We start from the raw sequence: 57,671 nt of genomic DNA, 5'->3' as shown, positions 1-57,671 counted from the left end.
GACAAAAGCCATATCTGCGTTCACACCTACCCGGAAAGCCACCCGGAAGGCGGGCTGTGCACTTTCCGCGCGGATATTGAAGTGTCGACCTGCGGCGTGATTTCCCCGCTGAACGCGCTGAACTATTTAATCCACCAGCTGGAATCGGACATCGTCACGATTGATTATCGCGTGCGCGGTTTTACCCGTGATATCAACGGCATGAAGCACTTCATCGACCACGAGATCAACTCCATTCAGAACTTTATGTCCGAGGACATGAAATCGCTGTATGACATGATGGACGTGAACGTGTACCAGGAAAACATCTTCCATACCAAGATGATGCTTAAGGAGTTCGACCTTAAGCACTACATGTTCCACACGAAGCCGGAAGATTTAAGTGAAGAAGAGCGCAAGGTCATCACCGACCTGCTCTGGAAAGAGATGCGCGAAATCTACTACGGCCGCAATATTCCGGCCGTGTAAGTGTTGCCCGGAGCAGGGACGCTTCGGGGAGTTACTTCTGTTTCATAAACTCACGGTAGGCATTCACTACCTGCAGGAAGTCTTCCACGCCGCACAGCGACAGGCTCTCTTCGTCGTAGTAGCTCATCCCCTCTTCCATCTCATCCCCTGAAAACTCAAGCTGGTTGGCGCGCACCATCACCTCTTCGCCGTCCATCCACAGGGTGTACTCATGCCCGGCGCGTTGCCAGGAGCGCTCGCTGCCTTTCACCGTATTTGCCGCCTGTTCGACTTCATCAAGAAGGGCGAGATTTTCTTTCACCTCTTCGTTAAACCAGTGTCCAACGGCTTCGTGCCCCATCGACATGCGCACTTTCACCACGCCGGTGATGTCGCGCAAAAATTCGTAATCCATAGCGTTTTCCTCTGCAAAGCCATTAGGGTAATTATCGCAGCAGAGGGAAAGAAAAAAAGCGGGAGAGGTGGGAGGAATGAAAATAAAAAGGTGAGAGCAAGACCCTGCGGCCTGATGCCCTCACCCCGTCCCTCTCCCACGGGAGAAGGTGCAAACACTAAAAACCGTCTCGTAGAGACGGTTTTGCTGATTATACCGCCGTCTGGAAGATCACCCCGTCAGCCTTCTCGGTGTACTGAGAAAGCTGGTCGAAGTTCAGATAGCGATAGGTATCCACCGCCGTCTTATCCACCTGCGCCACGAAGGTCTGGTACTCTTCCGGCGTTGGCAGTTTGCCAATCAGCGCCGCAACCGCCGCCAGCTCCGCAGAGGCCAGGTAGACGTTCGCACCAGTACCTAAACGGTTCGGGAAGTTACGGGTAGAGGTGGAAACCACCGTCGCACCGTCGGCCACACGCGCCTGGTTACCCATACACAGGGAGCAGCCAGGGATTTCGATACGCGCCCCGCTCTTACCGAACACGCTGTAGTAACCCTCTTCGGTCAACTGAGCCGCGTCCATACGGGTTGGCGGTGCCACCCACAGGCGGGTCGGCAGCTGGCCTTTGTGGGTATCCAGCAGCTTACCGGCAGCACGGAAGTGGCCGATGTTGGTCATACAGGAGCCGATGAACACTTCGTCGATCTTATCTCCCTGCACGTCAGAGAGCAGACGCGCGTCGTCCGGATCGTTCGGCGCACACAGGATTGGCTCTTTAATATCCGCCAGATCGATGTCGATCACCGCCGCGTACTCTGCGTCTGCGTCAGCTTCAAGCAGCTGCGGATCCGCCAGCCATTTCTCCATGCCCTGAATACGACGCTCCAGCGTACGACTATCGCCGTAGCCTTCCGCAATCATCCACTTCAGCAGCACGATGTTGGAGGTCAGATACTCAATGATCGGCTCTTTGTTCAGCTTGATGGTACAGCCAGCCGCAGAACGCTCGGCGGAGGCGTCGGTCAGCTCGAACGCCTGCTCCACTTTCAGATCCGGCAGACCTTCAATTTCCAGGATGCGGCCAGAGAAGATGTTTTTCTTGCCTTTCTTCTCAACGGTCAGCAGGCCCTGTTTGATGGCATACAGCGGGATCGCGTGAACCAGGTCGCGCAGAGTGATGCCCGGCTGCATTTTGCCCTTGAAGCGCACCAGCACCGATTCAGGCATGTCCAGCGGCATTACGCCGGTCGCTGCAGCAAACGCCACCAGGCCGGAGCCCGCCGGGAAGGAGATACCGATTGGGAAACGGGTATGGGAATCACCGCCGGTACCCACGGTATCCGGCAGCAGCATGCGGTTCAGCCAGGAGTGGATGACACCGTCACCCGGACGCAGTGACACGCCGCCGCGGTTCATGATGAAGTCTGGCAGCGTGTGGTGCGTGGTCACGTCAACCGGCTTCGGATAGGCCGCCGTGTGGCAGAAGGACTGCATCACCAGGTCAGAAGAGAAGCCCAGGCACGCCAGGTCTTTCAGTTCGTCACGGGTCATTGGGCCAGTGGTGTCCTGAGAGCCCACGGAGGTCATCTTCGGCTCGCAGTATGCGCCAGGACGGATACCGGCTACGCCGCAAGCGCGACCCACCATTTTCTGTGCCAGCGAGAAGCCGCGGTTGCTTTCTGCCACGTCTTTCGCGTGACGGAAAACGTCGGAGTGCGGCAGACCCAGCGCTTCACGCGCTTTGGTGGTCAGGCCGCGCCCAATGATCAGCGGAATACGGCCACCGGCACGCACTTCGTCAATCAGCACGTCGGTTTTCAGTTCGAAGCTTGCCAGCAGCTCGTTGGTTTCGTGGTTGCGCACTTCGCCTTTATACGGGTAGACGTCAATCACGTCACCCATGTTCAGGTTGCTCACATCTACTTCAATTGGCAGCGCGCCCGCATCTTCCATGGTGTTGAAGAAGATTGGCGCAATTTTGCCACCGAGGCACAGGCCGCCGCCGCGCTTGTTCGGCACGTGCGGAATATCGTCGCCCATGAACCACAGTACGGAGTTGGTGGCGGACTTACGGGAAGAGCCGGTACCCACAACGTCACCGACGTAGGCCAGCGGGAAACCTTTCTTCTGCAGCGCTTCGATCTGTTTTATCGGGCCCACCACGCCCGGCTGATCTGGCTCAATGCCTTCACGGGCGTTTTTCAGCATCGCCAGGGCGTGCAGCGGGATATCTGGACGAGACCACGCGTCCGGTGCCGGAGACAGGTCATCGGTGTTGGTTTCACCGGTCACCTTAAAGACGGTCACGGTAATTTTTTCCGCCAGCGCAGGGCGGTTCAGGAACCATTCGGCATCGGCCCAGGACTGCATCACCTGCTTCGCATAGACGTTGCCCGCTTTGGCTTTTTCTTCTACGTCGTAGAAGTTATCGAACATCAGCAGCGTGGAAGAGAGCGCTTTAGCGGCAATCGGTGCCAGCTTGTCGTTATCCAGCGCGTCAATCAGCGGATGAATGTTGTAACCACCCTGCATGGTGCCGAGCAGTTCAATGGCTTTTTCAGGAGTAACCAGTGGGGAGGTGGCTTCGCCTTTGGCGATAGCAGCAAGGAATCCGGCTTTTACGTAGGCAGCTTCATCTACGCCAGGCGGTACGCGGTTGATCAACAGATCTAACAGGAATTCTTCTTCGCCCTTAGGCGGGTTCTTCAGCAGCTCGACGAGCGCGGCCATTTGGGTTGCATCTAAAGGTTTGGGTACAATTCCCTCGGCGGCACGTTCTGCTACGTGCTTACGGTATTCTTCTAGCACGACGGTTCTCCTCGCTCTCATTGTCATATGCGGCGGGCGTTCTCTTCACGCTCCTGTGAGACAGCAGTTTGTAGGGTAAATGCCCGATACCGCGTCGGGCAGCATAGCAGGATTTCTGCACAGTGTTAATCCGTTTACAAAAAAGCAACATTAAAAAGTTTGCTGAATCGTTAAGCATGGTGTAGCGGGGAGACGAGGTGAATTTTGGGGACAAAAAAACCGCCTGGTAGCGGTTATTTTGTTGCCTTGCGGTGGTAGCACACCGGGTTGGCAGATTTGCGGCAATGCACTCGGCATGAATAATGCTCCTGAGTATGCAGATCCGCAAGCACATATTTTGTGTTTACGAGCCGCCATCCAGTTTCGAATGTAAAAGGATGAAACTGCATTTCACCTCTTTTCAGTCCATTTCGGCTGTAATACTGTTGCCCCCGGCCTGCTTCGCTGGTGTAGCAACCAGTCACCGGGCCCGGAAGCAGTTCCGTAACCTACGCGGCAATGTACTCATTTGCCAGGTTCTGCCTTTTCCGGTGAAGAAGGAACCCGCGTAGCCTGTACAGGAACGCACGCAATGGAGATGCGAATCATTGCGCTGATCGTTGCAATTGGTTTACTGCTTACCGCGCTGCACGGTGGCTGGAACATATCCGACATCACGGTGCTGTTTGTCGTCAACCTCGGCAACTAGCTGCTGGCCGCTCGCAAGAGCGGCCATCTGAATTCCCGGTGCCTTTTCCCGCATCGCATATAATTGTGTAATAAATACTCACACTCTTTATCCGGACGTACCGGACGCTTCCCAATAAAAGTCAAAACAGTAAAAGACGGGTGAATAATACTCACGCCAACCGTAACGCCTCACGGCACAGCGCCTGTCTCGTTGGAGTCATTTTATGAAGTTGCCCTTTAAGCCACATCTGCTTGTCCTTCTGTGCAGTGCCGGGCTGTTTGCCGCCTCAGGCGTCATGTTTGTCAAAAGTCGTGCAACGGAACCCGTTGCGCCAGCCCCCGTCGCGCAACCACCGTCAGCGCCTACCGCAGCCCAGCCGGCCCCTGTTGTCGCGCCAACCTACACTGCCGCGCAAATCGATCAGTGGGTTGCCCCCATCGCGCTCTACCCGGATGCTCTGCTGTCACAAATCTTGATGGCCTCGACCTACCCGGCCAACGTGATTCAAGCGGCGCAGTGGTCCAAAGACAACCCCAAAATGGAAGGGGACGCCGCGATTCAGGCCGTTGCCAGCCAGCCCTGGGATCCCAGCGTAAAATCCCTGGTCGCGTTTCCTCAGCTTATGTCGCTGATGGGAGAGAATCCGCCGTGGGTACAAAATCTGGGCGATGCGTTTCTCGCGCAGCCGAAAGATGTAATGGATTCCGTTCAACGCCTGCGCGCGCTGGCGCAGAAGACCGGCGCCTTGCAATCTACGCCTCAGCAGACGGTCACCACGGTAACGAAACCCGCACCGGCAAAAACCAGCACCACCGAGTCAACGTCAACCACCACGTCCGCACCGGCCCCGACGGTGATCAAAATTGAATCTGCCGACCCGCAGGTGGTTTACGTCCCCACCTATAATCCCAATATGGTTTACGGAACCTGGCCCAACACCGGTTATCCGCCAACCTATCTCCCGCCGTCACCCGGGGAGCAGTTTGGCAACAGCTTCGTCAACGGCTTAGGTTTCAGCCTGGGTGTCGCCACAACTTATGCCATCTTCAGCAATATCGAATGGGATGATGACGATGACTGGGACCATCATCATGACGGTGACTGGGATAATCACGGCGGCTACAACCGCAACGGTGATAACAACATCAATATTAACGTTGAGAACTTCAATAAAATCAGCGGACAACGTCTGACGGACGCCAACCGTACCTGGCAGCACAACCCGGCCTATCGGGAAGGTGTCCCCTACCCGACAAACCAGCTCAACACGCGTTTCCACTCCACCAACACGGCCACGGGGCTTAGTGCAACGCAGCAACCGGTTAATCGCGATAGCCAGCGTCAGGCGGCGCTGAGCCAGATGGAGAAATCGACAGGTAAAACCTTCCCACAGACTGCTCGCCCGGGCACGAAAGCGGCGCAGCGACAGGCCTCAAGTGAACAGCTGAAACAGATTTCTCAGCGCAATAACTACCGTGGCTATGACACCAAACCGCAGACGGCGAAGCGGGCCACCACGCAGCAGCGAGAAAACCGACAGACCACCGCGCAGAGACAAGAGAAACGGGTTCAGCCTTCTCAGCAACGTCCCTTCCAGCAGCGAAACAGTCAACTCCGGGCCAATGCACTGAGCGGCAACGACAGCCGTTCCGCCAACTGGCAGGCGCAGCAGCAGCGTGGGGCGCAAAGCAGACACCTCGCCGCTCGTCAGCAGCAGCTACGCCCGGCAGCGGCTGGACGTGCTGAACACCGTGAATTCCGTCATCGCTAAGGGAGCCGACATGAAACGTAAATTACTCAGTGGAATGGTGTTGTTCATGGTCTCGGCGACCGTCATGGCGCAGCAATCCTTCAGCTCACCAGAACAGGCTAGCAATGCGCTGGAAAGCGCCATCCGCGAGCAAAACGAAAGCGCGATGAGCAACCTGCTCGGTGAGAACTGGCGCGACTTCCTGCCCCCTGAAGGCGTTGATCCTGACGCAGTCGATCGCTTTCTGCGCGACTGGAAAGTCCGTCATAACACCATTGTCGAAGGCGATAAAGCGCATCTGGTTGTCGGAGACAGCGGCTGGCAACTTCCCATTCCGGTGATCAAAACCGCCTCCGGCTGGCAGTTTGACATCAAAGAAGGCGCCGAGGAGATCCTGACCCGCGAAATTGGGCGCAACGAACTTGCCGCCATCGAAGCCCTGCATGCTTACGTGGCCGCTCAGCAGAGCTATTTTGCGATGAACCAGAAATACGCGCAGAAGATTGTCAGTTCTGAGGGGAAAAAGGACGGTCTGTACTGGCCCGTCTCGCCCGGCGAAGCGCCAAGCCCGCTTGGTCCGGCATTTAGCCCTAAAGAGCCAGGCGCGGGTTACCATGGCTATCGCTTCCGCATCCTGCCAGATAATCACGGTTTCGCGATGGTGGCGTGGCCTGTCAGCTATGGTCAGACAGGCGTCATGAGCTTTGTGATAAACCAGGACGACAAGGTGTACCAGTCCGATCTCGGCAGCGATTCGGAGCAGAAGGCCCGGGCGCTGACCTCATACGCACCTGATAACACCTGGCAGCCTGTAGCCCCCTGAACGCCGCGCATAAAAAAAGCGGCCTCAGGCCGCTTTTTTTCATCTGAAGAAACTTATTTCTTCTTCGCTTTCGCGTTTGGCAGGTCAGTAATGCTACCTTCAAACACTTCAGCCGCCAGGCCCACGGACTCGTGCAGCGTCGGGTGCGCGTGGATGGTCAGCGCGATGTCTTCCGCGTCACAGCCCATTTCGATAGCCAGACCGATTTCACCCAGCAGCTCACCGCCGTTGGTACCGACAATCGCACCACCGATTACGCGGTGAGTCTCTTTGTCGAAGATCAGTTTGGTCATACCGTCTGCGCAGTCGGACGCGATAGCACGGCCAGAAGCAGCCCACGGGAAGGTGGCGGTTTCGTAGCTGATGCCTTTCTCTTTCGCTTCTTTCTCGGTCAGACCGACCCATGCAACTTCTGGCTCGGTGTACGCGATAGATGGGATCACTTTCGGATCGAAGTAGTGCTTCATGCCGGCGATAACTTCAGCGGCAACGTGACCTTCGTGAACGCCTTTGTGCGCCAGCATTGGCTGACCGACGATGTCGCCGATAGCAAAGATGTGCGGCACGTTGGTGCGCAGCTGTTTGTCAACGCGGATGAAGCCACGGTCGTCCACTTCCACGCCAGCTTTGCCCGCGTCGAGGTTTTTACCGTTCGGTACACGACCGATAGCCACCAGCACGGCGTCGTAACGCTGTGGTTCGGATGGGGCTTTTTTGCCTTCCATGGAAACGTAAATACCGTCTTCTTTCGCTTCAACGGCAGTCACTTTGGTTTCCAGCATCAGGTTGAATTTCTTGCTGATGCGCTTGGTGAAGACTTTAACGATGTCTTTGTCAGCAGCCGGGATAACCTGGTCGAACATTTCAACCACGTCAATGTCTGAACCCAGCGCATGGTACACGGTACCCATTTCCAGACCGATGATACCGCCGCCCATAACCAGCAGACGCTTAGGAACGGTTTTCAGTTCCAGGGCATCGGTGGAATCCCACACGCGTGGATCTTCATGTGGAATGAATGGAAGTTCGATTGGGCGAGAGCCTGCCGCGATGATCGCGTTGTCGAAGTTGATAACGGTTTTGCCGTTTTCGCCTTCCACTTCCAGGGTGTTCGCACCGGTGAATTTACCCAGACCGTTTACCACTTTCACTTTACGGCCTTTGGCCATACCCGCCAGACCGCCGGTCAGCTGAGTGATAACTTTCTCTTTCCAGGTACGAATTTTGTCGATATCGGTTTTCGGCTCGCCGAAGACGATACCGTGTTCAGCCAGCGCTTTGGCTTCTTCGATAACTTTCGCTACGTGCAGCAGCGCTTTAGAAGGGATACAGCCGACGTTCAGACAAACACCGCCGAGGGTGCTGTAACGCTCTACGATGACGGTTTCCAGACCTAAATCCGCTGCACGAAATGCTGCGGAGTAACCTGCCGGGCCTGCCCCAAGTACTACGACCTGAGTTTTGATTTCTGTGCTCATCATGACCTCTTAGTTTATACCCGTCGTCCACCGGGTCGTTCTATCCGCCCGCAGTTTACAAAATTGTTAACAATTTTGAAACAACAAACGGCTCACGAATTGTCGCTTTCACCAATAACCTCATAAACACCATGAGATTATCAGAAAAAAGCCGGCCGACTGGCCGGCTTTTCGATTACATCACCAGGCGGCGAATGTCGCTCAGCATGTTGTTGATGATGGTGATGAAACGCGCACCATCAGCCCCGTCGATCACGCGGTGGTCGAAGGACAGAGAGATTGGCATCATCAGACGCGGCACGAACTCTTTGCCATTCCACACCGGCTCCATCGCGGACTTGGACACACCGAGGATAGCCACTTCCGGCGCGTTCACAATCGGCGCGAAGTGGGTGGTACCCAGGCCGCCGATGCTGGAGATGGTGAAGCAGCCGCCCTGCATTTCGCCGGCAGTCAGCTTACCATCACGCGCTTTCTTGGAGATGGTGGTCAGTTCACGGGACAGCTCGGTAATGCTCTTCTTGTTCACGTCTTTGAATACCGGAACAACCAGACCATTTGGCGTATCAACCGCAACACCGATGTTGATGTATTTCTTCAGCGTCAGCTTCTGGCCGTCTTCGGACAGGGAGCTGTTGAAGCGTGGCATCTGTTCCAGAGCCGCAGCAACCGCCTTCATGATGAAGACCACTGGGGTGAATTTCACGTCCAGCTTACGCTTCTCGGCTTCGGCGTTCTGCTGTTTACGGAACGCTTCCAGATCGGTGATATCGGTTTTGTCAAAGTGGGTAACGTGCGGGATCATCACCCAGTTACGGCTCAGGTTCGCACCAGAGATTTTCTGGATACGGCCCAGTTCCACTTCTTCGATTTCGCCGAACTTGCTGAAGTCCACTTTCGGCCATGGCAGCATGCCCGGGATACCGCCGCCAGCGGCTGCCGCAGGTGCAGCTTCGGCGCGTTTCACCGCGTCTTTCACGTAAGCCTGAACGTCTTCGCGCAGGATACGACCCTTACGGCCGGTCCCTTTCACTTTCGCCAGGTTCACACCGAATTCGCGCGCCAGGCGACGAATCAGCGGAGTCGCGTGGACGTAAGCGTCGTTTTCAGCGAACTCTGATTTTTCTGCTTTTGCAGCAGGGGCAGCGGCTGGTTTAGCAGCCTGAGCCGGTGCAGCAGCCGGTGCTGGAGCAGCCGCGGCAGCCGGAGCTGCGGCAGGCGCAGCGCCTTCCACTTCGAAGACCATGATCAGGGAGCCGGTAGACACTTTGTCGCCGGTGCTGATTTTGATCTCTTTAACGGTACCGGCGAACGGCGCAGGCACTTCCATGGAAGCCTTGTCGCCTTCAACGGTGATCAGTGACTGTTCAGCGGCAACTTTGTCGCCCACTTTTACCATCACTTCGGTGACTTCAACCTCGTCACCGCCGATGTCCGGTACGTTAACGTCTTTCGCGCCGCCAGCAGCGGCTGGTGCTGCGGCCGGAGCCGGAGCAGCGGCCTGTGCAGGCGCGGCAGCAGGTGCAGCACCCGCCACTTCGAAGATCATGATAAGCGACCCGGTAGACACTTTGTCGCCGGTGTTGATCTTGATCTCTTTTACTGTACCGGCGAATGGCGCTGGTACTTCCATAGAGGCTTTGTCGCCTTCTACGGTGATCAGTGACTGCTCGGCCGCAACGGTATCGCCCACTTTCACCAGGATTTCAGTGACTTCAACTTCGTCACCGCCGATGTCAGGCACGTTCACTTCTTTCGCTGCCGCGGCAGCTGCTGGAGCAGCGGCGGCCGGAGCGGCTTCTTTCTTCTCTTCCTGCGCAGGTGCAGCTGCTGCTGCACCGTCGGCGGAATCGAAAATCATGATCAGTTTGCCAGTCTCGGTTTTATCGCCAACGGAGACTTTGATCTCCTTAACGATGCCAGCCTGAGGAGACGGGACTTCCATAGAGGCTTTATCGCCTTCTACGGTGATCAGCGACTGTTCAGCTTCAACTTTGTCGCCCACTTTGACCAGGATCTCGGTGATTTCAACTTCATCAGCCCCGATGTCCGGCACTTTGATTTCGATAGCCATTATTCTTTTACCTCTTACGCCAGACGCGGGTTAACTTTTTCTGCATCGATGTTGAATTTGGTAATTGCGTCCGCAACCACTTTCTTATCGATTTCGCCACGTTTAGCCAGTTCGCCCAGTGCTGCTACAACCACGTAAGAAGCATCAACTTCGAAGTGGTGACGCAGGTTTTCGCGGCTGTCAGAACGACCGAAGCCGTCAGTACCCAGAACGCGATAATCATCAGCTGGAACGTAAGTACGAACCTGCTCAGCGAACAGTTTCATATAGTCAGTGGACGCCACCGCTGGCGCGTCGTTCATCACCTGAGCGATGTACGGAACGCGTGGGGTTTCCATTGGGTGCAGCATGTTCCAGCGCTCACAATCCTGGCCATCACGCGCCAGTTCGGTGAAGGAAGTCACAGAGTACACGTCGGAACCCACGCCGTAGTCTTTCGCCAGGATCTGCGCTGCTTCACGCACGTGACGCAGGATAGAACCGGAGCCCAGCAGCTGAACTTTACCTTTGCTACCTTCAATGGTTTCGAGTTTGTAGATACCTTTACGGATACCTTCCTCGGCACCTGCTGGCATTGCCGGCATGTGGTAGTTTTCGTTCAGGGTGGTGATGTAGTAGTAAATGTTCTCTTGCGCTTCACCGTACATGCGCTGCAGACCGTCATGCATGATGACAGCAACTTCGTACGCGTAAGACGGGTCGTAAGAGATACAGTTAGGAATAGTCAGAGACTGAATGTGGCTGTGGCCATCTTCGTGCTGCAGGCCTTCACCGTTCAGAGTCGTACGACCAGAAGTACCACCGATCAGGAAGCCGCGAGCCTGCTGGTCGCCTGCCTGCCAGCACAGGTCACCGATACGCTGGAACCCGAACATGGAGTAGTAAATGTAGAACGGGATCATCGGCAGGTTGTTGGTGCTGTATGAAGTCGCAGCAGCCAGCCAGGATGCGCCTGCGCCCAGCTCGTTGATACCTTCCTGCAGAATCTGACCTTTCTCGTCTTCTTTGTAGTATGCAACCTGCTCACGGTCCTGCGGGGTGTACTGCTGGCCGTTCGGGCTGTAAATACCGATCTGACGGAACAGACCTTCCATACCGAAAGTACGCGCTTCGTCGGCGATGATTGGAACCAGACGATCTTTGATCGACTTGTTCTTCAGCATCACGTTCAGGGCACGAACGAAAGCGATGGTGGTAGAGATCTCTTTGTTCTGCTCTTCCAGCAGCTGAGAGAAGTCTTCCAGCGCCGGCAGTTCCAGCTTCTCGGTGAAGTTAGGCTGACGAGCTGGCAGGTAGCCTTTCAGCGCCTGACGACGTTCGTGCAGGTACTTGTGCTCTTCAGAGCCTTCCGGGAAGGTGATGTAAGACAGGTTTTCTACCTGCTCATCGGTCACTGGAACGTTGAAACGGTCGCGGATATAGCGCACGCCGTCCATGTTCATTTTCTTAACCTGGTGAGCGATGTTTTTACCTTCTGCGGTATCACCCATGCCGTAACCTTTGATGGTGTGGGCCAGGATTACAGTCGCTTTACCTTTGGTTTCACGCGCTTTTTTCAGTGCAGCGTAAATTTTCTTCGGATCGTGACCACCGCGGTTCAGGGCCCAGATCTGCTCATCAGTCCAGTCGGCAACCAGCGCGGCGGTTTCAGGGTATTTACCGAAGAAGTGCTCACGCACGTAGGCACCGTCTTTGGATTTGAAGGTCTGGTAGTCGCCGTCAACGGTTTCGTTCATCAGCTGGATCAGTTTACCGCTGGTGTCTTTACGCAGCAGTTCGTCCCAACGGGAACCCCACATGACTTTGATCACGTTCCAGCCAGCACCTGCGAAGATGCCTTCCAGTTCGTTGATGATCTTGCCGTTACCGGTTACCGGACCATCCAGACGCTGCAGGTTACAGTTGATGATGAAGCACAGGTTGTCCAGCTTCTCACGGGTTGCGATGGTGATCGCACCTTTAGATTCTGGCTCATCCATTTCGCCGTCGCCCAGGAAGGCGTAAACGGTCTGCTCAGAGGTGTCTTTCAGACCACGGTGTTCCAGATACTTCAGGAATTTAGCCTGGTAGATCGCACCGATTGGGCCCAGACCCATAGATACGGTCGGGAACTGCCAGAATTCAGGCATCAGTTTAGGGTGCGGATAAGAAGACAGACCTTTACCGTGAACTTCCTGACGGAAGTTGTTCATCTGCTCTTCAGTCAGACGACCTTCCAGGAATGCACGTGCATAGATGCCCGGAGAGATGTGGCCCTGGAAGTACACCAGATCGCCGCCGTCTTTCTCGTTCGCTGCACGGAAGAAGTGGTTGAAGCACACTTCGTAAACGGTCGCAGAAGACTGGAAGGACGCCATGTGGCCACCCAGTTCCAGGTCTTTCTTGGACGCGCGCAGAACGGTCATGATGGCGTTCCAGCGGATTGCAGAACGGATACGACGTTCCAGATCCAGATTGCCCGGGTATTCCGGTTCGTCTTCAACGGCAATCGTGTTTACGTAGTTGCTAGCCCCTGCACCTGAAGCAACCTTCACGCCGCCTTTGCGAGCTTCAGAAAGCAGCTGATCAATCAGATACTGAGCGCGCTCAACACCTTCTTCACGGATGACCGATTCGATCGCCTGTAGCCAGTCGCGAGTTTCGATCGGATCCACGTCATTTTGGAGACGTTCTGACATGGGGGTATTCCTTATCTATCTAATACGTTGATTTGTCTGGAACCTGTCCCATTGTGCTCTTGGGCAAGAACACAATAAGACAGGTTCTGCGTTTAGTTGCCGCGCTCTAAAAGTACCTGGCGCTTAATCCTTTCGTTGCTGTATGCGGCGTAATGAACGTTCGCGACGCGATTGTTCACGGCTGCGGTCCAGCAAGATTTCCTCAATGAAAGCCAGGTGACGGTGCGACGCTTCGCGCGCCTGCTCCGGCTCCCCGGCCATTATCGCCTCGAATACTCGGGTGCGATGGTTGCTTACCAGCGGGAGCATCTCCCGACGGGCATACAACAATTCAAAATTCTGACGAACGTTCTGGGCCAGCATCGGCTCCATGCAGCGTAGCAGATGGAGGAGCACCACGTTGTGTGCCGCTTCGGTGACGGCGATTTGATACTGGACAACGGCGCTGGACTCGGCGTCTAAATCGCCGGACTGCTGTGCCCGTTCAATGGCCTGATGCAGTTCGCGGATACGCACGCGATCTTCATCAGTGCTGCGAAGGGCGGCATAATAGGCCGCAATACCTTCAAGCGCGTGACGGGTCTCAAGCAGGTCAAACTGGGATTCTGGGTGGTCAGAGAGAAGTTCTACCAGCGGATCGCTGAAGCTCTGCCACAGGCTGTTTTGCACAAAGGTTCCGCCGCCCTGGCGACGAAGCAGCAAGCCCTTTGCTTCGAGGCGTTGAATCGCCTCACGCAGAGAGGGACGTGAAACGTCGAACTGTTTTGCCAGCTCGCGTTCTGGCGGAAGTTTCTCACCCGGGCGCAGAGTCCCTTCGAGGATTAAAAACTCCAGCTGCTGCTCAATCACATCAGATAGTTTTGGTTGGCGAATTTTGCTGTAGGCCATATTCCCTGTCTTACGCCTTTTTGCCCGGAGTCAATTGGTCTTACCAATTTCTAGTTCGTATCGCTAAAGTAACAAAGTATTCACCTTCTGTCCATATTGGTTTTGATTGAAATCAGTAAACCCTGCACATTTTAACAACCTTACAGAAATAACGTTTCAGAAATGTAACTTTGCACAAATGAGTTGATTACTCCCAAAGAGGGAGTTTTAACCATAATGAAACGAGGGTTTTTGCAATCTGAAGCGATTCAACATGGCAAATAATGAAAATTCGCCCACTTAAGAAGCATTTCTATTCTATAGGTTGGGTTAGGAAGAATAAGCGGGCCGATTTACAAATGCTTTCTTTTTATTCAAGTCGTCAGCATCCCTTCATAAAGCAGGTGCATTCGCAGGCGCTTACCACTATTCTGGCGCTTACGGAAGTCATCTCCGCTTTTTTCGGTTTGTTTAACCGTAAAGAAATAAATACAGAATATGGACTTTCATAATTACACACGCACAGCGTGAACATAACAACCACACACGAGGTTTCAAATGGAAGCTCAACAGCACGGCGATCAGCTAAAGCGCGGACTTAAAAACCGCCATATACAGCTCATCGCACTGGGCGGTGCGATTGGTACCGGCCTGTTTCTGGGCAGCGCATCCGTTATCCAGTCAGCCGGTCCGGGTATTATTTTGGGTTATGCGATTGCGGGTTTCATTGCTTTTCTGATCATGCGCCAGCTTGGCGAAATGGTCGTTGAAGAGCCTGTCGCAGGCTCGTTCAGCCACTTTGCCTATAAATACTGGGGCAGCTTTGCGGGCTTCGCCTCCGGCTGGAACTACTGGGTGCTGTACGTTCTGGTTGCTATGGCCGAGCTGACCGCCGTCGGGAAGTACATTCAGTTCTGGTATCCTGAGATCCCCACCTGGGCGTCTGCTGCAGCCTTCTTCGTGATTATCAACGCCATTAACCTGACCAACGTAAAAGTATTCGGCGAGATGGAGTTCTGGTTTGCCATTATCAAAGTCATTGCCGTTGTGGCGATGATCATCTTCGGTGGCTGGCTGCTGTTCAGCGGCAACGGCGGCCCGCAGGCTACCGTGCGTAACCTCTGGGAACAGGGCGGCTTCCTGCCTCACGGCATGACCGGTCTGGTGATGATGATGGCGATCATCATGTTCTCCTTCGGCGGCCTGGAGCTGGTGGGTATTACCGCCGCCGAAGCCGATAACCCGGAGCAAAGCATTCCGAAAGCCACAAATCAGGTTATCTACCGTATTCTGATCTTCTATGTGGGCTCACTGGCCGTGCTGCTCTCCCTGTTGCCGTGGACGCGCGTGACCGCTGACACCAGCCCGTTTGTTCTCATCTTCCACGAGCTGGGCGATACCTTTGTCGCCAACGCCCTGAACATCGTGGTGCTGACCGCAGCGCTCTCCGTTTACAACAGCTGCGTATACTGCAACAGCCGTATGCTGTTCGGCCTGGCCCAGCAGGGCAACGCGCCGAAGATGCTGCTCAACGTGGATAAACGCGGCGTGCCGGTGAATACCATCATTGTTTCAGCCATCGTGACCGCGCTGTGCGTGCTGATTAACTACATGGCACCGGAATCGGCGTTTGGCCTGCTGATGGCGCTGGTAGTCTCCGCTCTGGTTATCAACTGGGCGATGATCAGCCTGGCGCACATGAAGTTCCGCCGCGCGAAACAGCAGCAGGGCGTCACCACGCGCTTCCCTGCCCTGCTCTATCCGCTGGGTAACTGGATTTGCCTGCTGTTTATGGCGGCCGTGCTGGTGATCATGCTGATCACGCCGGGCATGGCGATTTCCGTCTACCTGATCCCGGTCTGGATTGCGATCCTTGGCGTTGGCTATCTCTTCAGCCAGAAAAGCCGTAATGCCATGAAGGCGCACTAAACCTCTCGCCGCGGCACCTGTTTTTGCGGGTGCCGCGCGTTGTTACCTCCTTCACACTTTCACGCCAACAGCACATTTATCCATATCACCGCCCTGATACTGCAACGCATATATTCCTTTGCCAGCGAATAATTCTCCCCATACCGTAAACCGGAGAGCTGTCGATGGATAACAACAAACTGTCAGTAAAAGAAAAGATCGGCTATGGGATGGGCGACGCGGGATGCAACATCATCTTCGGCGCCATCATGCTGTTTGTTAACTATTTCTATACGGATATTTTTGGCCTGGCGCCTGCGCTGGTCGGCGTGCTGCTGCTGTCCGTCCGCGTGATTGACGCCGTAACGGACCCGATCATGGGGGCGATTGCCGACCGTACCCGCAGTAAATATGGCCGGTTTCGTCCATGGCTGCTGTGGATTGCGTTCCCCTACGCGCTGTTCAGCATTCTGATGTTCACCACCCCGGAGTGGAGCTATAACAGCAAAGTTATCTATGCGTTTGTCACCTACTTCCTGCTCTCGTTAACCTATACGGCCATCAACATCCCTTACTGCTCGTTAGGTGGAGTGATCACCAACGATCCAAAAGAGCGCGTGGCCTGCCAGTCGTATCGCTTCGTGCTGGTCGGCATCGCCACGCTGCTGCTCTCCTTAACGCTGCTGCCGATGGCCGACTGGTTTGGCGGGGATAACAAAGCCAAAGGCTACCAGATGGCGATGACCGTCCTGGCACTGATTGGTACCTGTATGTTCCTGTTCTGCTTCGCCACCGTGCGCGAGCGCGTGCGTCCGGCAGTGCAAACCAACGACGAACTGAAAAACGACCTGAAAGACGTGTGGAAAAACGACCAGTGGGTGCGCATTTTGCTGCTCACGCTGTGCAACGTCTGCCCGGGCTTTATCCGCATGGCGGCGACCATGTATTACGTCACCTGGGTGATGGGCCAGAGCACCCACTTCGCCACGCTGTTTATCAGCCTGGGCGTTGTCGGCATGATGCTTGGCAGCGTGCTGGCGAAAGTGCTGACCGACCGCTGGTGTAAGCTGAAGGTCTTCTTCTGGACCAATATTGTGCTGGCGGCATTCTCCTGCGCCTTCTATTTCTTCGACCCGAAAGCCACCGTTACCATCGTGGTGCTCTATTTCCTGCTTAACATCCTGCACCAGATCCCGTCTCCGCTGCACTGGTCGCTGATGGCTGACGTGGACGACTACGGCGAATGGAAAACCGGGAAGCGCATCACCGGGATCAGCTTCTCGGGTAACATCTTCTTCCTGAAACTGGGCCTGGCGATTGCCGGGGCGATGGTCGGCTTCCTGCTCTCCTGGTACGGTTATGACGCGGGCGCAAAAGCGCAAAGCGCGGACGCCATCAACGGGATCGTGCTGCTCTTTACCGTCATTCCGGGCATTGGATACTTAATTACCGCTGGGGTGGTACGTCTGCTGAAAGTGGACCGTGAGACCATGAAGCAGATCCAGTCCGATCTGGAAAAACGCCGCAACAATTACCGCGAGCTGAATGACTATCAGGAACTCAAAGCCGCTGAGACTAAATAAGGAAAGCCGCATGCATAACTGGCCAAACCCGTTTATCGAACAACGCGCCGACCCGTACATTTTACGCCATGAGGGACAGTACTATTTTATTGCCTCCGTGCCGCAGTACGACAGGCTGGCGATCCGCCGCGCAGACTCGCTGGAAGGACTACGCGGAGCTGAAGAGGTAGTGGTCTGGCGCAAACCCGAGACCGGCTCGATGAGCCAGCTAATCTGGGCGCCAGAACTGCACCACGTTGACGGCAAGTGGTACATCTATTTTGCCGCGACGCACACCCAGGCGCTAGACGCGCTCGGGATGTTCCAGCACCGCATGTTTGCGATTGAGTGTGCGGACCGCGATCCGCTCAGCGGTACCTGGATCGAGAAAGGGCAAATCAACACCCCGTTCGACACCTTCGCCCTGGACGCCACGACCTTTGTTCATCAGGGCAAACGCTGGTACCTGTGGGCGCAAAAAGCCCCGGATATTTTCGGTAACTCTAACCTCTATCTGTGTGAAATGGAGAACCCGTGGACGCTGAAAGGCGAGCCGGTGATGCTCAGCAAGCCAGAATACGACTGGGAATGCCGTGGTTTCTGGGTCAACGAAGGTCCGGCGGTGCTGGTTCACGGCGATAAGCTGTTTATCAGCTACTCCGCCAGCGCCACCGATGAGAACTACTGCATGGGATTACTGTGGATAGACCTGAACGCCGATCCGCAAAACCCGGCAAACTGGCACAAATCCCCTCGCCCGGTTTTCGTCACCAGCTACGAGAACCGCCAGTACGGGCCAGGCCACAACAGCTTCACGCAAACGCCGGAAGGGGAAGATGTATTGGTGTACCACGCAAGAAATTACACCGAAATTGAAGGCGATCCGCTTTACGATCCGAACCGTCATACCCGCCTGAAGCTTGTCCGCTGGGACGAAAACGGGATGCCTGATTTCGGCATCCCGCCTGCGGATACGTTATAGCGTCTGCGGCGCGCTGGGTTACACCAGCGTGCCGTAAATCGTCAGCAGCGCCACAATCACCACCACCACAAACGAGGTTTTCTTCGCCATGGAGACGGCGGCTTTTGGCGTTTCGATCTTGTCGGTATGCGGTTCGCGCGCCAGCGAGAACTGCGCCAGGCGCGTCAACACCTGGTACTGGGACGTATGGCGGTCCCCAAGAGAAGCGAACCATGCGGGCAGCGCTTTTTCACCGTGCCCAATTAAGGCGTACACCACGCCCACCAGACGCACCGGGAGCCAGTCGAGCACGTGCAGGATGGCATCAATGCCGGACAGCAAACGCTCATGCGGCGTCAGATAACGGGCAAGCCAGGTCTGCCAGGCGCGCAGGAACGAATAGCCCATCAGCAGTACCGGCCCCCACGGGCCGCCCACCACAAACCAGAACAGCGGAGCAAGGTAGTAGCGGAAGTTAATCCACAGCAGCGCGTTTTGCAGCTCGCGCAGGAACTCGCGCTCGTCGCAGTCCGGCGGCACGCCGTGGATCATCGTCAGCTCGCTCGCCATCGCGCCGCGCGCGTGGGTATCGTCACGGGAGGCGGCTTTCAGGTAGGCGTGATAGTGCAAACGCACCTTGCCCGCACCAATGCACAGCACGCCGAGCAGGATCCACACCACCAGCAGCGGCACGTTGAAAAAGAGTCCGTACAGCGAGCGCAGCAGCAGGAAGGTAATCAGCATGACGCCCGCCATCATCAGCAGCGTGCGCAGCATGGAAAAGTGCTTGATGCGGCGGAATAACACCTCCAGCCGGTGATCCAGTTGCCAGTGCTCGCCGAGCTTGAACAGGCGTTCAGCGATGATAACCAGCAGCATGGTAAACAACGTCATGGTATCTCCTTATTCTGACGACGAGGCAAGCATGGCGCGAAACCGCGGCCAGTCAAATGCCGGGCCGGGATCGGTTTTTCTCGCCGGTGCGATATCGCTGTGCCCGGTAATATTGTCGGCGATTGCCGGGTAGAGTCCGATAAGCGTGTGGGTAATAGCAACCAGCTGCTGATACTGGGCATCGGTGTAGGGGGTAGTATCCGTGCCTTCCAGCTCAATCCCAATCGAGAAATCATTGCACCGTTCGCGCCCGTGATACATCGATACCCCGGCATGCCAGGCGCGCTTATCAAAAGGAACATACTGAACCACCTCACCATCACGGCGAATCAGGCAGTGAGCCGACACGCGCAGATGCGCAATCTCAGCGAAGAAGGGATGTGCATTGGGATCTATCGTTCCCGTGAATAACGCATCGATCCACGGGCCGCCAAACTCACCCGGCGGGAGGCTAATATTATGAACCACCAGCAGTGTGGGCTTTTCATCCTCCGGGCGGCAGTCGTGGTGCGGCGAGGGCACATGCCGCGCATCCACCAGCCATCCGTTTTCTAACAACATGCTGGAACTCCTTCTGTATGGTGCAATGACTCGGTTCAGAGTAGCATGTTTCAATATTATGATTCGTTACCAATTTGGAGTTTTATCATGCCGCCTCGCCGCTACAACCCCGACCACCGACGTGAAGCGCTTCTGGAACGTATTAATATGGATATTCCGGCAAGCGTCGCCCATGCGTTGAAAGAAGACCTGGGGGGTGACGTTAACGCCGATAAAGATATTACCGCACAATTGTTGCCAAAAGAGACACGCTCGCACGCGGTCATTATCACCCGTGAGGAGGGCGTTTTTTGCGGCAAGCGTTGGGTTGAAGAGGTCTTTACTCAGCTGGCGGGTGACGATGTACAGGTGACATGGCACGTTGATGATGGTGATGCAGTGACCGCCAATCAGCCGCTGTTCGAGCTGCACGGTCCTTCCCGCGTATTACTGACAGGCGAGCGTACCGCGCTCAATTTTGTCCAAACGCTCTCTGGCGTCGCCAGTGAAGTGCGCCGCTACGTTGACCTGCTGGCCGGCACCCGTACCCAGCTGCTTGATACCCGCAAAACGCTGCCGGGCCTGCGCACTGCGCTGAAGTACGCGGTGCTCTGCGGCGGCGGCGCAAACCATCGTCTGGGCTTATCCGATGCTTTCCTGATTAAAGAGAACCACATTATTGCTTCTGGCTCCGTGCGTCAGGCGGTGGAGAAGGCCTTCTGGCTGCATCCGGATGTGCCGGTTGAGGTGGAGGTCGAAAGCCTGGAAGAGCTGGAGCAGGCGATTAAGGCCGGGGCCGATATCATCATGCTCGATAACTTCGAAACGGAGCAGATGCGCGAGGCGGTGAAACTGACCAACGGCCGGGCCCAGCTTGAAGTCTCCGGAAACGTCACTTTCGACACGATCCGTGAATTCGCCGAAACCGGCGTGGATTACATCTCCGTTGGCGCGCTGACCAAGCACGTTCGCGCCCTCGATCTCTCAATGCGCTTCAAATAATGCACGCTCCCCTCTCTGCCCGGAGAGGGGAATTTCAGCCTCGCTCGCAAATCCATTGTCCTTCTCTGCAACACGGAATGAATTCTCTGAAGCTCCTTTCTCGTTCTCTTCTTTGCCCCTCGTTTCTGCCCTGTCCCGCTGACAAAGTAGCGCCACTTTGCATAAGGAGCAGATATGGACAGACAACAAGGATTCACACTCATTGAACTGATGGTGGTCATTGGCATCATTGCGATTCTGAGCGCCATCGGCGTTCCCGCCTATCAGAACTACCTGCGTAAAGCAGCCCTCACCGATATGCTGCAAACTTTCGTTCCCTATCGCACTGCCATTGAGCTTTGCGCGCTCGATCGCGGCGGCGTGGAGAGCTGCGATGCCGGCAGTAACGGTATTCCCTCTCCTGCCACGACGCGTTACGTTTCAGAAATGAGCGTGGCGAAAGGGATCGTGACCTTAACAGGCCAGGAGAGCCTGAACGGGCTGACGGTAACCATGACGCCGCAGTGGAGCAACGGCAACGGTATGACGGGCTGGACGCGTGACTGCAATATCAGTGCTGACAGCGCGCTTAAGCAGGCCTGCGAAGACGTCTTCCGCTTCGACACTAACTAAGGAGCGGATAATGAACACCGATCAACTCGTGGCGCTTTGTCTTCGCCACCATGCCCTGCTGCTCACCAGCGACAGCGACATGATTAGCATCGCCGTCGTGGGAACCCCCGCGCCTGAACTGATGGAGGCTCTGCGCTTCGCGACCCAGAAGAGGATTGATATCGAATGCTGGAGCGCTGAACGCATGGAAAAGCACCGGCAGTTAACCGCGCAATCGCATCTGCCCGTCGTTTCGCAACCCCACTCCGCGGTGGACATCCTCAACCACACGCTGCAGCAGGCAGTAAACCAGCGCGCGTCTGACATCCATATCGAACCAATGGAGCACGCGTGCCAGATCCGCTTACGTATCGACGGGGTACTTTATCCGCAGCCTCCCCTTTCCGCCGCGCTGGCGACGATGCTCAGCGCCCGGTTAAAAGTGCTGGGTAATCTGGATATTGCGGAACGACGCTTGCCGCAGGACGGTCAGTTTACGATTGAGCTGACAAACGAGCCGGTCTCGTTTCGTATCGCCACGCTTCCCTGCAACGGCGGTGAGAAAATTGTGCTGCGTTTGCTACATCAGGTTCAGCAGGCGCTGGAACCGAACGCGCTTGGCATGAGCGCTAAACAGCTGGCCTGTTTTAATGAGGTACTCCACCAGCCTCAGGGGCTAATTCTGGTCACCGGCCCGACGGGCAGCGGCAAAACCGTAACGCTTTACAGCGCGCTGCAGGCGCGTAACACCCCTGACGTCAACATCTGCAGCGTGGAGGATCCCATCGAGATCCCGCTTGCGGGGTTAAATCAGACGCAGGTTAACCCCCGCGCGGGCTTAACATTCCAGAGCGTACTGAGAGCGCTGCTCCGTCAGGATCCGGACATCATTATGGTCGGGGAAATTCGCGATGGTGAAACGGCAGAAATTGCCATTAAAGCCGCGCAGACCGGGCATCTGGTATTGTCGACGCTGCACACCAACTCGACGACGGAAACCCTCATTCGTCTGGAGCAGATGGGCGTGGCGCGCTGGATGATCTCTTCCGCGCTCTCGATGGTAATTGCCCAGCGGCTGGTTCGGCGCCTTTGCCCGCACTGCCGACATAAAACAGGGGAGCATACGGACCTGCCGCGCTCGGTTTGGCCGCGGCAACTTCCTCGCTGGCAACCTGCAGGCTGCGATCGTTGTTATCACGGTTTTTACGGGCGCGTGGCCATTTTTGAAGTACTTGCGATCGATAATCCCCTGCGCCAGGCTATTGCCAGCGGGGCAGGCACCGAGGTGATTGAAGCCAGCGCCCGACAGGCTGGACTCATCTCGCTGTTTGAACACGGCTGCATGGCCGTTGAACAAGGGATGACCACGCTTGAAGAGTTAGTGCGTGTTCTGGGTATGCCCGATGGCTGCTAATCAACTCTGGCGCTGGCGAGCAATCTCCGCTGAAGGAGCCCCCCGACACGGGGTACTCTGGGCCACCGACCGCAACGCAGCCTTCACCAGGCTGATGCGTAACGACCTCCATCCTCTGGCCCTGACCCGATGCGCTCAAAGGCACCGCTGGCGTCCACATCACTGCTACGAGATGTTTCGTCAGCTCGCAACGCTTCTGCAGGCCGGGCTGCCGCTCGCGCATAGTCTGCAAATGCTGGCAAACCAACATCCAGTAGAACCGTGGCGGGGGCTACTGCAAAACGTTGCCGATGAACTCAGTGAAGGCTGTCCTTTTTCTGAGGCGCTCAAACGGTGGCCAGCGGTCTTTAGCCCACTGCATATCTCAATGGTGAAAACCGGAGAGCTAACGGGGAAGCTTGAAGCGTGCTGCCGAGAGCTTGCAGAGCAGCAAAAAGCGCAGCAGCAGCTCAGCGCGAAGGTGAAAAAAGCGCTGCGCTACCCGGCGATCGTCCTGACGCTGGCCGTGCTCGTCGTGCTCGCAATGGTCACCCTGGTTTTGCCCGAATTTGCTGCAATCTACAAAACCTTTAATACCCCGCTTCCGGCGCTGACGCGAATTGTTATGGGGATAGCCGCGTTTATGCAGTCATATGCCCTTGCGCTGTTCACGATGCTGCTTGTTTCCGTAACCGCAGCCTGGCCTCTGCGACACCATCCTCGCTGGCAGCGTATTCTGCTGAGTTTTCCCGTAATGGGCGCGCTGGCGAAAGGGCAAAAGCTGGGGCAGATCTTCACCGTGCTGTCGCTCACGCAGCAGGCGGGCATTGCATTCTTACAGGGGCTTGAAAGTGTAGAAGAGACTGTTGAAAGCCGGTACTGGCAGGGAATACTCCGCAGCATACGCGAGAACATTGAAAAAGGTCTCCCCGTCTGGTCGTCCTTTCAGAAGGCGGCAATGTTTACCCCGCTCTGTATTCAGCTTTTACGAACCGGCGAGATGTCAGGTTCGCTGGACGTCATGCTGGCAAACCTTGCTCGCCATCACACGGAACAGACCTTTCAACGGGCAGACAACCTGGCGGCGCTTCTGGAGCCACTGCTCCTGGTTGTTACGGGGGTTATCATCGGCACGCTGGTGGTGGCAATGTATCTGCCGATTTTCCATCTGGGTGATGCGATGAGCGCGGGGTAGTGCAGTAGCGCTGGCGCACAAGCATGCGCCAGCGAAAGCCATTACAGGCTATTGAAAACGCGGTTTTCCTGCTCCTGAACGCGAATAAACGTTGTGCGTTTCGTCAGCTCTTTCAGGCGGGATGCACCCACGTAGGTACAGGCTGAGCGCAGACCGCCCAGAATGTCGCGCGCGGTGTTTTCAACCGGGCCGCGCAGAGGCAGCTTCACGGTTTTGCCTTCTGCCGCACGGTATTTTGCCACGCCACCGACGTGGCGGGTCATCGCAGATTCAGAGCTCATACCGTAGAACAGCATGAATTTCTCGCCGTTCTCTTCCACCACGGTGCCGCCGCTCTCTTCGTGGCCTGCCAGCATACCGCCGAGCATGACGAAGTCCGCGCCGCCGCCAAAGGCCTTTGCGACATCGCCCGGCATGGTGCAACCGCCGTCGCTGATGATCTGGCCGCCCAGGCCGTGCGCCGCGTCGGCACATTCAATGACCGCGGAAAGCTGCGGATAACCAACTCCGGTTTTCACGCGCGTGGTGCATACGGAGCCCGGGCCAATGCCCACTTTCACGATGTCGGCACCGGAGAGGATCAGCTCTTCACACATTTCACCGGTCACCACGTTACCCGCGATGATGGTTTTGGTCGGCCAGGCTTCGCGCGCCTTGCTGACGAACTGCACGAAGTGCTCGGAGTAACCGTTCGCCACATCAATACAAACGAAGCTAAGCGCCGGGTTAGCATTCAGGATCTGTTTGGTTTTCTCGAAATCGGCGTCGGAAGTACCGGTGGAAACCATCACGTGCTTCACCACGTCAGCAGAGGCGGACGCAACAAACGCATTCCACTCTTCAGGAGTGTAGTGCTTGTGGACTGCAGTAAGAATATCGAACTGAGCCAGCGCCGTTGCCATCTCAAAGGTACCGACTGTATCCATGTTGGCAGCAATGATTGGCACGCCAGACCAGGTCTGACCGGAGTGTTTAAAGGTGAATTGACGTTCGAGTTCAACGTCTGAGCGACTTTTCAGTGTAGAGCGTTTAGGGCGGATAAGAACGTCTTTGAAACCTAACTTCAGATCTTCTTCGATACGCATGTGCGGATTCCTGGGGTTAGAGGCAAATATGTTAAAAGCACAACTCCAGTGACGCTATCATACGCACTAATACCTGCTCCGCAAGACTGCGAAATTCTCTTTTTTTACGCTACAATCCTATAAATTTACCTGGTAAAAAGCCGGTAAAGAGAATCAAACAATTACTGTCGCACGTTTGTTTTTTAAGCAACTGATTTCCATAATGAATAATTCCCAGGATTTGATTTAATGGGGTATATCGTCGCAGTAACCGGCGGCATCGGTAGTGGCAAAAGTACCGTTGCGGACGCGTTTTCTCGTCTCGGCATCGCGATTATTGATGCTGATATTATTGCCCGTCAGGTGGTAGAGCCCAATACACCCGCGCTAAAGGCCATCGCCGACCATTTCGGTCAGGCAATCATCAATGCCGATGGCACACTGAACCGCCGTCAGCTTCGCGAATATATTTTTTCCAATTCTGCGGAAAAAGCCTGGCTTAATGCCCTGCTCCACCCCATTATCCACCAGGAAACTCAGCGTCAGATAGTCGCAGCCCGCTCGCCCTATGTCCTGTGGGTGGTTCCGCTCCTGGTAGAAAATCAGCTGCATAAGAAAGCCAATCGGGTATTGGTGATTGATGTCACACCCGAGACGCAAATCCAGCGAACCATGACGCGCGACCACGTCTCGCGTGAACATGCTGAACAAATTCTTGCCGCTCAGGCCACTCGCGCTCAGCGCCTTGCCGTTGCGGATGATGTTATTGATAATAACGGCGCACCAGATGCCATTGCATCGGATGTTGCCCGCCTGCACGAGCAGTATCTAACCTTCGCCGCGCAGGCCGTTGCACAGGAAAAACCATAATGTCGACTCACATCCTTTTTGAGCACCCGCTTAATGAAAAAATGCGTACCTGGCTGCGCATTGAATTTCTCATCCAACAGCTTTCACAACATCTGCCTGTTAACGATCATGCCACGGCGTTGCACTTCTTTCGCAACGTAGGCGATCTGCTGGATGTGATTGAACGTGGCGATGTCCGCACGGAGCTGTTGAAAGAGCTGGAGCGCCAGCAGCGTAAATTACAGGCCTGGGCCGAAGTACCGGGCGTGGATCAAAGTCGAATTGACGCCTTACGCCAGCAGTTGAAAAACAGCAGCACGACGCTGATGGCCGCGCCGCGCGTTGGGCAATATTTACGAGAAGACCGTTTGATAGCGCTGGTGCGCCAGCGCCTGAGCATACCGGGCGGTTGCTGTAGCTTTGATCTGCCAACGCTGCATATGTGGCTGCATATGCCGCAGGAACAGCGCGATCGCCAGGTAAACAGCTGGCTGGGTAGCCTGGAGCCGATGAATCAGACGCTATCGCTGATCCTCGATCTTGTGCGTAACTCTGCCCCGTTCCGCAAGCAAACCAGTCTCAACGGTTTTTATCAGGACAACGGCGACGACGCCGATCTTCTGCGTCTAAATTTGTCTCTTAGCGAGCAGCTTTATCCACAAATTTCCGGGCATAAAAGCCGTTTCGCGATCCGCTTTATGCCGCTGGACAGTGAAAATGGCACCGTGCCGGAACGCCTCGATTTTGAACTGGCCTGTTGTTAAGGAGTGCCAATGTCTGACGTCACCACCGTAAACTGCCCAACCTGTGGGAAAACTGTCGTCTGGGGAGAAGTGAGTCCGTTTCGCCCGTTCTGCTGCAAGCGCTGTCAGCTCATTGATCTGGGCGAATGGGCGGCGGAAGAGAAACGAATTCCGAGCGAAGGCGACCTCTCGGATAGCGATGACTGGAGCGAAAGCAAGCAGTAACGTTCAAAGCCTGCTGGCGATTCGTTCGGCAGGCCTACATGTTTGTCGCTAAGCGGCGGATCACAGGCTCATTGGCTGGCGGGAATTTGTCGGCATCACTGACCTGAAGTTCCACCCAGTTACCCGGCTGTCCCTCTTTTCCCCAGGGTTCACCTTCCCAGCTTTCCACCAGCCAGAACCACAGCGTGATGTGCCTGTCGGGAAACTGATACTCCAGCTTATCGAACAGCGTGGCGCCAAGCGGGGTAATCCCCACCTCTTCCTGCAGCTCACGCACCAGCGCCTCTTCCGGTGTTTCTCCTGATTCGATTTTCCCGCCAGGAAACTCCCACTTGTTCGCCATATGGGCGTCAGCAGCGCGCTGGGTGATGAAGATTTGGTTTTGCGGGTTGCGAATAATCCCGACGGCAATTTGCAGTATTTTCATAGCGTCACTTCCATAAAAAAGGCGCAGATATCTGCGCCTTTTCAGTTAGTTATGTTCTTAGCTCAGGCGGCCGTGGCACGCCTTGTATTTTTTACCGGAACCACACGGGCACGGATCGTTACGACCGACTTTACGATCGCCGGTCTGCGCGGCGATCGCTGCTGCGGCTTCGCTTTCGTCAGTCTGGTGGCTCAGCTGCTGCATCTGCGCCAGACGCTCAGCTTCTTCACGACGCTGCTGCTCCATCGCTTCCACTTCTTCCGGCATGCGCACCTGAACCTTGCTCAGGGTGCTGATCACTTCGTACTTCAGTGACTCCAGCATAGAGGCAAACATGGAGAAGGATTCACGCTTGTACTCCTGCTTCGGATCTTTCTGCGCATAGCCGCGCAGGTGGATACCCTGACGCAGGTAGTCCATCGCCGCCAGGTGCTCTTTCCACAGGGAGTCCAGCGTTTGCAGCATCACCCCTTTCTCGAAGTGACGCATCATCTCAGCGCCAACCACTTCTTCCTTACGCTTATAAACCTCCAGCGCGGTTTCAAAGATACGTTCGCGCAGGGTCTCTTCATGCAGCTCAGGCTCTTTGTCCAGCCACTCTTTGATTGGCAGATCGAGATCGAAGTCGTTTTTCAGACGTTCCTGCAGGCCTTCAACGTCCCACATCTCTTCCAGAGACTGCGGTGGAATATGCGCGTCGATGGTGGCTTTGAACACATCTTCGCGGATGCTGTTGATGGTTTCGCTCACGTCGGATACGTCCAGCAGTTCGTTACGCTGGGTGTAGATCGCGCGACGCTGATCGTTGGCCACGTCATCATATTCCAGCAGCTGCTTACGAATATCGAAGTTGCGGCTTTCCACTTTACGCTGGGCGTTAGCGATCGCTTTAGTCACCCATGGGTGCTCAATGGCTTCACCAGGCTTCATGCCCAGCTTACGCATCATGCCGGACACGCGGTCGGAGGCGAAAATACGCATCAGCGCATCTTCCATAGACAGGTAGAAGCGGGAAGAACCGGCATCACCCTGACGGCCCGCACGTCCACGCAGCTGGTTGTCGATACGACGAGATTCGTGACGCTCGGTACCGATGATGTGCAGACCACCGGATGCCAGCACCGCGTCGTGACGCACCTGCCAGTCGGCTTTGATCTGCTCGATCTGCTCTGGCGTTGGGTTTTCCAGCTCAGCGACTTCAGCCTGCCAGCTACCGCCGAGCATAATATCGGTACCACGACCCGCCATGTTGGTGGCGATGGTCACGGCTCCCGGATAGCCCGCCTGAGCAACAATGTCCGCTTCTTTAGCGTGGAACTTGGCGTTCAGAACGTTGTGCTTGATGCCTGCTTTGGTCAGCTCATTGGAAACCACCTCGGATTTCTCGATGGAGATGGTCCCCACCAGAACCGGCTGACCATTGGCAGTACGGTCGCGAATATCTTCGATGATCGCCTGAATTTTTTCCGCTTCGGTCATGTACACCAGGTCCGGCATATCCTTACGGATCATCGGACGGTTGGTTGGCACAACCACGGTATCCAGCTTGTAGATGGAGCTGAATTCAAACGCTTCGGTATCTGCGGTACCGGTCATCCCCGCCAGCTTCTCATACAGACGGAAGTAGTTCTGGAAGGTGATTGAGGCCAGCGTCTGGTTTTCGTTTTGAATGTCCACGCCTTCTTTCGCTTCCACCGCCTGGTGCAGGCCATCGGACCAGCGACGACCCTGCATGGTACGGCCGGTGTGTTCATCGACAATGATGACTTCACCGTCTTTCACGATGTAGTCAACGTCGCGGGTGAACAGCGCGTGGGCGCGCAGCGCGGCGGTCACGTGGTGCATCAGCATGATGTTGCTCGGAGAGTACAGAGACTCACCTTCTTCCATAATGCCTTCAGCCACCAGCAGCTCTTCGATTTTCACCAGACCGCGTTCGGTCAGGTTCACCTGGCGCGCTTTTTCATCTACGGAGAAGTGGCCTTCACCCTGGAAGGTATCGGAGTCTTCTTTCTCCTGACGCAGCAGGTGTGGAATGATTTTGTCGACTTTACGGTACATGTCAGAGCTGTCTTCGGCCGGGCCGGAGATGATCAGAGGGGTACGCGCTTCATCGATCAGAATGGAGTCAACCTCATCCACCAGCGCATAGTGCAGCTTACGCTGGACGCGCTCTTCCGGGCTGAACGCCATGTTGTCGCGCAGGTAGTCGAAGCCGTATTCGTTGTTGGTGCCGTAGGTGATGTCCGCGTTGTAGGCTTCGCGCTTGGCGGGTGCCGGCAGTCCGGACATGTTTATGCCGACGGTCATGCCGAGGAATTCGAACAGCGGACGGTTGTTTTCGGCATCACGCTGGGCCAGATAGTCGTTGACGGTAACGACGTGAACGCCTTTACCGGTCAGTGCATTCAGGTAAGCCGGCAGCGTTGCGGTCAGGGTTTTACCTTCACCGGTACGCATTTCCGCGATGCAGCGTTCATTAAGCACCATACCGCCCAGCAATTGAACGTCGAAGTGACGCATGCCGAACACACGTTTACTCGCTTCACGCACAACGGCGAAAGCTTCCGGGATCAGGCTCTCTAAGGTTTCGCCTTTTTCCAGGCGTGCGCGGAACTCCGCGGTTTTCGCCTTCAGCTCATCATCAGAGAGCTTCTCCATCGCCGGTTCCATACCGTTGATGATGTTTACAGCTTTGCGCATACGGCGCAGGGTACGATCGTTACGACTACCAAAAACTTTGGTTAATAATTTGATTAGCATAATAAATTCTCAAACGCCCCAGACGGGCAGATAAATTAAGGTATTGAAAAAGGTTAATTTAGCTGAGGCGTTGAGGCCCGGCACGGATGCCGTGAACCTGGCTAATCCATGTCGAAACGGAGAATGATACAGGAGGAACAAACCAGGTTTGCGCCGTCTGACTCACGGTCACGGGCGGCTGGTTATCCTGCGTCAGAAGCGCATTAAGCGTATCGAGCAGGGCAAGATGCTGAGCCTGAACCGGCAGCGACTCTTCAGCAACAGGCATCGTCTGCGGCGCCATCGCGAACGACAGATGACGAATAACCGTGCGGATGGCGTGCTGCTGCCAGTAATCAACGGAGAAATTAGGACGGCGGCTGGCTTCAAGCCACGCGAGATTAGTAAAGTTAACCCGCGTCGAGAGATCGTGTTTAGTTGTCGTGGAACGTGCTGGCGTCGCCGCTTCCGCACTGTTGCTGAGCGCAGGCAAGCCGAAACTCGCCGCGACCATCCCTAATAAGAGATGCGGCCAGAAGTAACGTCTGCCAAATTGTCGCCAGCGCGTCAGTATTCCGCTCACTTGCTCCACCACATTCGCCCGCCAGTGCAGGCTGAGTTCAATTATTCTTTTTTAGCGCCCAGATATTACCACTAAAGCCAATACGCAGCAGCAGGAATGACACCTTGCAGCAGGTAAAAACGGTCAATAATGCAGCGAACACACCGTTATTCGGCACCCGACAATGGCCAGGGAGTAGAGGGACAAATCAAAGAAGGGTAGAAATAAAAACGACTGGCTTCCCTGGTCGGAGAGAGTACCAGGTGAACCAGTCGCTTTTCTTACGAAACGGCGTTAACCGTTACGCCAGGACCATAGTCGGTGCTTTGAACGCCAGCGGCAGTTCCGCTTCGTCTTCAAAGGTCACATATTCCCAGGCTTCCTGTTTTGCCAGGACGGCCTGCAACAATTTGTTGTTCAGTGCATGACCGGATTTGAACGCGGTAAATGCACCAATGATGTTGTGACCACACATGAACAGGTCGCCGATCGCATCCAGCATTTTGTGACGAACGAATTCATCTTCAAAACGCAGGCCGTCTTCGTTCAGTACGCGATAATCGTCAACAACGATGGCACAATCGAAGCTGCCGCCCAGGCACAGGCCGCGGGACTGCAGATATTCGATATCACGCATGAAGCCAAACGTACGTGCGCGGCTGATCTGGCGCATAAACGCATCAGCAGAGAAGTTCATCGCGTAGCGCTGAGTGCTGGAGTCAATCGCCGGATGGTTAAAGTCGATGGTAAAGTCCAACGAGAAACCATTGTACGGTTTGAATTCAGCCCACTTGTCGCCATCTTCGACGCGAACGGTCTCTTTGATGCGAACAAATTTCTTCGCACAGTTCAGTTCTTCGATGCCGGCATCCAGCAACAGATAAACGAACGGCGCAGCACTACCATCCATAATCGGGATTTCTGGCGCATCGACTTCAACAATAATGTTGTCGATACCCAGACCCGCCAGGGCGGCGTTCAGGTGCTCTACGGTAGAAATCCGCACGTCATGCTCGTTCACCAGACAAGTACAGAGCATTGTATCACGCACAGATTTGGCATCGGCCGGAAAATCTACCGGTGGATTCAAGTCGGTGCGACGATAGATGACCCCGGTATTGGCCGGCGCAGGGCGTAACGTCAGTGTGACTTTCTTGCCGGTATGTAAACCGACACCCGTCGCCTGAACGATACGTTTAAGTGTCCTTTGTTTGATCATCGTATAATCTCGCCAAATTAACTATCCAACCGAGAGTGTATATCACTAACGGTGGGCCAGTTTAGCACAAAGAGCGCAAATCCCCAAATTCCAGCCAATTCTTAGTCAGCTTGCTTACGCAGGAACGCCGGGATGTCCAGATAATCTGGCTCTTTTGCCGTTTGCGGCGTTGGGTCGTTCACCACTTTCGCGGCCGGTTTTTGCTCCTGAGTCAGAGGAGACATACCGTGCTGCTGGTAACGATCCATTACCGGTTGCTGAGTCTGCTTGTTGGTCACGAGGGTGATCTCAGGACGCTTGTCCATACCGATACCGGTCGCAACAACGGTAACACGCAGCTCGTCGTTCATTTCCGGGTCAAGGGAAGTACCAATTACCACGGTCGCGTTGTCAGAGGCGAACGCGCGGATGGTATTACCCACGGTTTCGAACTCATCCAGACGCAGGTCAAAGCCAGCGGTAATGTTGACCAGCACGCCGCGCGCACCGGACAGATCGATATCTTCCAGCAGTGGAGAAGAGATAGCCATTTCAGCCGCTTCTTCCGCACGGTCTTCACCGCTCGCCACGCCAGAGCCCATCATCGCGTAGCCCATTTCGGACATGACGGTGCGAACGTCTGCAAAGTCAACGTTCATCAGGCCAGGACGGGTAATCAGTTCTGCGATACCCTGGACCGCGCCTTTCAGCACGTCGTTTGCTGCGCCGAAGGCGTCCAGCAGGGAGATACCACGACCCAGAACTTTCAGCAGCTTGTCGTTCGGGATGGTGATCAGCGAGTCCACATGCTTGGACAGCTCGGTGATACCCTGTTCCGCGAAGGCCATACGCTTTTTGCCTTCGAAGTTGAAAGGCTTGGTCACGACAGCAACGGTCAGGATACCTAAATCTTTAGCTACTTCAGCGACAACAGGTGCTGCACCGGTACCGGTACCGCCGCCCATGCCCGCTGCGATGAAGACCATGTCCGCACCTTCCAGTGCAGCACGCAGGGCTTCACGATCTTCTTCAGCCGCGTTGCGACCGACTTCCGGGTTAGCCCCAGCGCCCAGTCCTTTGGTGATGCCACCGCCGATCTGGATAGTCTGGCCAACTGCCGTTTTACGCAGTGCCTGCGCATCGGTGTTAACTGCGAAGAATTCAACACCTTCAATGCGTTCACGCACCATATGCTCTACGGCGTTACCGCCGCCGCCACCGACGCCGATGACTTTAATCACCGCGTCGTTGGTCAGTTCCATAGGTTCAAACATAATTTCTCTCTCCGTTGTGCCTGTCGCCCGAGACCGCTAATTCTCTCCGGTCTCTTTAAAAAATTAAAACTCTTTTCGCAGCCAGTTGTTCAGTCGTTTGACCCACGACCCCACTGAGACGCGTTTTTCCACTTCTGCTTCACCACTGAGATGAGATTCCTTCCCGTAGTGGAGCAGGCCCACAGCCGTTGAATAGTACGGCTCCTGAGCATAATCCGTTAAACCGGTAATATTCAGCGGCGCACCAATACGCACCTGCGTATGGAACACGCGCTGAGCGCAGGCCGCAAGACCTTCAATTTGCGCTGCACCGCCGGTTAATACAATCCCCGCCGCAAGATGATGCTTAACACCCTGCTGACGAAGCTGTTCCTGAAGCTGTAAAATCTCTTCGTTGACCAGGTTGAGCAGCTCGGTATAGCGCGGCTCAATTACCTCTGCCAACGTCTGGCGCTGCAGGCTACGCGGCGGACGGCCGCCCACGCTCGGCACCTCAACGCTCTCATCTTTACCAACGATAGACCCCAGCGCACAGCCGTGGCGTACTTTAATCGCTTCTGCATCGCTCGGTGGCGTACCAAAAGCGTAAGCAATATCGCTGGTCACAACGTTCCCTGCGTAAGGGATCACTTTAGTGTGGCGCAGCGCACCGCCGGTATACACGGCCATGTCCATTGTACCACCACCGATATCCACCACACAGACACCCAGTTCGCGTTCGTCTTCGGTCAGCACGGAATAACTTGCCGCCAGACCGGCGAAAATAAGTTGGTCAACTTTCAGGCCACAACGTTCAACGGCTTTTACGATGTTCTTCGCCATATCGTTGTGACATGTGATCAGGTGCACTTTTGCCTGCATACGCACGCCAGACAGACCAACCGGGTTCTTGATCCCTTCCTGGTAGTCAATCGCATATTCCTGCGGGATCACGTGCAGCACGCGATGCTCATCGCGAACGCGCACGGACTTCGCCGTATGCACAACGTTTTCAACGTCTTCCTGCGTCACTTCTTCTTCAGAAATCGGCACCATACCGATTTCGTTCTGGCAGCTAATGTGCTTGCCAGAAAGGGCCAGATAGACAGAAGAAATCTGGCAATCTGCCATTAATTCAGCCTGGTCGATGGCGCGCTGTACGCATTTCACCACCGACTCAAGGTCGTTTACCCCACCTTTATCCATACCACGGGACGGGCAACTGCCCACGCCAATGATATTGACCATACCGTCGGGCAGAACTTCCCCTACTAAAGCGGCAACCTTCGCGGTGCCAATCTCCAGTCCAACTACCAGTTTTCTGTCCGTCGCCTTGATCATTGTTGTTCTGCCTGTACCTGTGCCTGATTCTGTTGCTGATTAGGTTCCTCGACCGGAGCCGGCTCCCAACCGACTGCTGCGCCTGAGTCATAGCGCAAATCAACGTAGCTTATCCGTTTGCCGTCCGCCTGCGCCTGCTGTTGTAAAACCGGGTAAAGTTCTACAAAACGCGCAAGACGTTTCATTGTGTCGCCGCGTCCCAGGTTGAGCTTAATGCCGTTCGTCAACGTCAGCTGCCAGGAGCGGCGCGCCGTCATCGCAGCATCTTTTAACGTAAACCTGTCCTTCGCCAGCACCTGCCCCATTTCACGAAAACCCTGCAATACTTCGTTTTCGCTGCCTTCAGGGCCATACAACATCGGTAAATTTTGCTTGTTGACACGATCGCTCGGGACGCTGAAGGAATTTCCATCTACGTCAACCATGTGCTGATCATTCCAACGCGCAATGGGCACATATTCAACCAGATGAATCTTCAATTCATCAGGCCATTGTTTTCTGACACTCGCCTGTTTTATCCATGGCAGACGTTCAATCTGGCTCTGGATAATATTGACGTCCTGCGTCATAAAGGTGCCGGGCGATCCCAGCGCCAGAATAGACTGGCGAATATCATCGTTACGCGTGTAGTGACGCTCGCCGGTCACCACCAGCTTTGACAGCGGCAACCGCTGTGCGTCTTCCATCCAGCCCAGCACCATCCAGCCGCTGATAAACACGGTGCACAGCACCCCGAGCAGGAAAATTATCCCTGCAAGACGCGTTCCATTACTCCGGCGTGAAGAAGTGTATTCTTCTTCGTCATCGCGGTTGCGCGTGTTCAATGCAGCCTGAGACATATCAGCCCGCCTGGTCCAGAATACGTACGACTAACTGCGAGAAGCTCATTCCCGCCTGACGCGCCGCCATCGGCACAAGGCTGTGGCTGGTCATTCCCGGTGAGGTATTGGCTTCCAGCAGATAAAACTGCCCGTCATTGTCCTGCATCACATCAATGCGTCCCCAGCCGCTGCAGCCCAAAACATTCCAGGCTTTAAGCACCAGGGACTGTAATTCGGCTTCGCGCTCTGCTTCAAGACCACAAGGGCAGAAATATTGCGTCTCATCAGACAGATACTTCGCCTCATAATCATAGAAGACTCCGGCGGGTTGGATGCGAATTGACGGTAAAATTTCTTCGCCAAGCATCGCGACGGTAAATTCCGGCCCGCTGAGCCATTTTTCAATCAGAACTTCTTCATCGTGTTGAAATGCCAGCGCTAAAGCAGATGTTAAATCTTCAGCTTTATCGACCTTTGACATCCCGACGCTCGACCCTTCCCTGCTCGGCTTTACAATAACCGGTAAGCCCAGTGCCGCAATGCGTGTATTAACGCTGTCCGACAGGCCCAATTCAAATTCGCCGCGCGTCAGTGCCACCCACGGCGCAACGGGTAAACCCGCTCCCTGCCAGAGTAACTTACTGCGCAGTTTATCCATAGAGATGGCGGATGCCATCACGCCGCTGCCGGTGTAAGGCAGGCCGATCAGCTCCAGAAGCCCTTGCAGGGTTCCGTCTTCACCGCCACGACCATGTAACGCGATAAAGATCTTATCGAAGCCCATCGCTTTTAATTGCGTCACGTCGACCTCTTTTGGATCGACAATATGTGCGTTTACGCCGCCTTCACGCAGGCCCGCCAGCACGGCAGCGCCGGAATTCAGAGAAACCTCGCGCTCGGCGGAGTTGCCGCCAGAGAGGACTGCAATCTTATCAGCCATGATGCTCATCCTCCTGGGTTTGCGGCTTCAGTTTGATTTCAGCTAAGGTACGGGCGATCTTGCCGATATTTCCCGCACCCTGAATCAGGATGAGATCGTTACCGGTCAGGACCGGTGCCAGAATCTCCGCCACCTGTGCCGGGTCAGAAACCAGAATAGGGTCAACTTTACCGCGCCCGCGGATGGTACGACACAGGGAACGGCTGTCTGCGCCTGGAATTGGCGTTTCGCCGGCGGCGTAAACATCCAGCATCAGCAGGGTATCCACCTGTGACAGCACGCTGGCGAAATCGTCATACAGATCGCGGGTACGCGTGAAGCGGTGCGGCTGGAAGATCATCACCAGATTCTTCTCCGGCCAGCCCGCGCGTGCGGCTTTGATGGTCGCGTCCACTTCCGTCGGATGGTGACCGTAGTCGTCCACCAGCATCGCGGTACCTGGCTTACCATTCACCGCTTCCAGCGGGAACTCGCCGAGGAAGTCGAAGCGACGCCCCGTCCCCTGGAAGCTTTCCAGCGCGCGCAGGATCGCCTCATCATCAATACCTTCTTCCGTCGCAACAGCCACTGCCGCTGCGGCGTTAAGTGCGTTATGGCGCCCTGGCGCATTCAGCGTAACGTGCAGCAGCTCTTTGTCCTGACGCGCCAGAGTGAAATGCCCCTGCGCACCAATCTGTTTGTACTCTTCCACGCGGACGTCAGCGTCTTCGCTGAAGCCGTAGGTGGTGATTTGACGACCGACGCGCGGCAGCAGCTCGCGGATCACCGGGTCGTCCACGCACATCACCGCGCGGCCATAAAACGGCAGGTTGTGCAGGAAGTTGATGAAGGTCTGCTTTAAGTTTTCGAAGTCGCCCTGGTAGGTATCCATATGGTCAGCTTCGATATTGGTGACAATCGCCACCATCGGCTGCAGGTGCAGGAACGACGCGTCGCTCTCATCCGCTTCCGCAATCAGATAACGGCTGTGGCCCAGACGCGCATGGACGCCTGCGGCTTTCACCAGACCGCCATTGACAAACGTCGGATCGAGACCCGCTTCCGCATAAATGCTGGAAACCATCGCCGTGGTCGTGGTTTTACCGTGGGTACCGGCAATCGCAATGCCGTGACGGAACCGCATCAGTTCCGCCAGCATTTCTGCGCGGCGGATCACCGGAATGCGCGCTTCGTGCGCGGCAACGATTTCCGGATTGTCAGAGGAGATGGCGCTCGATACCACCACCACGCTTGCATCGCGCACGTTTTCCGGGCGATGGTTGAAATAGATAGTCGCCCCAAGCGACGCCAGCTGCTGCGTGACAGGGTTTGGCGCCAGGTCAGACCCGCTGATCTGATAGCCTTCGTTAGCTAACACTTCGGCAATACCGCCCATGCCGGCACCACCGATGCCAACAAAGTGAATGTGCCGGACGCGACGCATCTCGGGCACGATTGAACGCAGTTTTGCCAGTTGTTGTGTATTCATTCTCTAAACGCCATCGACTACTTAAAATTCGTGCAGCGCAACACGCGCTGCGAGGGTTAAGCCTGGGCTGCCAGGCTCACTTCTTTTGCCACCCGTTCTGTCGCATCCGGGATAGCGGCAGCGCGCGCGCGCTGTGCCATCTCCAGCAGTGCGTCTCTGTTCCAGCCCGCCAGGGTGGTGGCGACCGCATCGGCGGTAAAGTGTGGCTGCTCAAAAATTTTCGCCGCGCCGGCTTTCTCAAGCGGCAGCGCGTTCCAGTACTGCTGTCGGTCTTTGTGCTGGAACGGCACGAACAGCGCTGGCAAGCCGGCGGCGGCGATTTCGCTCACCGTCAGCGCGCCAGAGCGGCAGACCACGACATCGGCCCAGGCATAGGCTGCGGCCATATCGTCAATAAATTCCGTCACTTTATGCTGCGGCTGGCCTTCATCAGCGTACGCCTGCTCAACGGTCTGCTGAGCGCCTTTACCGCTTTGGTGCCAGATAGTCACGGCATCACCCAGCTTTGCCGCCACCTGCGGCATTGTCTGATTCAGAATGCGCGCACCCTGAGAACCACCAACGACCAAAACACGAACCGGGCCTTCACGTCCCGCCAGGCGGGCATCCGGCAGCGGCAGAGCCAACACGTCGACGCGCACCGGGTTACCCACCACGTCCGCTTTCGGAAACGCGCCGGGAAACGCCTGCATCACTTTGGTGGCGATTTTCGCCAGCCACTTGTTGGTCAGACCCGCAATACCGTTCTGCTCGTGCAGAACAACGGGAATGCCTAACGACCACGCGGCCAGCCCGCCGGGACCAGAAACATAGCCGCCCATACCCAGCACCACATCGGGCTTAAAGCGCTTCATGATGGTGCGCGCCTGACGCCAGGCATTAAAAATACGCACCGGCGCCAGCAGCATGGCCTTGAGGCCTTTGCCTCGCAGGCCGGAAATACGAATAAAGTCGATCTCAATACCATGCTTCGGTACCAGGTCGGCTTCCATGCGGTCTGCGGTTCCCAGCCAGCGTACCTGCCAGCCCTGCTCCATTAAATGGTGCGCAACCGCCAGCCCCGGGAACACGTGTCCACCGGTACCGCCTGCCATCACCATTAACCGCTTCGGTTGATTCATCGTGAACCTCGTGTAAACGCCTGGGCTTTCTCCAGACGCGTCTCATAATCTATGCGTAACAAAAACATAATGGCCGTCGACATGATCAACAGGCTCGAACCACCATAGCTGATCAGCGGCAACGTCAGACCTTTGGTCGGCAGCATACCCGCTGCGGCCCCGACGTTAACCAGCGCCTGGAAGCTAAACCAGATACCAATTGAGCAGGCTAAGAAGCCTGAGAAGCGGTGATCAATCTCCAGCGCTTTTCGGCCAATCGACATGGCGCGGAAAGCGACGAAGAATACCATTAAAAGCGCTAATACCACACCGATATAACCCAGTTCTTCCCCAATAATGGAGAAGATGAAGTCGGTGTGCGCCTCCGGTAAATACTCCAGTTTCTGTACCGAGTTGCCCAGGCCTTGTCCCCAGACTTCACCGCGGCCAAACGCCATCAGCGACTGCGTCAGCTGGTAACCGCTACCGAACGGATCTTCCCACGGGTTCCAGAACGAGGTCACGCGGCGGATACGGTAAGGCTCGGCGAGGATCAGCAGTACCACCGCTGAAATCCCCATCCCGATGATGGCGATGAACTGCCACAGCTTGGCCCCTGCCAGGAACAGCATCGCCAGCGTGGTGACAAACAGTACGACAACGGTCCCGAGGTCAGGCTGCGCCAGCAGCAGGATCGCCAGCACCAGAATGACGCCCATCGGCTTTAAGAAGCCGCGAAGGTTGTTACGCACCTCATCGACTTTTCGCACCAGGTAGTTTGCCAGGTAGCAGAATAACGAAAGCTTGGTGAACTCCGCAGGCTGAATACGCAGCGGGCCGAAGGCGATCCAGCGTGATGCCCCGTTAACGGAGCTCCCGACAACCAGCACGATCAGCAGCATGATAATGGAGGCGATCAGCATCGCGGTACTGTGGCGCTGCCAGAACGCCATCGGCAGACGAAGCGTTACCAGCGCCAGGCAGAACGCCAGAATGATGTACAGCCCGTCACGCTTGGCGAACAGGAAGGGATCGTTCGCCAGACGCTGTCCAACGGGCATAGAGGCCGACGTCACCATGATAAAGCCGATCGCCGCCAGCCCCAGCGTCAGCCAGAACAGGGTGCGGTCGTACATAATCAGGCTATCGGAATCTTTATCCCGTGAAGCCATCACCCAGCCTTTCAGCGCCGCAAACAGCCACACCAGAATTCCAAATCCTGGCAGGCGCGGCATTTTCAGGCGAGGGAGAGATAAACGCATCAGCCTAACTCCTTCGCAAGGCGGGTAAAGACATCGCCACGCTGTTCGAAATTCTTAAACTGATCGAGGCTGGCGCACGCCGGGGAGAGCAGAACCATGTCGCCAGGCTGCACGCGCGGGGCAATCAGGCGCATCGCCTGTTCCATCGTTTCAGTTTGCTCAGCAACTTCCGGGCGTAGTTCAGCCAGCTCGCTGCCGTCACGGCCAAAGCAGTACAGGCGGATGTTATCGCCGGTGAGGTACTGTTTCAGGGAGGAGAAATCAGCAGATTTGCCGTCGCCACCCAACAGAAGATGCAGGGTGCCGTCAACGTGCAGACCGTTCAGCGCGGCCTCTGTGCTTCCCACGTTGGTCGCTTTGGAGTCGTTAATCCAGCGCACGCCGTTATGCTCCAGCGCCAGCTGGAAACGGTGTGCCAGGCCGGAAAATGTGGTCAACGCTTTCAGGCTGGAAGAGCGCGGCAGCCCTACGGCATCTGCCAGCGCCAGCGCCGCCAGGGCATTGGTATAGTTGTGCTGGCCGGAAAGCTTCATCTCCTTCACGTTCAGCACCTTTTCACCTTTCACGCGCAGCCAGGTTTCGCCCAGCTGGCGGTTCAGATGATAATCACCCATGGTGATACCAAAGCTGATGCAGCGCTCGTCCGCGCCGCGCACCGGCATGGTCAGCGCGTCGTCGGCGTTAACCACGCAAATTTTGGCATTTTCGTAAACACGCAGCTTGGCCGCGCGATACTGCTGCAGACCAAACGGATACCGATCCATATGATCTTCCGTCACGTTGAGGATCGTTGTCGCCGCCGCATGCAGGCTGGAGGTGGTTTCAAGCTGGAAGCTGGAAAGTTCCAGAACGTACAGCTCGCAGCCTTTGTCCAGCAGCATCAGCGCGGGCAGACCGATATTGCCGCCTACCCCTACGTTCATGCCTGCGGCTTTCGCCATTTCACCCACCAGGGTAGTGACGGTGCTTTTGCCGTTAGAACCGGTGATCGCGATAACCGGTGCCTGCGCTTCGCGGCAGAACAGCTCGATATCGCCGACAATCTCAACGCCCGCATCCGCAGCAGCGCTCAGTGAAGGGTGCGCCAGCGCCATACCCGGGCTGGCGACAATCAGATCGGCTGCCAGCAGCCAGTCATCATTCAGACCACCAAGGTGGCGTTCAACCTGTTCCGGCAGTTTGTCCAGACCCGGCGGAGAGACACGCGTATCCATCACACGCGGCGTCACGCCGCGCGCAAGGAAAAAGTCCACGCAGGAGAGGCCAGTGAAGCCTAACCCGATGATAACGACTTTTTTACCCTGGTAATCTGCCATGATTAACGTACCTTCAGCGTTGCCAGGCCAATCAGCACCAGCATCAGCGAAATAATCCAGAAGCGCACAATCACGCGCGGCTCCGGCCAGCCTTTCAGTTCATAGTGGTGGTGGATCGGCGCCATACGGAAGATGCGCTGACCGCGCAGCTTGAAGGAGCCGACCTGCAAAATCACCGACAGGGTTTCAACCACAAACACGCCGCCCATGATCACCAGCAGGAACTCCTGACGCAGCAGCACGGCGATAATGCCCAGCGCGCCGCCCAGCGCCAGAGAACCGACGTCACCCATAAAGACCTGCGCCGGATAAGTGTTGAACCAGAGGAAGCCCAGCCCCGCGCCGACTATCGCCGTACAGACGATCACCAGCTCACCCGCGTGACGCAGATAAGGGATGTGCAGGTAGTTCGCAAAGTTCATGTTACCGGTCGCCCACGCCACCAGCGCAAAACCAGCCGCCACGAAGACGGTTGGCATAATCGCCAGACCATCCAGGCCATCGGTCAGGTTAACGGCGTTACCGGTACCAACAATTACAAAGTAGGCCAGCAGGATGTAGAACAGCCCCAGCTGCGGCATCACGTCTTTAAAGAACGGCACCACCAGTTCGGTGGCGGGCGTATCTTTTCCTGCCAGATACAGCGCGAAGGCGACGCCCAGCGCAATCACTGACATCCAGAAATACTTCCAGCGGGCAATCAGGCCCTTCGTGTCTTTGCGGACGACTTTACGGTAATCATCCACAAACCCGATAATGCCGTAGCCCACCAGTACGGTCAGCACACACCAGACGTACGGGTTAGACGGATAGGCCCACAGCAGTACGGAAACGACGATCGCGGTCAGGATCATGATCCCGCCCATCGTCGGCGTACCGCGCTTGCTGAAGTGCGACTCCGGACCGTCGTTACGTACGACCTGGCCGAAAGAGAGTTTTTGCAGACGGGCAATCATGCGCGGGCCCATCCACAACGAGATGAACAGCGCAGTCAGCAGGCTGACGATGGCGCGAAACGTCAGATACGAAAAGACGTTAAAGCCTGAATAATATTTGACCAAATGTTCGGCCAGCCAAACTAACATGTCCCGTTCTCCTGTAATGCGTGCACAACCTCTTCCATGGCGGCACTACGTGAACCTTTCACTAACACTGTCACAATTTGTTTTTCTGTAATTAATGCCTTAAGGCGCTCAATCAACGCGGCTTTGTCGGCAAAATGTTCGCCAACGCCGCTGGCATGGCTAATCGCCTGGCTCAGTTTTCCTGCGCTCAGCACGCAGTCCAGTCCCGCCGCTTTCGCCGCTTCACCCACCTGGGTATGACAGGCTTCGCTTTCATCGCCCAGCTCCGCCATGTCGCCAACCACCATGACGCGGTAGCCCGGCATTTCAGATAGCACCTGCACCGCCGCCGTCATTGAGCCGACGTTCGCGTTGTAGGAGTCATCCAGCAGCAATTTGTTTTCTGCAAGCGGGATCGGGTACAGGCGTCCCGGCACGGCTTTCAAATTCGCCAGCCCGGTTTTAATCGCCTCGTGTGACGCTCCCACCGCCGTCGACAAGGCCGCTGCCGCCAGCGCATTGGCGATGTTATGGCGTCCCGGCAGCGGTAACAGCACGTCTACGTCACCCGTTGGGGTAGCAAGCGTGAACTCCGTACCGTGCGACGTCACATGGATATTGGTCGCGGTAAAGTCACTGTTGGCCGCGTTCGGCGAGAAGCGCCAGGTTTTACGCGAGCCAATGATGCTCTGCCAGTTCAGCCAGTCGTTGTTGTCGGCATTGAGAATGGCAATGCCGTCAGCAGGCAGACCGGTGTAGATTTCGCCTTTCGCTTTCGCCACGCCTTCCAGCGAGCCAAAGCCTTCCAGATGCGCTGCCGCAAGGTTATTCACCAGCGCCGCTTCCGGGCGAGTCAGGCTCACGGTCCAGGCGATTTCGCCCTGGTGGTTTGCCCCTAACTCGATCACCGCAAACTCATGCTCTTTGGTCAGGCGAAGTAATGTCATCGGCACGCCGATGTCATTATTGAGGTTGCCTGCGGTATAAAGCGTATTACCGCACTGGCTGAGGATGGCCGCCGTCATCTCTTTCACTGACGTTTTGCCCGATGATCCGGTCAGCGCGACAACGCGAGCAGGCACCTGCTGACGAACCCAGGCGGCCAGTTCACCGAACGCGAGACGCGTATCGTCCACCACAATCTGCGGCAAATCGATATCCAGCCTGCGGCTGACCAGCAGCGCGCCAGCGCCGTTTTCTTTGGCCTGTCCGGCAAAATCATGCGCGTCAAAACGTTCGCCTTTCAGCGCCACAAACAGACAGCCCGCGGTCACTTTGCGGGTGTCGGTGGTGACCGCGTCAATGGTCAGATCCTGGCCCAGCAGCTCGCCGTGCAGTACCGCAGCGGCCTGCCTTAAGGTGATGCTAATCATGCGACGACTCCCAGCAGACGCGCTGCCGTTACGCGGTCGGAGTAGTCCAGACGACGATTGCCAACAATCTGATAGTCTTCATGGCCTTTACCGGCCAGCAGAACGACATCATTTTCTTTTGCCTGCATGATGGTGTTTGTCACGGCTTCCGCGCGGCCTTCCACCACACGGGCGCGACCGGCGTCCAGCATACCCGCCAGAATGTCGTTGATGATGACGCGCGGCTCTTCGGTACGCGGATTGTCATCGGTGACCACAGGAATGTCTGCGAACTGCTCCGCAATGGCGCCCATCAGGGGACGTTTACCTTTGTCGCGATCGCCACCGCAGCCGAAGACGCACCAGAGTTTACCGGTGCAGTGCAGGCGTGCCGCTTCCAGCGCTTTTTCCAGCGCATCCGGCGTGTGGGCATAATCGACAACCACGGTCGGTTTGCCCGGCGCGCTAAACACTTCCATACGGCCGCAAACCGGCTGTAGACGCGCTGACGTTTTCAGCAGTTCCGCCAGCGGATAGCCCAGCGCCAGCAGCGTTGCCAGCGCCAGCAGCAGGTTGCTGACGTTGAACGCCCCCATCAGGCGGCTTTCAATTTCACCTTCACCCCAGGAAGAGGCAAAGCGGATCGTCGCGCCACTGTCGTGATAGTTAACGTCAACGGCCTTCAGCCAGCGGCCGTGGCAGTTCGGATTGATATGGTCTTCCATCGACACCGCTACCGCGTCTGGCAGCTTCGCAAGCCAGCGGCGGCCCACTTCGTCGTCGGCGTTGATGATGGCCTGGCCATAATGGTGAGTAGAGAACAGCAGCCATTTCGCGGCTTCGTAGTGTTCCATATCACCATGATAATCAAGGTGATCGCGGCTCAGGTTGGTGAACACTGAAGCAGCAAACTTCAGTGCCGCGACGCGGTGCTGTACCAGGCCGTGCGAAGAAACTTCCATCGCGGCAAAGGTTGCCCCCTGCCCTGCCAGACCGGCAAGCACGTGCTGTACGTCAACCGCAGAACCGGTGGTGTTTTCCGTCGGGCTCACTTTGCCCAGCAGGCCGTTACCCACGGTCCCCATCACCGCGCCGGTTTCACCCAGCAACTGAGCCCACTGCGCCATCAGCTGCGTGGTGGTGGTTTTTCCGTTCGTGCCCGTCACGCCAACCAGACGCAGCTGGTCGGAAGGTTCGTGATAAAAACGTCCTGCCAGTGCAGAGAGACGCTCATTCAACTGGCTGAGATAGATAACCGGCACCCCGTGCATTTCACGGTTCTCACCGTCGGTTGCCTCGTCTTTAGCCTCAGCAATAATGGCAGCCACACCTTGCGCAATCGCCTGCGGGATATAACGACGCCCGTCCGCCTGATGACCAACCACCGCCACAAAAAGATCGCCAGAAGCAGCCACGCGGCTGTCCAGTACCATCTCTCGCAGTGCTCGCTCCGGTGCATTTGGCACCCACGGAGCGAGAAGGTCGCGCAAATTACGATCTGCCACCTGTACCCTCGCCTTGATTAATTACAAATTCACTTTTTTCGCCCGTCGCCAGCGCATCTGGTTCAACGTTCATGGTGCGTAACACGCCGCCCATGATGGCGCCAAACACAGGCGCGGAAACCGCGCCGCCGTAGTATTTACCCGCCTGTGGATCGTTAATCACGACCACCAGCGCAAAACGCGGATTGCTAGCAGGCGCAACGCCTGCGGTATAGGCAATGTATTTGTTGATGTAGCGGCCGTCTGGCCCCACCTTTTTCGCCGTACCGGTTTTAATGGCGATGCGATAGCCTTTGATGGCCGCCTTCACGCCGCCACCGCCCGGCAGCGCCACGCTTTCCATCATGTGCACAACGGTACGAACGATGGATTCGGGGAAGATACGCTCGCCCGGAACCGGTGGATCAACTTTGGTGATGGACAGCGGGCGATAGACGCCGTAGCTGCCAATCGTTGCGTAGACTCGCGCTAACTGTAACGGGGTTACCATTAGCCCGTAGCCGAAAGAGAAGGTGGCCCTCTCTATGTCAGACCACCGTTGTTTTTGAGGATATAAGCCACTGCGTTCTCCGACCAACCCCAAATTGGTCGCCTTTCCAAGTCCAAAACGTGAGTAAGTCTCTACTAACGCTGAGGACGGCATCGCTAACGCCAGCTTTGAAACACCGACGTTACTCGACTTCTGTAACACCCCGGTCAGGGTCAATTCGCTGTAGCGCGCCACGTCTTTAATCTCGTGGCCGTTAATACGGTAAGGGATCGTGTTCAGGACCGTGTTTTCATTGACGATACCGCGCTGAAGCGCCGTCATCACCACCATCGGTTTCACCGTGGAGCCGGGTTCGAACACGTCGGTAATCGCCCGGTTACGCATCGCATCTTTTGCGGTGCCGGTAAAGTTGTTCGGGTTGTAGGAAGGACTGTTGGCCATGGCCAGCACTTCTCCGGTGCTGACATCCACCAGCACGGCGCTGCCGGATTCTGCCTTGTTAAACGCCACGGCGTTGTTCAGCTCGCGGTAGACCAGCGCCTGCAGGCGCTCGTCGATACTCAGAGCCAGGTTGTGCGCCGCCTGGCTGTCTGTAGAGGAGATATCTTCAATGACGCGCCCGTAGCGGTCCTTACGCACAATTCGCTCGCCAGGCTGGCCGGTGAGCCACTTATCGAAGCTTTTTTCAACGCCTTCAATCCCCTGGCTGTCGACGTTGGTGAAGCCGATGAGGTGAGCGGTTACTTCGCCGGACGGATAGTAACGACGGGATTCTTCGCGCAGATGAATGCCCGGCAGCTTCAGTTTTCGAATGTAGTCCGCCATGTCAGGGTTAACCTGGCGCGCCAGATAGATAAAACGCCCTTTCGGGTTCGCGTTGACGCGGGAGGCTAGCTGATCCAGCGGCATTTTGAGCGCATCTGAAAGCGCTTTCCAGCGGTTATCAAGCGTGATGCCACCGGCGTCGTGCAGCTCTTTCGGGTCGGCCCAAATCGCTTTCACCGGCACGCTCACCGCCAGCGGGCGACCTGAACGGTCAGTGATCATTCCGCGAGAAGTCGACACTTCCTGAACGCGAAGGGAGCGCATATCGCCCTGGCGTACCAGCATGTCAGGGGCGATGATTTGCAACCACGCCACGCGTCCCAGCAGGAAACCCAGCGCCAGTAAAATGCAGCCGCAAAGCAACGCAAAACGCCAACTGATGAAGTTGGCCTGTTCTTCCTGACGTTTTGGTTTAAGCGTTTTTGCCGCTGCTTTCATGCGTCGCGTGTTCCCTTATTTTTGTACTACGATATTTTCCTGGGAAGGATCAACATGCTGCAGTTGCAGCTTTTCCGTTGCGATCCGTTCAACCCGGCTGTGATCGCCGAGCGCGTTTTCTTCAAGGATCAGATTTCGCCATTCAATATCCAGCGCATCGCGTTCCAGCACCAGCTGCTCGCGTTGCGCAGTCAATAAACGTGTATGGTGAGCTGTGGTCACCACCGTAACTGCCGTAACAATGATGCAAATGAACAGGCAGAGTGGCAGTTTCCCGAATCGCAAAAGATCGTCGCCGATCACGCCAGGCAAGGCATGGCGCTCGTTGCTTCCTAACGATCCCTTAACTTTGCTTAGGGTTTCTGTCACTCTGCCGATCATGCGTTCGTCCTCTCTGCAACTCGCAGCACTGAACTACGGGCACGTGGATTCTCTGCCACCTCTTCTTCGCCCGGCATCAACTTGCCTAATGCTCGCAACTGACGGCCCCCCAGCTTCCTGAGTTGTTCTTCCGTCATCGGCAGCCCCGCTGGAACCTGAGGACCGCGGCTCTGTTCACGCATGAAGCGTTTTACAATACGGTCTTCCAGCGAATGGAAGCTGATGATGGATAACCGCCCACCCGGGGCCAGCACGTCGAGCGAGCTTTTTAGCGCCAGCTCTATTTCCTCCAGTTCACTGTTTACCCAGATGCGAACCGCCTGGAAGGTACGGGTCGCGGGATGTTTGTGCTTATCCTTCACCGGCGTCGCCGCCGCAATCACTTCGGCCAGCTCTTTGGTGCGGGTCATTGGCTCAACGCGGTTGCGCTCAACGATGGCGCGCGCAATGCGCTTGCCAAAACGTTCTTCGCCGAAGGTTTTGATCACCCAGGCAATATCTGCTTCGTCAGCGGTCTGCAGCCATTCGGCGGCAGACTGGCCGCGCGTCGGGTCCATACGCATGTCCAGCGGACCGTCGCGCATAAAGGAGAAGCCGCGTTCTGCATCATCAAGCTGGGGTGAAGATACGCCAAGATCGAGAAGAATCCCGTCGATCTTGCCCGTGAGACCGCGCTCGGCCACGTAATCCGCGAGCGCAGAAAAAGGTCCATGCACGATGGAAAAGCGTGGGTCATTGATGGTCTGTGCCACGGCAATCGCCTGCGGATCGCGATCGATTGCCAGCAGTCGCCCTTCCTCTCCAAGCTGGGAGAGGATCAAACGCGAGTGACCACCGCGACCAAACGTGCCATCAATGTAGATGCCATCCGGACGAATATTCAGGCCGTTCACGGCCTCGTCCAGTAACACCGTTTTATGTTTATAATTTTCCATCATATTTATAGAGACAAGTCCTGCAGCCGTTCCGATAAAGTTGCGGAATCAGACTGCTCAGCGTCGATATCTTCCTTGACCTGTTGATACCAGGTCGTTTCGTCCCACAGTTCAAACTTGTTGAACTGCCCGACCAGCATCACTTCTTTGGTCAGACCGGCATGTTGCCGCAGCACGGGCGCAATCAGTAATCGCCCGGCGCTATCCATCTGACACTCACTGGCATGTCCCAATAACAGCCGCTGCACGCGGCGCTCTTGCGGGTTCATGCTCGACAGTCGCGACAGCTTTTGCTCAATGATTTCCCATTCAGGTAAGGGGTAAAGCAGCAGGCAGGGGGAGTTGATATCAATGGTGCAAACCATTTGACCCGAAGCATTCTCAATCAGCTGGTCGCGGTATCGGGTTGGGACCGATAAACGCCCTTTGCTGTCGAGATTGACTAACGTAGCTCCACGGAACATGCCAGTCTCACCCCTCCTCACCACTTTAACCCACAAATTCCCACCTAAAGGAGTTTACGGAGCGAGGGAAAAGCTTGTCAAGCCAGGACTCTCCCTGTAGAGACCCGAAAGCCCTCTATTTACAGAGATAAACAGTCCTGGTTAATAACTGCACAACTGGCGAGGCAAATTAACGTTATGAATATTTGTAAGAAAAAAACCGAATATGCACACTAGCGTTAAGGCTCACTCAATATCATCGCAGATAAATATAAAGTGTCAGTTTGCGACGCGGGCAGCATTTTATGACAGATTGTCAGGGGATAACAGCGCCAGATTCACTCAATCGGTCGGTGGAAGCGGCGGTTGCGTTGCTGGCCGGTCGGGGGGAAGGAAAAACGTCTGAATATTCATCGACCGAAGAGGGTTTGTAACAAAGTAATACAAAGAGAGGCTTTTAAAAATCGCTTCATGATTCTTTAAGGACCCTTTTAAACGGCAAAATGAATTAAGAAAAATAGTAGATTAGGATCTCTCAAGAATTATCCTAATTTCACTGCGGGAATTAACTCGGCGAATTATTCCAGTAAAAAGGGGCGGTTTTTCGCCGCCCCGTCATTTCATTTATGGCGGCTCAAAATTCCGCGATGATAGAGATTACGTTTGATACGCGTCAGACCCGGCTTCGGTTTGCGCGGCTCATCTAGGCTCGCCAGAACAATCTCCAGGACGCGTTCCGCTACATCTCGGTGACGCTGGGCCACCGCCAGCACCGGGCACTGAAGGAAATCGAGAAGCTCGTTATCCCCAAACGTGGCGATCGCCAGGTCAGAGGGAAGCTTGCCTTCACGACGCAAGGTGACATCCATTACCCCCTGCAGAAGGGCAAATGACGTGGTGAACAGCGCCTGGGGCATCGGGTGCGTCTCCAGCCATTTTTCGAACAGCTGCGCAGCGGCTTCGCGTTCATAGCTGTTGGCATAGAGATAGTGGACTTCACGCGGATCGTCTTTCCAGGCGGTTCTGAACCCTTGCTCACGGAGGAAGCTTACGGAAAGCTCGGGCAGCGCGCCAAGATACAGCACCGTTTCAGCGGGGAAGGTTCTCAGCTCAGCAGCCAGCATTTCCGCGTCATCCTGATCGGCACCCACTACGCTTGTGAAATGCTCACGATCGAGCGCGCGGTCCAGCGCCACGATGGGGAACGGATCGTTCGCCCAGCGCTGGTAAAACGGATGCTCCGGCGGTAAGGAGGTCGAGACGATGATGGCATCGACCTGACGCTGGAGCAGATGTTCAATGCAGCGCATCTCGTTATCGGGCTGGTCTTCAGAACAGGCGATCAGCAGCTGGTAACCGCGCTGGCGGGCCTGACGTTCAAGATAGTTGGCGATACGGGTATAGCTGGTGTTTTCCAGATCCGGGATCACCAGACCAATAGAGCGGGTGCGCCCGGCACGCAGGCCGGCAGCGACAGCATTCGGATGGTAGTTATGCTCACGAACCACCGCCATAACTTTTTCAACGGTCTTATCGCTGACGCGGTACTGCTTTGCTTTGCCGTTAATCACATAGCTGGCCGTTGTTCGTGACACGCCGGCTAGCCGGGCGATTTCATCCAGTTTCACAATTGCCCCTTAAAAAAAGAAAAGAGTCCATGGCCCTGTCAAGGTTATGGTTAAATCTTTTAACATCTAAACGCAGAAAAGCCTTCGCGGCAACCGCTTTTATCTGCGTTGTCGGCTGATTACGCAAAAAAAAGCCCGGCTTTGGTGACCGGGCTGAAAGAGGCGAACCTTTTTAACAACTACCGCATGATTTTCTCGCCGCGTGACAGACCAACGATCCCCGATCTCGCCACCTCAACAATTTTTGCTACATCTCGCACAGATGCCAGGAAAGCGTCCAGCTTGTCACTGGCTCCGACCAGTTGAACCGTATAAAGAGAAGGCGTGACGTCGATGATCTGCCCGCGGAAGATATCCGCATTGCGTTTGACCTCTTCGCGCCCGTAACCGCTGGCCTGTATTTTGACCAGCATGACCTCACGCTCAACGTAAGCGCCCTGCCCTAGCTCGCTTACGCGCAGCACATCGACCAGCTTATGCAGCTGTTTCTCGATCTGCTCAATTACCTTGGCATCGCCAACGGTCTGAATCGTCATACGCGACAGCGTCGGATCGTCCGTTGGCGCCACGGTCAGGCTTTCAATGTTATAACCACGCTGCGCAAAAAGCCCAATGACGCGCGACAGTGCGCCAGACTCGTTTTCCAGTAATACCGATAATATCCGGCGCATATCAGGTTCTCTCCGTTTTGCTTAACCACATCTCGTCCATACCGCCGCCGCGAATATGCATCGGATAAACGTGCTCGGTTCCATCAACGATGACATCCATAAAGACGAGGCGGTTGTTTTTAACGTGCTCAAGCGCTTCTGCGAGCTTCGTTTCCAGTTCAGCCGGATCGGTCACCCGCATCCCTATATGACCGTAAGCTTCAGCAAGACGAACAAAATCCGGCAGCGATTTCATATATGACTGAGAGTGGCGGCCCGAGTAGATCATATCCTGCCACTGCTTCACCATACCGAGATAGCCGTTATTAAGGTTGAGCACCAGTACCGGCAGCTCATATTGCAGCGCGGTGGAAAGTTCCTGAATGTTCATCTGAATACTGCCGTCTCCGGTCACGCAGACGACGGTTTCATTTGGCAGCGCCAGCTTCACGCCCAGCGCGGCAGGCAGGCCAAAGCCCATCGTGCCTAAACCTCCCGAGTTGATCCAGTGGCGCGGTTTATCAAACGGATAATAGAGGGCGGCAAACATTTGATGCTGGCCCACATCAGAGGTCACATACGCGTCGCCTTTCGTCAGTCGCCATACCGTTTCGATGACCGCCTGCGGCTTAATATGCTCGCTTTGGGTGTCATATTTCAGACACTGCCGCGCGCGCCATTGCTCAATTTGCTGCCACCAGTCACGGATTTCATCCAGCGGCTGCGCTGTGTTTTCCAGCGCCAGCAGATCCAGCATTTGTTCAAGGACCTGTCGCGCGTCGCCGACGATAGGTACATCAGCAGACACCGTTTTTGAAATTGACGTCGGATCGATATCAATGTGCAGCACGGTGGCATTCGGGCAATACTTCGCCAGGTTGTTGGTAGTACGATCGTCAAAACGCACGCCGACGGCAAAGATGACGTCAGAATGATGCATCGTCATGTTGGCTTCATAGGTACCGTGCATACCCAACATGCCGAGCGCCTGACGGTGGGTGGCGGGAAACACTCCGAGTCCCATCAGCGATGACGCAACAGGAAGATTGAGCTTTTCAACCAGTTCACGAAGCTGTGCCTCACACGCTGAATTGACGGCCCCGCCACCGACATAGACCACCGGTTTTTTAGCGGCCAGCAGCGTTTGCAGCGCGCGTTTGATCTGACCTTTGTGGCCCTGCGTTGTTGGGTTGTAAGAGCGCATGCTCACCGATTCCGGCCAGACATAAGGCAGCTTGTTTGCCGGGTTCAGGATATCTTTAGGGAGATCGACCACCACCGGCCCCGGGCGCCCGCTTGCCGCCAGCCAGAACGCCTTCTTCAGAATGCCAGGAATGTCTTCGGTTTGCTTGACCAGGAAGCTGTGCTTCACGACGGGACGCGAAATCCCGACCATATCGCACTCCTGAAACGCATCATAGCCAATCAGTGATGTCGCGACCTGTCCGGAAAGGATCACCAGCGGAATAGAGTCCATGTACGCGGTCGCAATGCCGGTAATGGCGTTTGTTGCACCGGGCCCCGACGTGACCAGGACCACGCCCACTTCACCCGTCGCACGCGCCAGGCCATCGGCCATATGTACCGCCGCCTGCTCATGGCGTACCAGCACATGGTCAATACCCCCTACCGTATGCAGTGCGTCATAAATATCGAGGACCGCGCCGCCAGGATAGCCGAACACTTGCTTTACGCCCTGATCGATCAGCGACCGGACGACCATTTCCGCGCCAGACAACATCTCCATGCTTTGCCTCCAGGCATTTTGTTATAGACGGACCGCCGAATTCATTTCCGCACCGTCTTGCGATCGGGATGAACCCGTCTTCTATTTTGCAGAGTGATACTTACCTTAACCGCTCGTTATGAGGCAGGCAATTCGCAAACCAGGAGAGAGAAGAGGCCGTGAAAGCAGAAAAAACAGACATTGTCAGAGGATATGGTTAATTCATCTGAAATTAGGGGATGAGATGATAAATCATCGCTGAAAAGCGCGGCGATGTAGAAAATCATCTATTTTTACGGGCCTGGCAGACGCCAGATAAAATACGTAACAGAACAAAATATTAATAAAAGAAACAAAACCAGGATAAATCACATACAAAGAGGCAATTTATCCTGACTCGATTACCGACGGCAGATGCTAATAAGTAGCTCTTCCATCCACTGATGTCCTTTATCCCGTCCAGCAGCTTCATGCCAGGAGAGATAGCAGGTGCGGCTATTTAGCTTGAGCGGCAGAGGCAAAATTTGCAGATTTAACGCGCCAGAGAACTCTTCTGCCAGCCAGCGTGGGGCAATTGCCACCAGCTGCGTCTGGGAAACGACGTTTAACACGCTGACCATGGCCATCCCCTGATAAGCCACGCTCGCCTGTTTCTCCGCAGTGTCGTACCAGGGCAGGCTAAAGGAGGCATATCTGTCGAGCGCAACAACGGCATGCTGTTCGCTATAAACGTCACTTTCACGTAACGGCGCATTCAGTCGTGGATGTTTTTTGCTGGCAACCAGCACCATTTCATCTTTAAACAGCGGTACACAGGAAAATTCAGGACGGCGGAATTCTTCATAACCCAGGACGAATTCGATTTCCTGGTAACGTAACTGGTGTTCGGTGTTTTGATTTAAGGACGATTTAAAGACGAGATTAATATTAGGTGCGATCTCTTCAACTTTATTATAAATAATTGATGTCAGATAATTATCTAATGGACTGCAGACGCAGAGATGGAATACTCGCTCACTGCTTAAGGGTTCAAAGCCCGAGCCCGGCAGCTCATTTTGCACCAGCTGCAGCGCCTGGCGGATGGAGCCGAAAAGCTGGAAAGCCCGCGCTGTAGGCTGGATCCCTCTTCCATAACGAACAAACAATTCGTCGTTGAACATAACCTTAAGCCTGGCAACGGCATTACTTACGGCAGGCTGTGACATCCCCAGGGCTTGTGCCGCACGCGTGATATTCTGCTCCTGCATGACAGCATCAAACACCGTCAGTAGATTAAGATCCACCGTGCGTAACTGTGGTTTAATTCCATCAGTAATCTGTGGTTGTTTAATATTATTTTCTGGCACTTCTGACTCCACTGTCACGCTACACTCCCTTCGCCAACGCACTGTAATAATTTCGAAAAATATGATTTACCATGCAGATACGACCAGCGAAAGAAAATTGTTTAAAAATCGGAATATATAAAGATTATCTAATAATGCTATAATACAAAACGGCACAAAGGATATGCTTAACTTTAGTGTTTGAATGAAACCATAAACCAAATCAATATACAATAACCATCCAGTTAAGGATGACTTAAGTATAATTAAACTGTTATCGACATTGAGCAGAATTAAGTTAACAATCTGTTATCAATGATTCTATTTGAAGGGAGAAAAAGCTCTCTCAAAAAAAGATAACTCTATGATAGTAAAACGGTTTAAAGAGAAAGCATTTGTGAGGACTGCGTCACCTGAAAAATACCCGTTATGTTTATTCGTTTCTGCAAATGTTTTTTAAGTCCAAAAATAGACAATTAGTTAAGTTAAAAATCAAAAACCCAGCACAATAAGCTAAACAACACACCCTCTCTGTTTAGCCTTCTGGGGCCGTTTTTACCATCAGGGGTTGACATGCACAGCGGTATCCAGTACCACTAAAAGCATATTGAATTTAACGGAGCACGATTCATGACACGCACCATTCGTTTCATCAGTCTACTACTACTAAACGCATCCACTGTGCGCGGTAGACTGGCGGGCGAAATTCAGCGTTGAATCGTCACCAGTAAGACTAAAAACCCGCGCCACTGCGCGGGTTTTTTTATGCTCGTAGCAAGGCGCCCTAAGACTGACAAGGACCTAACCCATGAGCCAGCAAGTCATTATTTTCGATACTACTTTACGTGACGGTGAACAGGCATTACAGGCAAGCCTGAGTGTAAAAGAGAAACTGCAGATTGCGCTGGCTCTCGAGCGTATGGGCGTCGACGTGATGGAGGTCGGTTTCCCCGTCTCCTCTCCGGGTGATTTTGAATCCGTACAGACTATCGCCCGCACCATTAAAAACAGCCGCGTGTGCGGTCTGGCGCGCTGCGTAGAGAAAGACATCGACGTTGCGGCTGAGTCGCTGAAGGTGGCCGAAGCCTTCCGTATTCATACCTTTATTGCAACCTCACCAATGCACATCGCAACCAAGTTGCGCAGCACGCTGGATGAGGTCATTGAACGCGCGGTATACATGGTTAAGCGCGCACGCAACTACACCGATGACGTTGAATTCTCCTGTGAAGATGCGGGCCGTACGCCGATTGAAGACCTGGCGCGCGTAGTCGAAGCCGCCATCAACGCGGGCGCTAAAACCATCAATATCCCGGACACCGTCGGCTATACCATGCCGTTTGAGTTCTCCAGCATCATTACCGGCCTGTATGAGCGCGTACCTAACATTGATAAAGCAATCATCTCAGTACATACCCATGATGATTTGGGCCTGGCCGTAGGCAATGCCATCGCTGCGGTGCACGCCGGTGCACGTCAGGTAGAAGGTGCAATGAACGGTATCGGTGAACGCGCGGGCAACTGTTCACTGGAAGAAGTGATCATGGCGATCAAGGTGCGCAAAGACATCATGAACGTGCACACCCGCATCAATCACAATGAAATCTGGCGCACCAGCCAGACCGTCAGCCAGATTTGCAACATGCCGATCCCGGCTAACAAGGCGATTGTTGGAACCGGCGCGTTCGCCCACTCCTCCGGTATTCACCAGGACGGCGTGCTGAAAAACCGTGAAAACTACGAAATCATGACTCCGGAATCCATCGGCCTGAACCAGGTTCAGCTGAACCTGACCTCCCGTTCCGGTCGTGCGGCAGTGAAACACCGGATGGAAGAGATGGGCTATCAGGACAGCGATTACAACATGGATCAGCTGTACGACGCGTTCCTGAAGCTGGCCGACAAGAAAGGCCAGGTATTCGATTACGACCTGGAAGCGCTGGCCTTCATCAACAAGCAGCAGGAAGAGCCAGAGCACTTCCGTCTGGACTACTTCAACGTGCAGTCCGGCTCCAGCGACATCGCTACCGCCTCGGTCAAGCTGGCCTGCGGTGATGAAATTAAAGCGGAAGCCGCCAACGGTAACGGCCCTGTGGATGCCATCTATCAGGCGATCAACCGCGTTACCGAGTACGACGTAGAGCTGGTGAAATACGACCTGACGGCGAAAGGGCACGGTAAAGACGCGCTGGGTCAGGTGGATATCGTCGTCAACTATAATGGCCGCCGTTTCCACGGTGTGGGCCTGGCGACGGATATTGTCGAATCCTCCGCGAAAGCGATGGTGCACGTCCTGAACAACATCTGGCGCGCCGCTGAAGTCGAAAAAGAGTTGCAACGCAAAGCTCAGAATAAAGAGAACAACAAGGAAACCGTGTAATGTCGAAGAACTACCATATTGCTGTGTTGCCGGGTGACGGTATTGGTCCGGAAGTGATGGCACAGGCGCTGAAAGTACTGGAAGCCGTTCGCTCGCGTTTTGCGATGAAAATTACCACCAGCCACTACGACGTGGGCGGTATTGCGATTGATAACCACGGAACGCCATTGCCGAAAGCCACCGTTGAAGGCTGCGAAAATGCCGATGCCGTGCTGTTTGGCTCCGTCGGTGGCCCAAAATGGGAACACCTGCCGCCAGCAGAGCAGCCAGAGCGCGGCGCGCTGCTGCCGCTGCGTAAACATTTTAAACTGTTCAGTAACCTGCGTCCGGCTAAGCTGTATCAGGGGCTGGAAGAGTTTTGTCCGCTGCGCGCGGATATCGCGGCCAACGGTTTCGACATCCTGTGCGTGCGTGAGCTGACGGGCGGGATCTACTTCGGTCAGCCAAAAGGTCGCGAAGGCAGCGGTCAGCATGAGAAAGCGTTTGATACCGAGGTGTACCACCGTTTCGAAATTGAACGTATCGCCCATATCGCCTTTGAATCTGCACGCAAGCGCCGCCATAAGGTGACCTCCATTGATAAAGCGAACGTGCTGCAGTCGTCCATTTTGTGGCGCGAGATCGTCAGTGAAGTCGCTAAGCAGTACCCGGACGTTGAGCTGTCGCATATGTACATCGACAACGCGACCATGCAGCTGATTAAGGATCCGTCCCAGTTTGACGTGCTGCTCTGCTCCAACCTGTTCGGCGATATTTTGTCTGACGAGTGCGCGATGATCACCGGCTCTATGGGCATGCTGCCATCCGCCAGCCTGAATGAAGAAGGCTTTGGCCTGTACGAACCGGCGGGCGGTTCCGCGCCGGATATCGCAGGCAAGAACATTGCGAACCCGATTGCGCAGATCCTCTCCCTGGCCCTGCTGCTGCGCTACAGCCTCGATGCAGGCGACGCAGCAACCGCAATTGAAAACGCCATTAACCGGGCGTTAGAAGAAGGCGTCCGTACCGGTGACTTAGCGCGCGGCACGGCAGCAGTCAGTACTGATGAAATGGGCGACATCATTGCCCGCTATGTCGCTGAAGGGGTGTAATCATGGCCAAGACGTTATATGAAAAATTGTTTGATGCGCACGTTGTCTACGAGGCGCCAAACGAAACCCCGCTGCTGTACATTGACCGCCA

General features: G+C 55.4%; 50 protein-coding genes (2 of these 50 running past the window's edge). 18 read left to right on the top strand and 32 right to left on the bottom strand.

Translation table 11 applies throughout. From position 1 onward, the window contains the following. Positions 1 to 468, top strand: the 3' portion of a protein-coding gene (speD, locus tag ACTJI7_RS14285) for an adenosylmethionine decarboxylase (protein ID WP_028015535.1). It extends 327 nt beyond the left edge of the window; 468 of the gene's 795 nt are visible here — the last part of the coding sequence; its start codon lies beyond the left edge, outside the window; its stop codon occupies positions 466 to 468. Positions 469 to 499: 31 nt separating this feature from the next. Here the strand turns inward: speD and yacL are convergent, their stop codons facing one another. Next, positions 500 to 862 carry a protein YacL gene (gene yacL / locus ACTJI7_RS14280; RefSeq protein ID WP_041911228.1) on the bottom strand — a complete coding sequence of 121 codons (363 nt, stop codon included), beginning with the start codon at positions 860 to 862 and terminating at the stop codon, positions 500 to 502. A gap of 190 nt (positions 863 to 1,052) precedes the next feature. Then, entirely contained in the window at positions 1,053 to 3,650 is a 2,598-nt protein-coding gene (gene acnB, locus ACTJI7_RS14275) for a bifunctional aconitate hydratase 2/2-methylisocitrate dehydratase (protein WP_309264702.1), read from the bottom strand. A gap of 893 nt (positions 3,651 to 4,543) precedes the next feature. Here acnB and ACTJI7_RS14270 point away from each other — a divergent pair. Next, positions 4,544 to 6,091 carry a DUF3300 domain-containing protein gene (locus tag ACTJI7_RS14270; RefSeq protein WP_059357878.1) on the top strand — a complete coding sequence of 516 codons (1,548 nt, stop codon included), beginning with the start codon at positions 4,544 to 4,546 and terminating at the stop codon, positions 6,089 to 6,091. 10 nt (positions 6,092 to 6,101) lie between these two features. Next, positions 6,102 to 6,893 carry a DUF2950 family protein gene (locus tag ACTJI7_RS14265; protein ID WP_063154795.1) on the top strand — a complete coding sequence of 264 codons (792 nt, stop codon included), beginning with the start codon at positions 6,102 to 6,104 and terminating at the stop codon, positions 6,891 to 6,893. A 53-nt stretch (positions 6,894 to 6,946) separates the two neighbouring features. Here the strand turns inward: ACTJI7_RS14265 and lpdA are convergent, their stop codons facing one another. The 4 genes from lpdA to pdhR all read right to left on the bottom strand — a co-directional run bounded on the left by lpdA (position 6,947) and on the right by pdhR (position 14,011). Further along, positions 6,947 to 8,371, bottom strand: coding sequence for a dihydrolipoyl dehydrogenase (gene lpdA, locus ACTJI7_RS14260; RefSeq protein ID WP_023332094.1), 1,425 nt, complete (start codon positions 8,369 to 8,371; stop codon positions 6,947 to 6,949). A gap of 175 nt (positions 8,372 to 8,546) precedes the next feature. Continuing rightward, a complete protein-coding gene (aceF, locus tag ACTJI7_RS14255) occupies positions 8,547 to 10,445 on the bottom strand; it encodes a pyruvate dehydrogenase complex dihydrolipoyllysine-residue acetyltransferase (RefSeq protein WP_136486631.1) in 1,899 nt (632 codons plus the stop codon). 14 nt (positions 10,446 to 10,459) lie between these two features. Next, positions 10,460 to 13,123 (bottom strand): pyruvate dehydrogenase (acetyl-transferring), homodimeric type, encoded by a 2,664-nt coding sequence (gene aceE / locus ACTJI7_RS14250; protein ID WP_028015529.1) that lies wholly within the window; start codon positions 13,121 to 13,123, stop codon positions 10,460 to 10,462. Between the two features lie 123 nt (positions 13,124 to 13,246). Next, positions 13,247 to 14,011, bottom strand: a complete 765-nt coding sequence (pdhR, locus tag ACTJI7_RS14245; RefSeq protein WP_006173806.1) for a pyruvate dehydrogenase complex transcriptional repressor PdhR — start codon at positions 14,009 to 14,011, stop codon at positions 13,247 to 13,249. A 263-nt stretch (positions 14,012 to 14,274) separates the two neighbouring features. On the opposite strand from pdhR, the gene ACTJI7_RS14240 reads away from it, so the two are divergent. From ACTJI7_RS14240 to ACTJI7_RS14225, 4 genes are all read left to right on the top strand, one after another. Then, entirely contained in the window at positions 14,275 to 14,502 is a 228-nt protein-coding gene (locus ACTJI7_RS14240) for a hypothetical protein (protein WP_082827687.1), read from the top strand. Positions 14,503 to 14,548: 46 nt separating this feature from the next. Next, positions 14,549 to 15,919, top strand: coding sequence for an aromatic amino acid transporter AroP (gene aroP / locus ACTJI7_RS14235; RefSeq protein ID WP_028015528.1), 1,371 nt, complete (start codon positions 14,549 to 14,551; stop codon positions 15,917 to 15,919). Positions 15,920 to 16,083: 164 nt separating this feature from the next. Further along, on the top strand, positions 16,084 to 17,481 hold the full coding sequence (locus tag ACTJI7_RS14230) for a glycoside-pentoside-hexuronide (GPH):cation symporter (RefSeq protein ID WP_049000515.1): 1,398 nt from the start codon (positions 16,084 to 16,086) through the stop codon (positions 17,479 to 17,481). A 10-nt stretch (positions 17,482 to 17,491) separates the two neighbouring features. Next, positions 17,492 to 18,442, top strand: a complete 951-nt coding sequence (locus ACTJI7_RS14225; RefSeq protein WP_126326311.1) for a glycoside hydrolase family 43 protein — start codon at positions 17,492 to 17,494, stop codon at positions 18,440 to 18,442. Positions 18,443 to 18,460: 18 nt separating this feature from the next. Here ACTJI7_RS14225 and ampE read toward each other — a convergent pair whose 3' ends face one another. Further along, positions 18,461 to 19,315, bottom strand: a complete 855-nt coding sequence (ampE, locus tag ACTJI7_RS14220; protein ID WP_234105791.1) for a beta-lactamase regulator AmpE — start codon at positions 19,313 to 19,315, stop codon at positions 18,461 to 18,463. Between the two features lie 9 nt (positions 19,316 to 19,324). Beyond that, positions 19,325 to 19,876 carry a 1,6-anhydro-N-acetylmuramyl-L-alanine amidase AmpD gene (gene ampD, locus ACTJI7_RS14215; RefSeq protein ID WP_192978851.1) on the bottom strand — a complete coding sequence of 184 codons (552 nt, stop codon included), beginning with the start codon at positions 19,874 to 19,876 and terminating at the stop codon, positions 19,325 to 19,327. Positions 19,877 to 19,963: 87 nt separating this feature from the next. Here ampD and nadC point away from each other — a divergent pair, with 87 nt between their 5' ends. From nadC to hofC, 4 genes are all read left to right on the top strand, one after another. Beyond that, positions 19,964 to 20,857, top strand: a complete 894-nt coding sequence (gene nadC / locus ACTJI7_RS14210; protein ID WP_248186512.1) for a carboxylating nicotinate-nucleotide diphosphorylase — start codon at positions 19,964 to 19,966, stop codon at positions 20,855 to 20,857. 174 nt (positions 20,858 to 21,031) lie between these two features. Then, positions 21,032 to 21,469, top strand: a complete 438-nt coding sequence (gene ppdD, locus ACTJI7_RS14205) for a prepilin peptidase-dependent pilin (protein WP_048960892.1) — start codon at positions 21,032 to 21,034, stop codon at positions 21,467 to 21,469. 10 nt (positions 21,470 to 21,479) lie between these two features. Next, the gene (gspE, locus tag ACTJI7_RS14200) at positions 21,480 to 22,862 is read left to right on the top strand and encodes a type II secretion system protein GspE (RefSeq protein WP_063154801.1); all 1,383 of its coding nucleotides are present in this window, start codon (positions 21,480 to 21,482) and stop codon (positions 22,860 to 22,862) included. Further along, the gene (hofC, locus tag ACTJI7_RS14195) at positions 22,852 to 24,036 is read left to right on the top strand and encodes a protein transport protein HofC (protein WP_248199630.1); all 1,185 of its coding nucleotides are present in this window, start codon (positions 22,852 to 22,854) and stop codon (positions 24,034 to 24,036) included. The genes gspE and hofC overlap by 11 nt, the downstream gene beginning before the upstream one ends. Before the next feature lie 41 nt (positions 24,037 to 24,077). Here the strand turns inward: hofC and ACTJI7_RS14190 are convergent, their stop codons facing one another. Then, entirely contained in the window at positions 24,078 to 25,121 is a 1,044-nt protein-coding gene (locus ACTJI7_RS14190) for a GMP reductase (protein ID WP_028015519.1), read from the bottom strand. Between the two features lie 228 nt (positions 25,122 to 25,349). Between ACTJI7_RS14190 and coaE the strand changes: the two genes are divergently transcribed. Genes coaE through yacG form a run of 3 tightly spaced genes read left to right on the top strand, consistent with a single transcriptional unit; the run spans position 25,350 to position 26,917 of the window. Further along, a complete protein-coding gene (gene coaE, locus ACTJI7_RS14185; protein ID WP_063154803.1) occupies positions 25,350 to 25,970 on the top strand; it encodes a dephospho-CoA kinase in 621 nt (206 codons plus the stop codon). Beyond that, the gene (gene zapD / locus ACTJI7_RS14180) at positions 25,970 to 26,713 is read left to right on the top strand and encodes a cell division protein ZapD (RefSeq protein WP_063154804.1); all 744 of its coding nucleotides are present in this window, start codon (positions 25,970 to 25,972) and stop codon (positions 26,711 to 26,713) included. The genes coaE and zapD overlap by 1 nt, the downstream gene beginning before the upstream one ends. Before the next feature lie 9 nt (positions 26,714 to 26,722). Then, the gene (gene yacG, locus ACTJI7_RS14175) at positions 26,723 to 26,917 is read left to right on the top strand and encodes a DNA gyrase inhibitor YacG (RefSeq protein ID WP_063154805.1); all 195 of its coding nucleotides are present in this window, start codon (positions 26,723 to 26,725) and stop codon (positions 26,915 to 26,917) included. A gap of 34 nt (positions 26,918 to 26,951) precedes the next feature. On the opposite strand, the gene mutT is transcribed toward yacG, so the two are convergent. The 23 genes from mutT to leuO form a co-directional block, all read right to left on the bottom strand. Continuing rightward, complete coding sequence (gene mutT, locus ACTJI7_RS14170; RefSeq protein ID WP_028015515.1) at positions 26,952 to 27,344, bottom strand: 8-oxo-dGTP diphosphatase MutT; 393 nt, start codon at positions 27,342 to 27,344, stop codon at positions 26,952 to 26,954. A 57-nt stretch (positions 27,345 to 27,401) separates the two neighbouring features. Beyond that, a complete protein-coding gene (secA, locus tag ACTJI7_RS14165) occupies positions 27,402 to 30,107 on the bottom strand; it encodes a preprotein translocase subunit SecA (RefSeq protein WP_049137746.1) in 2,706 nt (901 codons plus the stop codon). Between the two features lie 58 nt (positions 30,108 to 30,165). Beyond that, entirely contained in the window at positions 30,166 to 30,669 is a 504-nt protein-coding gene (gene secM, locus ACTJI7_RS14160) for a secA translation cis-regulator SecM (RefSeq protein ID WP_028015513.1), read from the bottom strand. 280 nt (positions 30,670 to 30,949) lie between these two features. Beyond that, entirely contained in the window at positions 30,950 to 31,867 is a 918-nt protein-coding gene (gene lpxC / locus ACTJI7_RS14155) for a UDP-3-O-acyl-N-acetylglucosamine deacetylase (RefSeq protein ID WP_006810110.1), read from the bottom strand. A 101-nt stretch (positions 31,868 to 31,968) separates the two neighbouring features. After that, positions 31,969 to 33,120: a cell division protein FtsZ gene (gene ftsZ, locus ACTJI7_RS14150; protein ID WP_008501978.1), complete on the bottom strand. Its 1,152-nt coding sequence runs from the start codon at positions 33,118 to 33,120 to the stop codon at positions 31,969 to 31,971. Between the two features lie 63 nt (positions 33,121 to 33,183). Then, positions 33,184 to 34,440, bottom strand: a complete 1,257-nt coding sequence (gene ftsA / locus ACTJI7_RS14145) for a cell division protein FtsA (RefSeq protein WP_006173845.1) — start codon at positions 34,438 to 34,440, stop codon at positions 33,184 to 33,186. Continuing rightward, on the bottom strand, positions 34,437 to 35,279 hold the full coding sequence (gene ftsQ, locus ACTJI7_RS14140; RefSeq protein WP_045259458.1) for a cell division protein FtsQ: 843 nt from the start codon (positions 35,277 to 35,279) through the stop codon (positions 34,437 to 34,439). The genes ftsA and ftsQ overlap by 4 nt, the downstream gene beginning before the upstream one ends. Before the next feature lies 1 nt (position 35,280). Continuing rightward, entirely contained in the window at positions 35,281 to 36,201 is a 921-nt protein-coding gene (locus ACTJI7_RS14135) for a D-alanine--D-alanine ligase (RefSeq protein WP_063154806.1), read from the bottom strand. Next, positions 36,194 to 37,669 (bottom strand): UDP-N-acetylmuramate--L-alanine ligase, encoded by a 1,476-nt coding sequence (murC, locus tag ACTJI7_RS14130; RefSeq protein ID WP_047363459.1) that lies wholly within the window; start codon positions 37,667 to 37,669, stop codon positions 36,194 to 36,196. The genes ACTJI7_RS14135 and murC overlap by 8 nt, the downstream gene beginning before the upstream one ends. A gap of 56 nt (positions 37,670 to 37,725) precedes the next feature. Beyond that, complete coding sequence (gene murG / locus ACTJI7_RS14125; protein WP_028015509.1) at positions 37,726 to 38,790, bottom strand: undecaprenyldiphospho-muramoylpentapeptide beta-N-acetylglucosaminyltransferase; 1,065 nt, start codon at positions 38,788 to 38,790, stop codon at positions 37,726 to 37,728. Beyond that, the gene (ftsW, locus tag ACTJI7_RS14120; protein WP_028015508.1) at positions 38,787 to 40,031 is read right to left on the bottom strand and encodes a cell division protein FtsW; all 1,245 of its coding nucleotides are present in this window, start codon (positions 40,029 to 40,031) and stop codon (positions 38,787 to 38,789) included. Before ftsW ends, murG begins: the two co-directional genes overlap by 4 nt. Continuing rightward, positions 40,031 to 41,347 carry a UDP-N-acetylmuramoyl-L-alanine--D-glutamate ligase gene (gene murD / locus ACTJI7_RS14115; protein ID WP_440670635.1) on the bottom strand — a complete coding sequence of 439 codons (1,317 nt, stop codon included), beginning with the start codon at positions 41,345 to 41,347 and terminating at the stop codon, positions 40,031 to 40,033. The genes ftsW and murD overlap by 1 nt, the downstream gene beginning before the upstream one ends. Positions 41,348 to 41,349: 2 nt before the next feature. After that, the gene (gene mraY / locus ACTJI7_RS14110) at positions 41,350 to 42,432 is read right to left on the bottom strand and encodes a phospho-N-acetylmuramoyl-pentapeptide-transferase (RefSeq protein ID WP_008501985.1); all 1,083 of its coding nucleotides are present in this window, start codon (positions 42,430 to 42,432) and stop codon (positions 41,350 to 41,352) included. Continuing rightward, entirely contained in the window at positions 42,426 to 43,784 is a 1,359-nt protein-coding gene (gene murF / locus ACTJI7_RS14105) for a UDP-N-acetylmuramoyl-tripeptide--D-alanyl-D-alanine ligase (protein WP_063154808.1), read from the bottom strand. Before murF ends, mraY begins: the two co-directional genes overlap by 7 nt. Then, positions 43,781 to 45,268 carry a UDP-N-acetylmuramoyl-L-alanyl-D-glutamate--2,6-diaminopimelate ligase gene (gene murE / locus ACTJI7_RS14100; protein ID WP_063154809.1) on the bottom strand — a complete coding sequence of 496 codons (1,488 nt, stop codon included), beginning with the start codon at positions 45,266 to 45,268 and terminating at the stop codon, positions 43,781 to 43,783. The genes murF and murE overlap by 4 nt, the downstream gene beginning before the upstream one ends. Continuing rightward, complete coding sequence (locus tag ACTJI7_RS14095; protein WP_028015504.1) at positions 45,255 to 47,021, bottom strand: peptidoglycan glycosyltransferase FtsI; 1,767 nt, start codon at positions 47,019 to 47,021, stop codon at positions 45,255 to 45,257. Before ACTJI7_RS14095 ends, murE begins: the two co-directional genes overlap by 14 nt. A 15-nt stretch (positions 47,022 to 47,036) precedes the next feature. Next, positions 47,037 to 47,402, bottom strand: a complete 366-nt coding sequence (gene ftsL / locus ACTJI7_RS14090) for a cell division protein FtsL (RefSeq protein WP_006173860.1) — start codon at positions 47,400 to 47,402, stop codon at positions 47,037 to 47,039. Beyond that, positions 47,399 to 48,340, bottom strand: a complete 942-nt coding sequence (gene rsmH / locus ACTJI7_RS14085) for a 16S rRNA (cytosine(1402)-N(4))-methyltransferase RsmH (protein WP_014882538.1) — start codon at positions 48,338 to 48,340, stop codon at positions 47,399 to 47,401. The genes ftsL and rsmH overlap by 4 nt, the downstream gene beginning before the upstream one ends. A 2-nt stretch (positions 48,341 to 48,342) precedes the next feature. Next, positions 48,343 to 48,801 (bottom strand): division/cell wall cluster transcriptional repressor MraZ, encoded by a 459-nt coding sequence (mraZ, locus tag ACTJI7_RS14080; RefSeq protein WP_014882537.1) that lies wholly within the window; start codon positions 48,799 to 48,801, stop codon positions 48,343 to 48,345. 599 nt (positions 48,802 to 49,400) lie between these two features. Continuing rightward, positions 49,401 to 50,408, bottom strand: coding sequence for a catabolite repressor/activator (gene cra / locus ACTJI7_RS14075; RefSeq protein ID WP_014168621.1), 1,008 nt, complete (start codon positions 50,406 to 50,408; stop codon positions 49,401 to 49,403). A gap of 179 nt (positions 50,409 to 50,587) precedes the next feature. Further along, complete coding sequence (gene ilvN, locus ACTJI7_RS14070) at positions 50,588 to 51,079, bottom strand: acetolactate synthase small subunit (RefSeq protein WP_063154811.1); 492 nt, start codon at positions 51,077 to 51,079, stop codon at positions 50,588 to 50,590. A 1-nt stretch (position 51,080) separates the two neighbouring features. Beyond that, positions 51,081 to 52,805 carry an acetolactate synthase 3 large subunit gene (gene ilvI, locus ACTJI7_RS14065; protein WP_063154812.1) on the bottom strand — a complete coding sequence of 575 codons (1,725 nt, stop codon included), beginning with the start codon at positions 52,803 to 52,805 and terminating at the stop codon, positions 51,081 to 51,083. Positions 52,806 to 53,185: 380 nt separating this feature from the next. Beyond that, positions 53,186 to 54,130: a transcriptional regulator LeuO gene (gene leuO / locus ACTJI7_RS14060; RefSeq protein ID WP_041911249.1), complete on the bottom strand. Its 945-nt coding sequence runs from the start codon at positions 54,128 to 54,130 to the stop codon at positions 53,186 to 53,188. A gap of 609 nt (positions 54,131 to 54,739) precedes the next feature. Here leuO and leuL point away from each other — a divergent pair. The 4 genes from leuL to leuC form a co-directional block, all read left to right on the top strand. Continuing rightward, complete coding sequence (gene leuL, locus ACTJI7_RS14055) at positions 54,740 to 54,826, top strand: leu operon leader peptide (RefSeq protein ID WP_108780318.1); 87 nt, start codon at positions 54,740 to 54,742, stop codon at positions 54,824 to 54,826. Between the two features lie 91 nt (positions 54,827 to 54,917). Beyond that, a complete protein-coding gene (leuA, locus tag ACTJI7_RS14050; RefSeq protein WP_063154814.1) occupies positions 54,918 to 56,489 on the top strand; it encodes a 2-isopropylmalate synthase in 1,572 nt (523 codons plus the stop codon). Then, positions 56,489 to 57,580, top strand: a complete 1,092-nt coding sequence (gene leuB, locus ACTJI7_RS14045; RefSeq protein ID WP_014882533.1) for a 3-isopropylmalate dehydrogenase — start codon at positions 56,489 to 56,491, stop codon at positions 57,578 to 57,580. The genes leuA and leuB overlap by 1 nt, the downstream gene beginning before the upstream one ends. A gap of 2 nt (positions 57,581 to 57,582) precedes the next feature. Continuing rightward, positions 57,583 to 57,671, top strand: the start of a protein-coding gene (gene leuC / locus ACTJI7_RS14040; RefSeq protein ID WP_028015498.1) for a 3-isopropylmalate dehydratase large subunit. Its footprint extends 1,312 nt past the window's final position; 89 of the gene's 1,401 nt are visible here — the first part of the coding sequence; its start codon is at positions 57,583 to 57,585; the stop codon falls past the right edge of the window.

This window comes from Enterobacter sp. 22499 (genome assembly GCF_052044815.1).
Taxonomy (GTDB): Bacteria; Pseudomonadota; Gammaproteobacteria; order Enterobacterales; family Enterobacteriaceae; genus Enterobacter; species Enterobacter bugandensis.
Note: the sequence above shows the minus strand (reverse complement) of the source record. Positions and strands in the feature narration are given on the sequence as shown.

What these genes read in the sequence shown, in the direction of transcription:
- leuL (WP_108780318.1), top strand. Translation starts at nt 54,740, where the DNA reads ATGACACGCACCATTCGTTTCATCAGTCTACTACTACTAAACGCATCC.
- ilvI (WP_063154812.1), bottom strand. Translation starts at nt 52,805, where the DNA reads ATGGAGATGTTGTCTGGCGCGGAAATGGTCGTCCGGTCGCTGATCGAT.
- ftsZ (WP_008501978.1), bottom strand. Translation starts at nt 33,120, where the DNA reads ATGTTTGAACCTATGGAACTGACCAACGACGCGGTGATTAAAGTCATC.
- ACTJI7_RS14265 (WP_063154795.1), top strand. Translation starts at nt 6,102, where the DNA reads ATGAAACGTAAATTACTCAGTGGAATGGTGTTGTTCATGGTCTCGGCG.
- leuA (WP_063154814.1), top strand. Translation starts at nt 54,918, where the DNA reads ATGAGCCAGCAAGTCATTATTTTCGATACTACTTTACGTGACGGTGAA.
- murC (WP_047363459.1), bottom strand. Translation starts at nt 37,669, where the DNA reads ATGAATACACAACAACTGGCAAAACTGCGTTCAATCGTGCCCGAGATG.
- ilvN (WP_063154811.1), bottom strand. Translation starts at nt 51,079, where the DNA reads ATGCGCCGGATATTATCGGTATTACTGGAAAACGAGTCTGGCGCACTG.
- aceF (WP_136486631.1), bottom strand. Translation starts at nt 10,445, where the DNA reads ATGGCTATCGAAATCAAAGTGCCGGACATCGGGGCTGATGAAGTTGAA.
- ACTJI7_RS14190 (WP_028015519.1), bottom strand. Translation starts at nt 25,121, where the DNA reads ATGCGTATCGAAGAAGATCTGAAGTTAGGTTTCAAAGACGTTCTTATC.
- ampD (WP_192978851.1), bottom strand. Translation starts at nt 19,876, where the DNA reads ATGTTGTTAGAAAACGGATGGCTGGTGGATGCGCGGCATGTGCCCTCG.
- ACTJI7_RS14135 (WP_063154806.1), bottom strand. Translation starts at nt 36,201, where the DNA reads ATGGCTGATAAGATTGCAGTCCTCTCTGGCGGCAACTCCGCCGAGCGC.
- ACTJI7_RS14240 (WP_082827687.1), top strand. Translation starts at nt 14,275, where the DNA reads ATGAAAATTCGCCCACTTAAGAAGCATTTCTATTCTATAGGTTGGGTT.
- mutT (WP_028015515.1), bottom strand. Translation starts at nt 27,344, where the DNA reads ATGAAAATACTGCAAATTGCCGTCGGGATTATTCGCAACCCGCAAAAC.
- aceE (WP_028015529.1), bottom strand. Translation starts at nt 13,123, where the DNA reads ATGTCAGAACGTCTCCAAAATGACGTGGATCCGATCGAAACTCGCGAC.
- hofC (WP_248199630.1), top strand. Translation starts at nt 22,852, where the DNA reads ATGGCTGCTAATCAACTCTGGCGCTGGCGAGCAATCTCCGCTGAAGGA.
- nadC (WP_248186512.1), top strand. Translation starts at nt 19,964, where the DNA reads ATGCCGCCTCGCCGCTACAACCCCGACCACCGACGTGAAGCGCTTCTG.
- coaE (WP_063154803.1), top strand. Translation starts at nt 25,350, where the DNA reads ATGGGGTATATCGTCGCAGTAACCGGCGGCATCGGTAGTGGCAAAAGT.
- ftsQ (WP_045259458.1), bottom strand. Translation starts at nt 35,279, where the DNA reads ATGTCTCAGGCTGCATTGAACACGCGCAACCGCGATGACGAAGAAGAA.
- murG (WP_028015509.1), bottom strand. Translation starts at nt 38,790, where the DNA reads ATGAATCAACCGAAGCGGTTAATGGTGATGGCAGGCGGTACCGGTGGA.
- rsmH (WP_014882538.1), bottom strand. Translation starts at nt 48,340, where the DNA reads ATGATGGAAAATTATAAACATAAAACGGTGTTACTGGACGAGGCCGTG.
- lpxC (WP_006810110.1), bottom strand. Translation starts at nt 31,867, where the DNA reads ATGATCAAACAAAGGACACTTAAACGTATCGTTCAGGCGACGGGTGTC.
- ftsL (WP_006173860.1), bottom strand. Translation starts at nt 47,402, where the DNA reads ATGATCGGCAGAGTGACAGAAACCCTAAGCAAAGTTAAGGGATCGTTA.
- ampE (WP_234105791.1), bottom strand. Translation starts at nt 19,315, where the DNA reads ATGACGTTGTTTACCATGCTGCTGGTTATCATCGCTGAACGCCTGTTC.
- aroP (WP_028015528.1), top strand. Translation starts at nt 14,549, where the DNA reads ATGGAAGCTCAACAGCACGGCGATCAGCTAAAGCGCGGACTTAAAAAC.
- murF (WP_063154808.1), bottom strand. Translation starts at nt 43,784, where the DNA reads ATGATTAGCATCACCTTAAGGCAGGCCGCTGCGGTACTGCACGGCGAG.
- gspE (WP_063154801.1), top strand. Translation starts at nt 21,480, where the DNA reads ATGAACACCGATCAACTCGTGGCGCTTTGTCTTCGCCACCATGCCCTG.
- zapD (WP_063154804.1), top strand. Translation starts at nt 25,970, where the DNA reads ATGTCGACTCACATCCTTTTTGAGCACCCGCTTAATGAAAAAATGCGT.
- ftsW (WP_028015508.1), bottom strand. Translation starts at nt 40,031, where the DNA reads ATGCGTTTATCTCTCCCTCGCCTGAAAATGCCGCGCCTGCCAGGATTT.
- lpdA (WP_023332094.1), bottom strand. Translation starts at nt 8,371, where the DNA reads ATGAGCACAGAAATCAAAACTCAGGTCGTAGTACTTGGGGCAGGCCCG.
- mraY (WP_008501985.1), bottom strand. Translation starts at nt 42,432, where the DNA reads ATGTTAGTTTGGCTGGCCGAACATTTGGTCAAATATTATTCAGGCTTT.
- ACTJI7_RS14230 (WP_049000515.1), top strand. Translation starts at nt 16,084, where the DNA reads ATGGATAACAACAAACTGTCAGTAAAAGAAAAGATCGGCTATGGGATG.
- ACTJI7_RS14095 (WP_028015504.1), bottom strand. Translation starts at nt 47,021, where the DNA reads ATGAAAGCAGCGGCAAAAACGCTTAAACCAAAACGTCAGGAAGAACAG.
- mraZ (WP_014882537.1), bottom strand. Translation starts at nt 48,801, where the DNA reads ATGTTCCGTGGAGCTACGTTAGTCAATCTCGACAGCAAAGGGCGTTTA.
- yacG (WP_063154805.1), top strand. Translation starts at nt 26,723, where the DNA reads ATGTCTGACGTCACCACCGTAAACTGCCCAACCTGTGGGAAAACTGTC.
- pdhR (WP_006173806.1), bottom strand. Translation starts at nt 14,011, where the DNA reads ATGGCCTACAGCAAAATTCGCCAACCAAAACTATCTGATGTGATTGAG.
- yacL (WP_041911228.1), bottom strand. Translation starts at nt 862, where the DNA reads ATGGATTACGAATTTTTGCGCGACATCACCGGCGTGGTGAAAGTGCGC.
- leuB (WP_014882533.1), top strand. Translation starts at nt 56,489, where the DNA reads ATGTCGAAGAACTACCATATTGCTGTGTTGCCGGGTGACGGTATTGGT.
- murD (WP_440670635.1), bottom strand. Translation starts at nt 41,347, where the DNA reads ATGGCAGATTACCAGGGTAAAAAAGTCGTTATCATCGGGTTAGGCTTC.
- ACTJI7_RS14225 (WP_126326311.1), top strand. Translation starts at nt 17,492, where the DNA reads ATGCATAACTGGCCAAACCCGTTTATCGAACAACGCGCCGACCCGTAC.
- ACTJI7_RS14270 (WP_059357878.1), top strand. Translation starts at nt 4,544, where the DNA reads ATGAAGTTGCCCTTTAAGCCACATCTGCTTGTCCTTCTGTGCAGTGCC.
- secA (WP_049137746.1), bottom strand. Translation starts at nt 30,107, where the DNA reads ATGCTAATCAAATTATTAACCAAAGTTTTTGGTAGTCGTAACGATCGT.
- ftsA (WP_006173845.1), bottom strand. Translation starts at nt 34,440, where the DNA reads ATGATCAAGGCGACGGACAGAAAACTGGTAGTTGGACTGGAGATTGGC.
- ppdD (WP_048960892.1), top strand. Translation starts at nt 21,032, where the DNA reads ATGGACAGACAACAAGGATTCACACTCATTGAACTGATGGTGGTCATT.